The sequence below is a fragment of the Enterococcus sp. DIV1279b genome (assembly GCF_050531515.1).
Classification (GTDB): domain Bacteria; phylum Bacillota; class Bacilli; order Lactobacillales; family Enterococcaceae; genus Enterococcus_D; species Enterococcus_D casseliflavus.
On sequence record NZ_CP172891.1, the window covers coordinates 1,909,475 to 1,967,145 of the forward strand.

A 57,671-nucleotide genomic window follows, 5' to 3' on the forward strand; every position below is an offset into this window, starting at 1 on the left:
AGAAAGTGATGAGCATGTACACGGACCCAAATCACATTCATGTCAACGACCCTGGACAAGTCGAAGGCAATATGGTCTTTACGTATCTTGATGTATTTGGCACTGAAAAAGAAAAAATTGCTGAATTAAAAGAACATTACACCCGTGGTGGATTAGGCGATGTCAAAATCAAACGCTATTTGATCGATGTTTTAGAAGCCGAATTTGCACCGATTCGTGAACGCCGTGAAGCTTTTGCAAAAGATCCCGGTGAAGTGATGAACTTATTAAAAATTGGTAGTGAAAAAGCAGAACAAGTTGCCGCCCAAACGTTAGCTGAAGTCAAAAATGCAATGGGCATCAATTACTTTGCCTAAAAAAACAAGCCTTTACGGCTTGTTTTTTCGTTTACAAATCGGAATGAATTCTTTCATACAAAACCTATGTGTCAACTCTGTGTGAGATTTCACGAGAACCTTCCTCCCCAGACTGACACTTTGTGTAATTTGATTTGATGCTGTTTCTTGCACAAAAATCAAGAGAGCTGTCCTAAAAAATAACCTCATAAAATGCGGATTAGAAAATCCTTTTTTTCAACCTTGCCAGTGTTTAAAAAAGTTGTACCAAAAAAACTGGATTGCCTTCTATAGTGAAATCTTTTACGGCTCTCACTCAACTCCTAACATTCTTGTGTCATCTGAGCATCTATTATAATAGTAGAAAACGTTCCCCACCCAACTTCTTTGTATGGTGGAGAACGTTTTTCTACTTATTTGATTAGCGGATTTCTGCTTGAACTTTTTCTTCTAAGTTACGAGTAATTTTCGCTATTGCTTGATTGATCTCTTCATCCGTCAGGGTAGCTTCCGGATTGCTAAAGGTCAGGCTGTACCCTAATGATTTTTTGCCTGCTTCGATGTTTTTCCCTTGATACACATCGAATAAACGAATCGCACTTAAGAAGCGACCTGCACTTTCGCGAATGATCTCCATCACGGACTGGTTATCGATCGTTTCATCAAGCAAGAGTGCCATATCCCGCGTTACTGATGGGAACTTAGAAACTGGCTGATAGACCAATTGTTCTGTTTTCGCTGCTAACAGTTGATCTAAGTTCAATTCAGTAACATAGGTTTCACTCACTTCATAATCTTTGGCGATCGACGGGTGGACTTGTCCCAAGAAGCCGATTTCTTGGTCATCTAGCAAGATCATTGCCGTACGGCCAGGATGCATCTCTTTGATAGCTGCCGTTTTTTGATAACGTATACGGTCGGTTAATGCCAACGAATCAAATAGATTTTCTAAAATGCCTTTCAAATGGAAGAAATCAACTTTTTGAGCTTGGGTTTGCCAGTCTTTCTCATGGATATTTCCTGTCAAAGCTAGCCCTAAGTGATTGACTTCTGTTGGCAGCTCGTGCTTACTGTCGCCTGTTTGATAGAAGACACGACCAATTTCATACAAAGCAACACGATTGTTTTTACGTGCCAAATTGTACGCAACGTCGTCTAACAAACCTGAAATCAGATTCAAGCGCAAGACGGCACGCTCTTCGGTCATTGGCCAATCCAATCGAGTCACTTGGCTCGATTTATCCGTAAATTGTTGTGCCTTCTCTTCAGTGGTCAAAGCATAGCTGATGGCTTCACTGACCCCGTTGCCTTCTAATAGCGTCCGAACTTCTCTAGTCAGACGTTGCGCTTTGGTTAGATGACCGGCAACCGTTTCTCCTTGCGGTAAAGTCGATGGCAAACGATCATAACCGTAAATACGCGCCACTTCTTCAATGATATCTGCTTCGATCGTAATATCCCAACGACGAGGTGGTACAGAAACAATATAGCTGTCTGCTTCTTGACGATGACCAAAGCCTAATGCATCAAAGATTTCTTGCACTTCTTCATCCGTGATTTCTGTGCCTAAATAGCTATTGATTCGAGCTAAAGTGATTGTAACCTCCACAGGTTCTACTGCTACTTGGGAACCTATTACTGCTCCTTTTAAGACCGTTCCGCCAGCAAGTTCTGCAATCAGTGCTGCTGCTGCATCACAAGCTTTTGTAACCGTTGCTTGGTTGATCCCTTTTTCAAAACGAGCAGAGGACTCACTTCTTAAATTGAATTTCTTTGAGGTTAAACGAATCGCTAATGGATCGAACAAGGCCGCTTCTAAAGCGACTGTGGTCGTTGTTTCCGTGATTTCAGAATCAAGCCCTCCCATGACGCCTGCGAGCGCAACGGGTGTCGTTCCGTTGGTGATAACGATGTCTTCTGATGAAAGCTGACGTGTTTCTCCATCTAAGGTTACCAGGCTTTCATTTTCTTTGCCGCGACGTACCAGTATTTCCTTGCTGTCTAGCTTTTGATAATCAAAAGCATGCAATGGTTGGCCAAATAATAGCAAGATATAATTTGTCACGTCCACGACATTGTTGATTGGACGAATGCCTTCATTCATCAAGCGATTTTGCAGCCATTGTGGACTTGGAGCGATCGTTACACCATCAATGATTCGAATTTGGTAAGCGGGTGCATCGGTTGCTTCCGTGACCTTCACCTGAATTTTATCGGCAGCAGCTACTTCACTTTCATTAAGCGCAATTTCAGGAAACTTCGGTGTTTGCCGATAGATGGCACCGACTTCATAAGCAACCCCCCGCATGCTCAACGCATCCGCACGGTTCGGTGTGATCGATAATTCGATAATATGATCATCCATATCGAGATAAGGAAAAACCGGTGTTCCTACTTCTGCTTCTGCTGGTAAATAATAGATTCCTTCTGCGTATTCTTTGGGAATCACGCTATCCGCATATCCCAATTCTTGCAATGAACAAATCATGCCGTTCGAAACTTCTCCCCGCATCTTGCCCTTTTTGATTTTTACATTGCCCGCGATTCGAGAGCCTGGTAATGCCACGATGACTTTGATGCCACTTTTGACATTTGGTGCCCCACAAACGATTTGCGTGTCTTCTTCCTCACCAATATTTACTTGGCAAATCGATAGATGATCAGAATCTGGATGTGGTCGGCAGTCGGTCACTTCTCCGACAACGATTTTTTTTAAACCCTCTTCAGGCACGTCAATACCTTCGACTTCGATCCCCGTCACTGACATTTTGTCCGCCAGCTCTTTTGGTGTGATCTCAGACAGATCAAGGTATTCATTTAACCATTTGTACGATACTAACATTTATTGTTCCCCCTTGAACTGGCGAATGAAACGCACATCATTTTGATAGAATTGGCGAATGTCGTTTACGCCGTAGCGCAGCATTGCCACTCGATCAGGACCTAAACCAAAAGCAAATCCTGAATATTGGGTTGGATCGATCCCTGACATTTCTAAGACGTTAGGATGCACCATTCCAGCACCGAGGATCTCGATCCAGCCAGTTTGTTTACAAACGTTACAACCCGCACCACCGCACTTGAAGCAGCTGACATCAACTTCGACCGATGGTTCTGTGAAAGGGAAATAGCTTGGTCGCAAGCGAATTTGGCGATCTTCCCCAAACATTTTTTGCATCATGACTTCTAAGGTTCCTTTTAAGTCACCCATCGTAATATTTTTATCGATCACCAATCCTTCAATTTGATGGAATTGGTGGCTATGGGTCGCATCATCTGTGTCACGACGGAAAACTTTCCCTGGTGAGATCATCCGCAGCGGCCCTTTAGAAAAATCATGAGTCTCCATTGTTCGCGCTTGCACTGGTGACGTATGGGTCCGAATCAGCACTTCCTCTGAAATATAAAAAGTATCCTGCATGTCTCTGGCTGGATGATCTTTTGGCAGATTCATCCGTTCGAAGTTGTAATGATCTTTTTCCACTTCGTAGCCTTCAACTACTTGGTAGCCCATACCAACAAAGATATCTTCGATTTCTTCCATGATTTGCGTTAGCACATGGCGTGTTCCTCGGTCCATCTTTTTACCAGGCAAAGTCACGTCGATGGATTCTTCAGCGAGGGCTTTTTCCAAGTTTGCTGCTTCGATAGACGATTTTGCTTCTTCAATCGCTTCTGTCAAGATATCACGAATCTCGTTGGCATAGCTCCCCACCTTCGGCCGTTCTTCCGCAGAAAGATCTTTCATCCCTCGTAGAACTTCAGTAATGGGACCTTTTTTTCCAAGCACTTCCACTCGAATCTGATTTAAGTCATTCATGGTTGGACTTTCTTTGATTTTAAGCAATGTCGTTTCCTTCAATGCTTCTAATTTTTCTTGTAAAGACATGTGTTTCCTCCTTCTATACTGTGAATAGCGTAAAAAACGATTTGACTGGAAAAAGTGACGATCTTTTGATAAAAAGACAAAAAAAGACGTCATCCCTAAAAAAAGGAACGACGTCTCGTGTTACCATCCTCATTCGCGGAAAGTTCCGCGCACTCACTTCGGCTAACGACAGCAACACTGCCGACTGATTGTTCTCAGCAAGCTCCAGAAGTGAAATTCATTTTTCGAATACAGGACTTGCTTTCAGTCTGTGACAAGTCTCCCTTTTTCTGATCCAGCCAAATTACTAGTTTCTATCAACGCTTTTTTTACTATTCATTTAAGCTTAGTTTACCTAATTTCCGTTGAGAAATCAACTGCATTCTTCCTCACGTACCCAGGTTTCTGCCCAACGCTTCACACTCATCATACTCTTTTCAAGAGCAATACCTCTTGGCGTCAAGCAGTAAAGATTGTTTTCTTTGCAGACAATTTCTTCCCGCTCTAATTCTTTCAAGCGTTCGACTAACACCCGATCACTCACTTGAGGAATCTTGTTTGCTAACTCAACAAATCTTTGTTTGCCGTCTTCAAGAAGGACATCAATGATCAAGCCGTTCCACTTTTTGCCTAAAATAGAAAAAGCTTTTTCAAATTTAGGACAAAGGGCATAATCCGATTCTACTTTTATCATTCTCCATCACCTCTTTTACCTATTATAGCATATGACTTACGAAATGTAAGAAACTAGGATCGATCAGCTAGAATGCCACGATCATCTTAGGTTTTAACAGCACTAAATAGGTCTGTTTCACTGGTTTGTTCAATGCTTTCTCCAATGCTTGGCAATAGAGTTTTAATTGACCATAATATCGTTCGCGCATTTTCTGTTCAATCTGAGCCTGACTGCCGAACACATCATCTGTTTTAAAGTCATACAAAATGATTTCATCCGCCAATTCAATATAGCCGTCAATAATACCATGGATCAAAAGCGGCGCATCTGGTTCGTCAAACCCTTCAAAGATCGTATCGGCCTCTTTTAGCATCGAAAACGGCTGCTCCCGCTTCACCACATTAGAGAATTGGTTCAGCAGTTCACCTAGTTCAGTTTGATAAAACCACAAAATACTCGATCGGTCAATTTTTTTGGCGATTTCTTCAGAAAAAAATTGCTTTTTCACGAGTTCAGCAATCAGGAGCGCCAAAGTATCTTGTGTTGGCTTCATTCCTAAGGGGATCATTTGCAAAACCGTATGTGTTGCGGTTCCGATACTGCTGGCGAGAGGCTTCGTTTCTTGCAGAAATTTGGGTTTCGCCAATTCATCTTGTACGTAGCGATATTGCTGAGGATTCGTCTTCTCGGAAACCGACCGCCATTCCAACAAAGTGGTCTGTTGATCATCAGGATCATTATAGAGTCTTTTCAATTCTGAAACAGATTGATAACTAGTCGTTTGGGTCGCTTTTTGATAAGGATAGCGATAGGCTAGGCGTTTCAAAAGATCATCGATATTGCTATCTGGCGCAATCAATCGTTTAGGCTCCTCGACTGGTGCAAGGGTCTCTTGGACTTCTTGCGTGATCGTTTCTTGATTCCACCATGACAGACGAAAATGAGCAGGATGATCGATCGTTCGCTTGCGCTCTGACGCTTCGGAGAATACTGCTTCCATATCTGGATGGCGCATCAGGGTCCGTCCGACCCAATCCATCAAGCTCCCCCGAGCCACTAAGCGCAACGCTGGATCAAGAACCATCTCGGATTGTGTCAAGCCAGATTGCCACGTCTTAAAGGCATCCGCTTGATTTTTATAGGAGCCTACTAAGAAAAGCTTCTGCTCTGCTCGTGTCAATGCTACGTATAATTTTCGCATCTCTTCTGACAAGGCTTTTTTCAAACGAACTTGCTTGATGGCTTGAAACGGCAGTGTTTCAAATTTAAGGTTTTCTGCGGGTTCCACATATTGGATCCCAGCCCCCAGCTGTTCTTCAAAGATATAGCGTTTTTGAAAATCTTGGTAATTAAAGAATTTTGTTGTATCCAATAAGAAGACGACAGGAAATTCCAAACCTTTACTTGCATGGACGGTCATCACACGAACGGCATCTTCTACTGGTGTAGCTAATGGCTCTGCCAAGTCCTTGTTTTTTTCTTGCATCTTTTCGATGAAGCGAATGAATTGGTACAAACCACGGAAACTGCTCTTTTCGTATTTCTCCGCTCTGTGGACTAATGCCGCTAAATTGGCATAGCGCTGCTGACCTGCAGGCAGTCCCACGACATAATCCAAATAGGCAGTATCTTCATAGATTTGCCAAAGTAAGGTCGGGATTGGTAATCGTCGTGCTTCCTCTCGCCATTGTTCCAGTTTTGTTAAAAACCCATCCACCGTTTGCCACAAGGGTGACGCTTCTTGTTGCCCATGGTAATCCAATACTGCATCGTAGTAGTCGCTGGAACGATTCGCTAAACGGATTTCAGCTAATTGATCTTCTGTTAGGCCGACGATTGGCGAACGCAAAACGGCCACAAGCGGGATATCTTGGTACGGGTTATCAATGATCTGCAGCAAAGAAACGACGGTTTGGATCTCCGTTGCCTGAAAATAGTTTTGAGCATCATTGACCGCCATCGGAATCCCAAACTGCTTAAAGACATCCAAAATGACAAGATTGTTTTTACGTGTGGGGGTCAACAAGACGATATCGTTGTAAGTGATTGGTCGATTTGTTTTGGCTTTTTTGTCATAGATCATGAATTTTGATTCAATCAGCTCCTGAATCTTCAAGGCAGTGATCTGCATTTCACCTTCTGTTTTGTCATCAATCAATTGTTCTTCGGATTCATGCTCTTTTTCATATAACAAGAGCTCTGTGGCGAAGGCATCGCTTTCTGGAAAATCAGGAAAACCGGTAATCAAGGCTGCCGCCTCATCGTAAGGGATTTGTCCAACCCGTTCATCCATCAGTTGTTGAAAAACTAGATTCGTAAAATCCAATACATCGGAACGAGAACGGAAATTTTCTGCTAAGACGATTCTCCGCCCACCATTCTCTGTTTCAAATGCCAAGTATTTTTCGATAAATAGCGTCGGATCTGCTAGTCGAAACGAATAGATCGACTGCTTCACATCCCCCACCATAAACATGTTACCAGGGTTATGCTCGACTTGTCTCACCCAATATAAAATTGCCTCTTGCAGCCGATTGACGTCTTGATACTCATCGACTAAAACTTCTTCAAAGCGATCACGATAATAGGTCGACGCCTCACTTCCACTACCGTCTCCTTGTAAAATCTGCAAGGTAAAATGTTCCAAATCATTAAAGTCTAAACGGCCTTTTGAAAGTTTTCTTTCTTGGAATGCTTTCATAAATGCTTCGGTCATCGCTGCCATTTTTTCAACGACAGGTGCTGATCGATGAAGCAGCTCCATCATTTCAGCTGGTGGATACGGGAAGGTGGCTTTCAATTGCTCAACCAATTTTTTCGCATCATCGCGTAACGGCTTGATTTCTTGGGACAGTTCCTTTTGTTCTGGTTTGCGAAAAGCTGGGTAACGACCAAAACGCAATGTTTGGATCTGCTCATAGAAGCCATCGACATCGTCTGCATCCAGCAGAGCCTTTAAGGTTTCCACCATTCCTAATTCGGTATCGATCAACTGTGCCGCTTTTTCCATCGCTTCATCACAACGGGCATAGTCTTGCGCCGCCTGCAGCAAATGCGCCGCTGTCTTCAAATTTTCTTGCAAACTCGGTTTGATTTGCGATTGGTACAGGGTATTTTCAGCAAAGGTTTCTTTGCCGATATAGTGATCACTTAGATGAGCTAACCAGTTGACTGGATCTGGATTTGCTCGGGCAAAGTCATAAAGAGACAGGATCAGATCCCCGACGCCTTCATCAGAACGATCACTTGAAAAATTTTCCGTCAAACGAAAGAAGGCTTCATCATTGGCTTCATATTGTTGATCTCTCAGCTGTGTCCAGATTTCTTCTTTCATCAATAAAATTTCGGTTTCATCGGTCATCATGCGGAAATTGGGATCTAGATCGATCAAATAATAAAAACGCCGAATCACAGTTAAACAAAACGCATGCAAGGTAGAAATGTTAGCTGTCGGCAACAGCTGCAGCTGACGAACGAAGTGCTGGCGCTTTTGCTCGTCACTTTCTTGATTGATGGCCTGTTGCAATGCCACTTGAATCCGTTCTTTCATTTCTCGAGCAGCTGCTTCGGTAAAGGTTACGATCAGTAAAGAATCGATCGTCGTTCCTGCTTTTAGCTTTTCGATCACTCGCCGAACCAAAACGGTGGTTTTGCCTGAACCCGCTGAAGCGGAAACGAGGATATTATCCCCTTTATCAAAAATGGCTTGCCATTGGGTATCCGTAAAGGTTTCATTTTGCGGTTTTAAAGGGATCTTACTCATCTTCTTCCTCCCTTAAGCGATGGATAATCTCATCTTTAGATAAGTTTTCTAAACGGTGGTACTCATTTTCTTTCAACAATACATCAAAGTCACAGATGCTGCGAAACGGACAAAATTCACACGCCCGTTTTTTGTCTTTTATTTTATAAGACGGGTTTAAGGCGATTTCACCGCTCAACAGCTTCTCACCGCTTTGCTGCATGTTTTTACGATTGTGTTTTCTTAATAGCTCGAGCTCTTCTTCTGTATAAAACTTGTTTTTCGCCTGCGTTGTTTTTTGATAATTGCCGTTTTTGTCTTTTCGAACAGGAAATATCGGTGAATTTTTGCTGGCTTCAACATCCTCATCTAGCAATGGGAAAACAGCCGGTTCGTCAATAAACAACCCGTCATACTTGAAACGTTTTAAACGTTCTTCTTCACTGGCTTCTTGTCCGTCCAAAAGCGGATTATGCACATGCAGATAATATGCCCCCGCTGGTCGCACATTTGGCGAACCAACCAGTTGGACAGCATCCGTCAATGCGACATCGAGATAGGTGATCAACTGCATCGCAAGTCCATAGTATGCTTCAGAAAGGTCAAAATCTCGGCTGCTAGATTTATAGTCAACAACAGAAAGCCATTGTTCTTCTTCCGTTTTTGCCGTATCGACACGATCGATCTTCCCTCGCACATGCAGTTTCCCGCCAGAACTTAATGGCAATTCGATCCCATTGATCCCATTTGAGCCCGCGATCTGACCGAATAGCACCTCCGTCTTTTCAGGACTAAAATGCATTTTTTGTCCTTGTTTCGCTAATGCCCACGCTACTCGCTGAATCGTCTTGCCTAATTGATACCGAATAAAATTCATCCGAGCAGAGCTCGTCAGTAAGCGATAACGGCTTTCACCAAAAATTTCCTGCAAAACGACTTCCACAAATTGCACGCGTTGGTCAGCAGTTAACTGGGTCAAGGAAATATTTTCAGCAATCAGGACTTTGACAAAGCGGTCCAACGCATCATGGAAAAACTCACCGGTCATTGCTGGATTTAAGCCATAAACTTCCCGTTCTTTTAACCGTAATCCGTAGCTGACGAAATACTTGTATTCACACTGATAGAACGTCTCCATCTGAGAAATGGAACTGTAGATCGACGGTCCATATAGTGCCGCAGCTTGTGCTTGAGACAAAGGAATCGGAATATTTTGATGAGTTTGGCTTTCAAATACTTGGGCAGCTAAATCTGTCCATTCCGAACGCAATAACACTTGTTTCAGTTGCTCCCACACTCGAGGTAAATTCTCTTTGTTTTTTTGCGCTTGCTGACTGAGGTTATTGATTTGATAGATCAGGCCACGGTAACTGCCGACATAGTTTCTTGGGTCACTGACTAGCGTCAATATCCCTCGCTCTTGCAGTGGGACATCCAAACGTTTGACCACGCGATCTAAATAAGGCGACATTTTGATGTTTTGCTGGGTATCAAAATTAACGGCATAGGACAGTGATAAGTGTTCCGTTGCTGAAAGCAAGACAGAATAGAAGGCAAATGGCTCTTTGACACTGCCTTCCACCACTGTATCTCTAAGGTGTTTTTCACCATTGAACAACTGATTGAAATGCTGACGTTCTTCATTCGTCAACAACGTTTTGTTCTCTATTTTTCTTGGCAACGCCGTTTCATTCAATCCCGGTGCAAATGTGATCTTTGCTTGCTTTGGACGTGCCAGATCAAGGCGATTGATGTTGACTTGGTCGATCGCTGTTGGGATCTTCCCGAATGTGACATTTTCTAAGCCAGTCAATAAGACATCCTCAAAGAGCGCAAAATCAAAGGACTCTTCCCCATAGATCGCAGCATATTCATCCAGCAAATCCATCAAGGCTTGCCATGCTTGTTCATGATTACGGGCTTGATCCAACTTCCCTTGCTGGATCGCTTGATCTCGCCAATGCCGCAGTTGTTCTTCAACACCGGCATTCAGTAAAAAGCGATACAGCAGTTCGACCGCATCGCGGTTCGTTCTAGCGGCCGTCAGCCAGTCAAGAGTATCAGCAACATCTTGCTTAAAGGCCCTGCGCAACTGGTTGGTATACGCTGTCAAATCCACTTTATCCGTCTGCTCTTCTTCCGATTGTAAACACTCGATCAGTTCCCAATCTTCGTTTCTCGTCCAACTCGCTCCTTGGAAATCATGAGCCAACGCTTTGTTCTCGGTAATATCCACCAACTTACGAAACTGGTCACGCCCAACGAGCCAATCTGCTTCGGAGCGATAGGCTGCCGGTAAGTAAAGTTCCGTTCTAAGCAACCGTAAAATATCATTTAAGCGAAAGCCATAGGATTGACAAGCAAAAAAAGCATTCAAAAACTCAACCAATGGATGTTGCGCCATCATCTGCTCTTCATCGATATAAAAAGGAATCTCAAACTCAGTAAAAATTTTAGGGATATATTGATGATAGATTTCTGGTTCGGCGATCAATAATTGGATCTCTCGGTATCGTAATGCTGGGTACCGTTTCTTATCGCTCATCATCCCACGGATCGACGCTGCAATCTGACGGATCTCTTCTTCTGGATTCCCAACTTTCCAAACTGCCAGAAAGTCCTTCACAGAGGACTGTTGCTGATAGTTGACTTGTGACTGGGTCTGCCGCCAAAATGTTTCAATTTCATTATACGCCTGTTGCATCGATCCCTTCGCTTCCTTGTCCACCTCTTGGTTGACCGAAAGTTTCTGATCCAAATAAATCGGCACTTGATTTTCTCGGGCAAAACTGATCAATTGATAATAGGTTCGCCCTGCTTCATAAAACAAATTTAACGGTGAAGGCAGCTCTTGTGGATACCCACGATCCAGAAAAAGATCAATAATGACATGACTTTTTTTCATCAACACTTGAATCAGCTGCTGTTCCTGTGTTGAAAAAGCGGAAAACCCACTGATAATAAATAAGGCATGGGAAAGATCTGGCGCTTTGTTTATTGACACTGCGTTAGGCATTGCTTGCTCCACTGGAGAATCATCCAGCAAGGAACCTTCAAGAAAGCGTGTCAACAAGGTGATCGGTTGTTCGACTTGTAATGCACGCTCCAGAAGTTCTTGTTCAAATCGTTGAAATATTTTCGCTAATTCACTGTATTTTTTCTCCTCGTCTTGGGTTGCGCTTGGTGCAGCACCACCTGCCAATAAATCTTCGATCCCCAATCGACTTGTATGCATTTCTTGATAGAACGCCAACAATTGTTGGATAAAACCCGCTTTGTTGATCTCACCACGGTATAAGACGAGTTCTTCTTCTAGTTCCAAAAGCAGCTTACGCATGATCATGGAGGCACCATTTTCAGTGATGGCATTTTGAGAAAGCAAGCCGGTTTGTTGCAGATAAAACCAAGCCAAACGGTGAAAACTGAACACTTGCGCGCGAATAGAAGCAAAATCTTCTACGCGATCCTCTCTCAGTAATTGAAGGATCTCGCGTTCTCGTTCAAATTTGTTGTAGTTAGGTACCAGAAAAAATACTTCTTGATGGTCTTTTTCTAACCAGCTTTTTGCATTTTCTATCACTGCTTGATCATGACGACAACGGCCATCGCCAAGGATAAATCGTAAACTCATGAAAGGACTCCTTCTCTCCATCGTCTTTTAAAAAAACACTAAAAATCAGCGGCACGTTTTTTCAAATGCGTCTTTGTTTTTAAAAGAATCTCCTTAAAAACAAAAAAACGGTCGCAGAATTTCACTCTTTGCCTAGCATACCAAAATCGGCAATTGGCCAGAATACAAATTTTACATCACCCAAAATCGTTGCTTCATCGATCAGACCTAATTGACGACTATCTTTGGAAATTCGGCGGTTATCCCCTAACACTAAAATTTGACCTTCAGGAATGACTTCAACACCAAATAACCCCATATCAAAATCACTGGTCAATGGAAAGCCATCTGTGACAGCTGCTTTGAATTCATCCAAGTAGGGTTCATCATATGCTTGTCCATTGATATAAAGGGTATCGTTTTGATAGGAAACCTGGTCGCCAGGCAAACCGATCACGCGTTTGATATAATTTTTGCCTGCTTCATCCGGTGCTTCAAACGTTATGATATCGAAACGTTCGATCTCGGTATTTTTCAAAGCAATTACCCGCTCACCATCATGTAATGTGGGGTCCATCGAATCTCCTTTTACGATCACAGGAGTAAAGACATACTGTCTTAATAACAAGAGGAATAAAGTGAAGATCACGACAAATCCTACTGTTTTTAAAAGCTCTTTTACTTGTTGCACGCGTCCCTCACTCCTTGAATATTTTACTATATTTTCCAAGAATCGAACAAACATTCTTATTTTTCTATTCTACCATAAAATGATAGGAGCAGGACATTTCCCCTTTGGTTCTTTACAAAAATTTGGAGAATCAAGAGACTTGCATATGAATTGTCATCCTTTCTGATCCGTGCTAGGGTTTAATAAGAACCCATTATTGAAAGGAAGTGCCAAGATGAACCAACAGTTACCACAAGTACCAACAAAGTTATTGATTAACGGAAAATGGCTTGAAGGAACAAAAGAGTCGGTTTCGGTTACCAATCCTGCCACTAATGAAGAACTCGTAAAAGTCAGTCAAGGAGGGATCGAGGAAACCAAGCAAGCAATCGATGCCGCAGCGATTGCTTTTCCCGAATGGTCAAAACGCTCCCCTCGAGAACGTGCCGATTTGATGAACGCCATTGCTGATTTGATGGAAGAAGAAAGCGATCGTTTAGCAAAAATCATGAGTATGGAACAAGGAAAACCATTAAAAGAAGCGGAGGCGGAAATCCAATCCAATGTTGACAATTTCCGTTGGAATGCAGCTGAAGCGCAACGGGTCTATGGCGAAGTGATTCCAGCCCCTGAACACAATCATTGGCTGGTACGCAAAGAAGCGATCGGGGTTGTTGGCGCGATCACGCCTTGGAACTTTCCTTCTAACATGATTGCAAGAAAAATTGCGCCTGCTATGGCCGTTGGCTGTACCCTTGTTATGAAACCATCTAAAGAAACACCCCTATCAGCATTGGCTTTAGGTGAACTTTTTCAACAAGCGGGCCTTCCTGACGGGGTCGTCAATATCGTCTTAGGAGATTCTTCTGAAATTGGGAAAGAATTGACCGAAAATGAACAAGTCAAAAAAATCACCTTTACTGGCTCCACGAAAGTTGGGATGAAATTATACGAACAAGCTGCACCAACTCTGAAAAAAGTTTCATTGGAGTTAGGTGGTCATGCCCCGTTTCTAGTTTTTGCTGATGCTGATTTAGATTTAGCTGCTGAAAAATTAATTGCAGCAAAATTCCGTAACAACGGTCAGGTCTGTACATCCCCCAATCGAATTTTTGTCGAAGAGTCCGTCAAAGACGCCTTTACCAAAACATTACTAGCGAAAATGGAATCCGTAACGGTCGGCAATGGTCTGGAAAACCCTACTGTTGGTCCTTTGATCAACCAAGCAGGCGTTGAAAAAGTCATCGAGCAGTTGGAAGATGCAGTAAATAAAGGAGCTAAAGTTTTACTCGGTGGTAAGAAGCTTACTGAAGGTGAATACGAAAAAGGCAACTTCTTCGCACCAACGGTCATCGATGGGATTACTTCTGAGATGGCTATCTACTATGAAGAAACCTTTGGACCCGTGATCCCATTGATCTCATTTACGGATCGACAAGCAGTCATCGCTGCGGCAAATGATACGGAATTTGGACTAGCTTCCTACTTCTTTTCAACGAATTTGCAAACGATCTCGGATGTAGCCCAAAACCTCCAATATGGGATGGTTGGGGTCAATGACATTGCGATCTCAAATCCGGCGGCTCCCTTCGGTGGCGTCAAGCATTCCGGTTTTGGTCGTGAAAACGGCAAATATGGCCCTGAAGAATACGTGACCGTTAAATTCATTGCTATCGATGCCCAATAAGAAAAAGTCAGGTGCGTTTGCCTGACTTTTTGACGTCCCAAGCATTTTCTTTTACTAACATTAAGTAAGAATGTATACTTCACTCTATGACAATAGAAAAGGTGGGAATACGATGACAAAATTTCTTGATACGATCAAACAGCGCCGCTCAATCTATGGGCTAGGTAAAAATGTGGCTCTTTCCGACACTGAAATCGAAGACATTGTGAAAGAAGCAGTGAAAAATAGTCCAACTGCGTTTAACGCACAATCACCAAGAGCCGTGATTTTATTTGGTGAAGCCCATGAAAAATTGTGGACATTAACAGAGGCTGCGTTAGAACCATTGACACCACCCGAAGCGTTTGAAGCGACAAAACAAAAACTTGCTGGTTTTAAAGCGGGTTACGGAACCGTTCTATTCTTTATTCACACGGATACCGTGAAAAATTTGCAAGAGCAATTTGCGCTATATGCAGAGAACTTTCCCGTTTGGGCAGAACAATCGAATGGGATCGCTCAAGCGAACGCTTGGACCGCTTTAGAAGAAGCTGGATTAGGTGCCAACTTACAGCATTACAACCCTGTCATCGATGACGCTGTTGCAGCTGAATGGTCAATTCCTGAAAATTGGCAACTGCGGGCGCAACTAGTCTTTGGTTCAAAAGAAAGCGAACCGAACGAAAAAGAATTTCTAAGTGACGATGAGCGCTTCCGCGTGTTCCATTAATCAATTTTCGACCTAAAAAAAGACCCTTGATTACGCCTTATGAAGCGACCCCCAAAAGTTAGACCAAAAAATCTAACTTTTTGGGGTCGTTATTTGTATGGCAAAATATCCTTTTGAATTAAAACTAAAAATCGTTAAAGAATATCTTAGTGGCGTGGGCGGATATCGGTATCTTGCCAACAAATACGGTATTTCAAGCAAGTCTCAAGTAAGTAATTGGGTGAATGTCTATCGTGAATACGGAGAGGAAGGTCTATTGAGAAAGCATCAAAATCAGAAATATTCTGTTCAATTTAAGTTAAATGCGCTAGAGTTATATCAAACAAGTGAGATGTCCTATCGAGAAGTTGCTAGCACTTTAGAAATGAACAACCCTGCGCTTATTGCCAATTGGATGCGTAATTTCAGAGAAGCAGGTATTGAGGGGCTCTCAAAAGAGAAAGGGCGACCACTTACTTTGGCTAGAAAAAAAGAGAACAAAAAAGAAAATACAACAACTGAAGAACGCGATCGTATCAAGGCATTAGAAAAGCAAGTCCGATCCCTTCAAATTGAGAATGCCTTTTTAAAAGAGTTGAGGAAGCTGCGAAAACAGGAAGCCCAGCAAAGACGCAAGAATCAATCGCACGAATCATCGCCAGCCTCCGAGGATCATTCAAACTAGTTGAGCTTCTTGAAACATTGAAATTTCCTAAAGCAACCTATATGTATTGGCAGAAACGGTTTGACAGACCAAACCCAGACCAAGAAATTGAAGAAAAAATCCTTGAAATTCGCAAGGAGCATAAAGACTATGGCTGTCTGCGACTAAAAAAAGAATTAGAGAATCAAGGGATTCATGTCAATAAAAAGAAGATTCAACGTCTGATAAAAAAACTAGGTATCGAAGTAAAGTCTTACACTCGAAAATCTCGACGGTACAATTCTTATCGTGGGAAGGTTGGTACTGTCGCCAAAAATCGTATTCATCGTCGGTTCTATACAAATATCTGTCACCAAAAAATTACAACTGACACCACAGAGTTTAAGTATTATGAAGTAGACACCACAGGTGTCGTTCGTCAGAAAAAGCTGTATTTAGATCCTTTCATGGATTTCTACAATAGTGAAATTCTATCTTATCGGATTTCTGAAAAACCAAACGCACTAGCCATAATGGAAGGATTAGAAGAAGCAATCCAGATGACAAATGATTGTCCATTTCGTAGAACCTTCCATTCAGATCAAGGATGGGCCTATCAAATGAATGCTTATAAGAATAAATTGAAGCAGCATAAAATCTTCCAGAGTATGTCTCGTAAAGGGAATTGTTTAGATAACTCACCTATGGAAAACTTCTTTGGTTTATTAAAGCAAGAGATTTTTTATGGAGAAGTCTATCGGAGTTTAAATGAATTGAAAACAAAAATTGACCAATATATCTATTATTACAACCATAAACGCATCAAAAAGAAATTAAATTGGCGAAGTCCAGTTCAGTTTCGAGAAGCTGTAAAAACAGCTGTCTAACAGTTAATTTTATCGTACAAAAAAGGAGTGGATTTCTCCACTCCATAAAAGTCTAACTTTTTGGGGTCACTACATTAAACTGGCAGTAATCGAGGGTCTTTTAGTCCTTTGTTCCTTGATCATGATCGACTAAAATATCGATCGGTGTCCCTTCATTCAAGTGTTCTGACAAGAAAACAACCAATTCTGCTAATGGCTGCTTGAATTTCATCAATGGGCCTCTCATCCCTCTTCGAAAATAGTTCATCTTGATGGGCTGCCCTTCCTTTTCTTGAAATAAAACGACTCGATCGATCTCTTGGTAGAGTACCCCTTTGATACTCATTGGATGGACAATGATTCGATCAAGTGCTAAGCCGCGGCTATCTAAAACAAAGCTCAAAAAGACCAAACCCGAAACGATCCCCCGCACCCGATTATCAAGTGCCTCTTCCATCATCACCATAGATAGGATAATCATTACTGAAAAAATCGTAATGGCGACCTTGCTTAGTTTGCGCTCCACAGCAAGAAATTGAATGTCTTTCCTTACCACGAATAAATAAAGGTATAAAACGATCGTAAAGGCACACATCACTAGCGTTAACCCACTCATAATACTCTCCGTTCTGTTTTCTTTTCCTTATTTTACCAAAAAACCATCTGATACAAAAGGCTTAGCCTATTTCGTAGGTTTTTTGATATCTATTTTAACAAGAATTCGGTACAATAGGAAAAAAAGGAGGAATTATCATGAATGCATTTTTTGATAAATTACAACGCTATGATTTACTTCGTGCCGTCGTATATATCGTCTTTGGCTTCATCATCTTGATTGCACCACGATCTGTCTTCAACACGATCGTTTATCTTGTTGCCGGGTATATTGCATGTTTAGGGATCATTAGCTTGTATACGAGCTACAAAGAAAAACAAAAGGGCTATCGCAATGTGCAATCCGTCTCTGGTATCTTACTGTTGATTGCGGCAGCTGCGATTTTAGTTTTTGCCAAAGGGTTACTTGCCATCGTGCCATTTTTCTTAGGAATCATGATCACCATCAGCGGTTGCACCCGATTGATGGCAAGCTTTAACCAAAAACGCATTGGTTTACCTTATATCACTAGCTTGATCATCAGTCTATTGATCATTGCTGCAGGGATCATCCTAGTATTGAATCCCTTCGCCACTTGGTTGTTATTCTTCCAAATTTTTGGCGGGATCTTGATTTTCATGGGTGCCTCCGATGCGGTCAACCATTTCCAACGAAAAAGAGCCTAATAAATGAGAATGTTTTAAAATTTCCTACGAATCTAACATCTACATGTAGACTTTTCCCGCTATTCCTTTTAAAATAGGAGATATCAAACAGTCAGTCCATTGACACGCGGGAGGTGCGACATGAAGAAAATCAAGCAAGAAGCAAAACATCCAAACGATGTACCGGTAATTTTTTTGACCGATGCAACTGGCAAAGTCGTACGAAAAATCTCGATCAATGAGTGGCGTGCGCTTAAAGCAACCCCTGACCAGATCGAAGAACTTGATATCAAATTGTATCGTGAAGCAATCAGTTTCTATCTTCAAGAAGACTACGCAAAAGCAAAAGATCTCTTGCATTTCTTGATCAACAAAACAGACTATAGTCATTATGAATACGTGGAACGACTAGCAAATATCTACCGCATCGAAAACCGTCCCGCTAAAGAAAAAGACCTGTTACTGACTGCTTATCATGCAATCAAACCGTTGGATTCCTCTGAAGGGATTTTAAGAAGGATCGAAAATCGATTGCAAAAAATCGATGCCTTTGATTTTCCAACTTCGACACAATTCAGTCATTAAAAAAGCAGCTATCCTTCGATAGCCGCTTTTTTTTATGCATCTGGCAGTTTGCGCAAAAGGCGCAACCCGTTAAACAATACAATCAACGTACTTCCTTCATGGGCAAATACCCCCAGCCCAATATTCATTTTTCCAAATAGATTCAACCCGACTAATAATGCGACGATAAACATGGAGAAGAAAATATTTTGCCAAATGATTCGATCCATTTTCTTCGCTAAGCGATAGGCATACGCGAAGCGTGAAAGATCATTTTTCATGATCACGGCGTCCCCCACTTCGATAGCAACATCTGACCCTTCCCCCATCGCAAAACCGATGTCTGCCTGAACAAGTGCGGGCGCATCATTGATGCCATCCCCCACCATGGCGGTTTGTCCGTAGGCTTCTTGGAGTGCTCGAACCGCTTCCGCTTTGTTCTCAGGTAACACATTAGCCGCCACTTGATCAACGTTTAGCCGCTTTCCGATGGCTTCCCCAGCAGACGCACTATCTCCGGTGATCATAACGGTATGGATCCCTTCATTTTTTAAATAACGAATCACAGAAGCTGCCTGTTCGTTCGGCTCATCCATCAAAGCGATGATTGCGACAACCTCTTCATTGATGGAAAAAATGACCATCGTTTTTCCTTGCGCTTCCAGGTGACGGTACTGTTGCTCCAACGAACCTGTTAACTGGGAGTTTTCGGTTCTTTTTCCTAATCGATAGGTTTTTGTTCCTGAGACGGCTACTAAACCGGAACCAATCTCATTCGTAACCGTCAGCTGTTCGTTTTGCTGCCCTTTACTGTTCTTCTCAAAATAAGTAACGATCGCATCTGCCAATGGATGATTGGCTTGTTTTTCCAGCGAAACGATGATGGAAGCGGCCTCTGCTTGATCGATGGCTTCAGAGAAAATGACATCCGTGACCGTTGGTTTTCCGACGGTCAACGTGCCCGTTTTGTCAAATGCCACCGCTTTGATCTGAGCAAAATTCGTTAAGTAGTTACTGCCTTTAAAAAGAATCCCTTTTTTCGCTAGATTTGAAATCGCAGATAAACTAGCAGGTACCGCACTTGCCGCTAACGCACAAGGAGACGCTGCAATCATCATCACGATCCCGCGATAAAAACTAGTATACCAATCCCAACCAAGTAGAAACGGTGCTGTTAAGATGAACAAAGAGACTGCAATGAAAACAATGGTTACATAGATTGGTTCAATTTTTTTGATTCGTGTTTCTGTTGGTGACTGATTCGACTGTGCCGCTTCAACGACTGAAAGAATTTTGGCAAAGACCGTTTCCGAGCTGTCTTTTGTGACTTCCATCAAAAATGTTCCATTGCCATTAATGGTACTGCCATAAACTTCGTCTCCCGCTGTTTTTTCTCGCGGTATACTCTCGCCATTGATGGAAGCTTCGTTGATGGCACTCGTGCCAGAAAGAATCACCCCATCTGTTGCTAACTGATCACCAGGCAAAACTTGTAAAATATCCCCTTTTTTTATCTCTGAAGCAGCAATTTTTTTGGCTTTCCCATCTGGGCCCATCAAACGCGCTTCCGTTGGATTCAATTTGAGAAGATTGGTAATTTCACGTCGGCTTTGCCCTTCCGCGTATTCTTCTAAAAAGTGAGCACCAGCAAAAATCAAAATCAGTAAGGCTGCCTCATTAAAATTGCCTATGATCATTGACCCTATCGCTGCTAATAACATCAATAGATGTACATTTGGCGTAAAGCGCCGATTGATTCTTGTGCTTTTTACGGTATCCTCGATCCCTTCCCACGAAATGTGGTAGCCCGCTAATAAAACTGCAGCAAAATAAACCCCGTCTTTTACCCATTGATTCGAAATAAACAGCGCCACTATAAAGAAGATTACCCCCGCGAAGTAAACTTTACGAGGAAACGTCCCATGATCATGGGTATGCGTATGTCCCTTCGTTTTTGTGTGCTCGTGTTGACAAGTATGTTCAGCCATCATCAAAACCTCCTCTATTCCATCGAACATATGAACGATCAATCATGTTTATACCCTGATTATATATGAACAAACAATCATATGTCAACCGAAATAAGTTTTTCTTGTGAAATGTAAGCGTTTATGGTTTTGAGAATGCGGATGGCATGCTAGAATAAAGTTAGGAGAAAAAAGGAGTGTTGGCTATGAGAACATTTACTGGTGGAATTTCACTAAGTCCCCCGTTACAAATGTTAAAAGAAAAATTAATGATCGAACAAGATGAAATCCTTACCTTTTCACCCACGATGGTCTTTATCCCTTTGGCACAACATATTGGTGCCCCTGTCGAACCGACGGTTTCCGTTGGTGAGTACGTCAAGCAAGGGCAAGTGATCGCTGTAGCAGATGCCTTTGTATCTGCGAAAGTCCATGCATCTGTTTCGGGCAAAATCGTCGATATTGTCGATTGGCCAAATCAAAACAATGAAGAAGGAAAAACCATCATCATTGAAAACGATTATGCCTTCGATAATGATTTTTTGTCTACCCCATTCAACTGGCAATCTGCTGCTAACGAAACGATCCTCAAAAAAATCCGTCAAGGCGGTATCGCCGGCAAAGGCGGTGCAACGTTTCCCACCCATGTCAAATTCAGTATTGATGAAAATAAAAAAATCCATACCTTGATCTTAAACGGATCTGAATGTGAGCCCTTTTTGCGCAGTGATGCCTTCTTAATGCAAAAAGAAGCCCAAAAAATCATCCAAGGGGCAAAAATTGCCCAAAAATTGTTAGCTGATCCAAAAATCATCATTGGCATCGAGGATGATAAACCGCTAGCCATTTCAGCGATGCAAGCCGCAAGTGCAGAGGATGACACGATAGAAGTCGTTACTGTCCCAACTGTTTATCCAACCGGTGGTGAAAAGCAGTTAGTAGAGTTATTGACCGATCAGGAGGTACCTTTAGGCGGCTTGACTGCCGATATTGGGATCGTATTGATCAATGTTGCCACCAGCTTTGCCATCGCTGAAGCGGTCTGTTATGACAAACCGCTGATTGAACGCTATACAACCGTGACTGGTGATGTTCAACATCCACGCATCGTCAAAAATCCTTTAGGAACACTCGCAGGAGAGTTGATCGATTTTGCTGGCGGCTTTCAAGGTGCGCCCAGCAAGCTGATTCTTGGCGGCCCCATGATGGGGAAATCCGTCAAAACATTAAAGGTTCCGGTCACCAAAGGCAGCAACGGGATCGTTGTTTTTAATGAAGAAACCGATTGGCTATATGCCGAAAACCCCTGCATTCGCTGCAATAAATGTGTCGAAGCTTGTCCGATGCGCCTGATGCCGATGGAGATCGATCAATTCTATCGAGCAGGCGATTATCAAAAATGTGAAGAATTGCTGGCAGAAGCGTGTATCAATTGTGGTGCTTGCACCTTTGTCTGTCCAGCCAAACGTTCCTTAGCTGCCAACATCACTGCCGCAAAAGGCAAGGTTGCACAGCTGCAGAAGGAGGCGAAGGAAAGTGCCTGATTACTACAAGGATTCCGATAGCGAGCGCCTCTTCCAGCAACGAAAAAACCAAGAAACTCCACCAAGCCCCCATATCCGCAGCAATGACGAAACAGTCAAAATCATGGGCTGTGTAGTACTAGCCTTACTACCAGCAGTTTTATTCTCGGGCTACCTTTTCGGGCTCAAGGTATATGGGTTGTTTTTCATTGCGTTAGCCACGGCGTTTGCCGCAGACGGAATTTGGTCCTACCTCATCAAACGGCCATTTCGTTTCGATCTAAGCATCGTTGTGACGGCATTGCTTTTAACGATGAATCTTCCACCGACCGCACCTTGGTATTTCCCAGTGATCGGGGTGGCGTTTGCCGTGATCATCGTCAAAGAATTTTTTGGCGGTATCGGCTATAACTTTTTAAATCCAGCCCTTGGCGGTCGCGCCTTGTTGATTGGCTTGTTTTATAACCAGATGTTTTTGATCAGTTGGCCAGATCCACCTTTTGGCAGCATCGCTCCTGATGTGGTTTCGCAAGCTACGGCGAACGATGTCGTTTCCGGTGCTACGCCGTTAGCTGTCATGAAGGCCGGGGACACCTTAAGCGGTTCTGATCTGTTGGATGCTTTTTTAGGATTTACTGGGGGACGAATCGGTGAAACCAGTGCCTTGCTTTTACTTCTAGGTGGAATTTTTCTCGTTTACAAGAAAATCATCTCCCCTCGTATCCCGCTGATTATTTTTGCAACGATCGGGCTCTTTGCTTTTATCCTTGGTCCAGAAGGACTTTTTACTGGCAGTTGGCAAACGGTGATTGGGCATATCATCAGCGGTGGTGCCATGTTGGGTGCGATCTATATGGCGACTGACTATTCTTCGACTCCAGGAACAAAAGCAGGAGAAAATCTTTTTGCCTTAGGCGTGGGGCTTCTCGTTGTCCTCTTCCGTTTCTTTGGTTTCACAAACGAAGGCATGAGCTATGCCATCTTGATCATGAATTGTTTTACTCCACTCATTGATCGCTTCTTACGCCTTCGCATTTTAGGGGAAGGAAAAAAGACCCCGTTCAACCTTAAAATCATGAGCTAAAACGCAAGAAAGGAGCGTTCTCATATGATGATCGCCAATCGACTAGTGGTCTTCCTAGTCATCCTACTCACAAATTACGCCTGTCAAAATTTGGCACCGACCGTCAAAGAAAAAAAACCGAACGTGACGACACGGGTGGTTTTCCTGTCAGGGATCATTGCAGTCGCATACTTGTTGAGCGGTTTAAGTTTTTATCTTTTGCTTCAAAATCGCTTTGTCTATGGCAATCAAGTGGTCACCAATTTGGTAAGTGCTGCCATCATCGCCTTGATTACTGCCAGTTTATGCTTACTGATCGTTCCAGCAAAAAACCGTTTCTTGACGAATGATCTAAAAAAGACGACCCTAGTCAGTGTCTTCTTGCTGACGATCGCCACTGTGACCCAATTTCCCTATACCGATTATTTAACCAATTTATTTGTTGCTGTAGGCATGTATTTTCTCTTTTCCTGTGCTTTGTCAGGGGTTCATACACGAAATCAAATTGCCACGATTCCGCCAATTCTAAAAGGCTTACCCCTGGACATCGTGACACTTTTTCTATTTTATCTGAGCTTTTCCTTTCTCAACGGTGTCTTCTTCAACTATTTATTCTAAACAAAAAGCAAGTCCCGCTTTGGCAGCGGAACTTGCTTATTTCTTGCGGAACATTTCTCTGAAGGAACCGATCAAAAACCCAGTCGAAAAAGCATTTTGTGCCTTTTGTTCTTTTTCAGCAGCGATTTTTTGTCGTGTTCGCAGCCCTTTGTTGGCATTTTTGGACTTCTTCCCTTCACGGAGTTCTTTCGAAGCCTTTTGAAACTCTTTTGAGAAACGGTTATACCCAACCACTCCTTTTGCCTCCTTTCTTTTTACGTGACACATAATAACGAGGATTTATTATAGGAATTGCCTTTCTGATGCAAATCAGGTAACATAACAGACAGAAAGATGATTTATCCCAGGTTTATCAGAAAGGAAGATCCCATGAACGAAACACACACTGGATTGTTAGTCAATAGCCGTGTTTTTCAAGAAACGCCAATGATGCTAACAGGTATCCAACTTTTAGAAGACCACAAAATCGTGAATTGCATTATTAAGGATCGCTACTTAGCCAGTTATGTCTTACGCCTTCCTTTAAATAAATACCAATTAGAAGTCGAAGGAAAATGGAACAAGCGGGAACAGTTAGTGATAAAGCATATGAAAATCAAGAATATCGATGAGTTTATTAAAATCGTCGGTACACCAGAATAACAGGACTCACGAAAAGCAAGTGCAGGCAACTGCCCTTGCTTTTTTTTGAAAAAATCCAGCTGATTTTTCCCGCATGTTCCTCCGATGTTTATCGCGACATTCTGGTAAACCGATCGATCAAGGCTTTTTGCTCCTCTTTGATACCGATCGCCAACGGTTTGATCATTAGTTTGACAGTGGTCGAAGGTGTCTGAATCTGGACTTTTTTATTTACCACACCGCCTAGTTGTAATTTTGTGATCTCGTGGATCATAATTGTCTGCATCCCTTTTTCATGAAATTGCAGATCTAACTGAATCAAGTGGATTTTTTCTTCGTCAACCACCACGATAAAATACTTTGGTGTTGGCAGGGCAATCATTTTGGCTTCCTCGGCATAACCAGCCAGTTTTCCATGGAACTTCGCACGGTAGCTTTCTAAATCATCTTTTTTCACGATCCATTTCATCAAAAGCCACATCCTTCCTTAGATACCTTAAGGATACCTGCAGAAACCGCTTTTGCACAACAATATGCCTGCTTGTTTCCTCACATAACCCCTTTCACCTCATTTGATCGTCAAAGACTTTTTCCTCTAGTCATGGACGTTTTGCCCGACACTAGCTAACTCAACAAAAAAAGCGAAGCGCTTAGTGCCCTTCGCTGTTGTTCTTTGGATAGTAGTGTTGGAAAAGCCGCAGAAAGATCGGTGCTAGTAACAGATAAAAAATGCCATTGCCTATTGCGTGGAGGGCATCAAAGCTCAATCCTTGAAAATAATAAGCCCAAAAGCTAGGAAACCCATAAAGTTTGACACTGATCCAAGATATCACAAAGCCATAAGCAAACCCTGCAAATACACTGTAGCTGACTTGTAAAAGCAACCGTTTCATAAACAGCTTGCTTTTTGACAACAGATACATCCCCAAAATAATGATTGCATAGCTAACTAATTGAGCAATCGTCCATATTCCCATTCCCATGTAAAAATTGGTAATCAGCATCGAGAGCAGACATACGATCAATCCACGACTAAGACCTAAATGGATGGTTACTAATAAAAAGATCACCGTCATTGGTTGAACATTGGGTAAGGGTTGAAAAAGTGACCTGCCGACGACGGCCGCTGCCACAAGCAGCCCTAAATAAGCAATTTCTTTTCCAGCAAATGCAAGTGGTTTATTCGAATTTTTCATAGGTGAAAACCACTTTATCGTTGTTTCCTAAAAAGGTATCATCTGCCCCAGTTGTAATCATTTCATCATTGATCGTATATGTCCAATAATAGCCAGCTTTTTCATCTTGCGCTAAACCGTCAATGCTGGTGATCATCCCTTGATTTTCTTCCAAGTCAAAGTTCTCTTTCATGATAGTCATCAAAGAAACCCCTTCTTTAAAAGTGACCGTTTTGGTTTCGATCTCCTGGTCTTGCTCTTCACTTTTATTATTGAAGCTGATTTGGGCAGTGCGCTCTTCGGCGTTTTGTTGGACTGACGAAGATTCACTGGAGGAGTTTCCCGCATCCATCGATGGTTTGGCACAGCCGGCAAAAACCAGACTTAGTAAAAAAATATAACTAAAAACAACTGTTTTCTTCATAATAATGGCTCCTTTGATTTTTTTTACAACACCTTATTCTACTAAAAATTAATAAAAAAGGCGAAATTTTTTGTTCCTCTCTATAGAAAGCATTGTAAAACCATGAGACTATGGGTATACTAGCTTCAATCATTCGTAAGAAGAAATGAAGGAGTGTTGGAAAGATGGATAGAAAAAAAGCGTCCTGTACCACTTTACTAGTAGGAAAAAAAGCATCGATCGACGGCTCGACCATGATTGCCCGCAATGAAGATTCTGGAAGCGGTTCGGAACCGCAAAAATTCGTCGTCATCACTCCAGAACGGCAAGGAAATGAATTTTACGCCGTTTTAAGCGACTGTCGAATCAGTTTGCCAGCAAAATCATTACGCTATACTTCAACCCCTGAAGCAGATGAATCGCAAGGAGTTTGGGCAGCTTCAGGAATCAATGAAGAAAATATCGCCATGACTGCAACAGAAACGATCACAACCAATTCGCGCGTTTTGGCTATTGATCCATATGTGGAAGATGGTATCGGGGAAGCTGATTTCGTCAGCATCGTACTGCCTTACATCCATTCCGCTAAAGAAGGTGTTTTACGCTTAGGGGAACTCTTAGAAACCTATGGGACCTATGAAGCCAACGGGATCGCTTTTTCTGATGCCGAGGAAATCTGGTATATGGAAACCATCGGTGGACATCACTGGGCAGCTGTTCGCATACCAGATGATGCCTATGTCGTGGCACCAAATCGCTTAAACATTGATCACTTCGATTTCGCCTCAGAAATGACGTTGTGTTCGCAGGATCTCGAACAGTTGATTGAAGACTATCAATTAAATCCTGATTTTGAAGGCATTAATCTACGCCATATTTTTGGCAGCTCCTCAGAAAAAGATACCCGTTACAATAACCCGCGGGCATGGTACATTCAAAAACACTTTAGCGGAACAGCCGCTGAACCGATCGATCAAGAGCTCCCGTTTGTATGCTACCCAAAACAAAAGCTATCCGTGGAAGATGTAAAATGGGCATTGAGCTCCCACTTCCAAAATACGCCTTTTGACCCTTACGGTACAGGGAGCGAGACACAAAAAACACAATTCCGATCGATTGCTCTCAATCGCAACCAGCAAGTCCATATTTTACAGATCCGCAACCACGTGCCCGCAGCAATCGCTGGCATTCATTGGCTTGCCTTTGGCCCCAATACCTTCAATGGCGTTGTGCCCTTTTATGCAGCTATCACTAAGACCCCACTTGGCTATTGTGATACGACAAAGACCTACGATCCATCAAATAGCTATTGGTTAGGACGCACCTTGGCGTTGATTGGAGACAGCGACTACGATCGCTATAGTGATCTTGCCAACCGTTTTGAAATGGAAACGATGGCGGCTTGTCGCCGCATCCAACAAGAAACTGATCGTAAAGCTTCCGTTGACAAGCAGCCTACTCGTCTGCTTGAAGAAGCCAACGCTGAGATGGCCGAACTGTATTTAAAAAATGCAACAACGTTACTAGGAAAAATGGTGGAGTCTGGCAGTAATAAAATGGCCTTGCGTTTTTCTTTAGCCGATTAGTCAATCGCTGAAAATAAAAGGATTAACAAAAACTTTACATGGAATTGCAGCAATCTAAACATTGCTCTCCTATACTAAAGATACCAATTCGTTTTCTTTTTCCTTGCTGGTACAAATCAAGCAATTGATTTGTACTAGTCCCCCTATTGAAGATCAATTGGTAAAAACCGTTGGGAGGAATGAACATGACTACAAGCATTTATCGGACTGTCACCAACGAAATTGTTAAAGGTGAGATCATCAAGAGCAAGAGTCAGCAAGATATGCTGATCATTCAAGACAAAGAAGGTTATTTCCATGTCGTTGAACCAATCCCCGTTACTACTGCAATGACTCCCCGCACGAAGAAAGACTAAAAAAACCACTGGTGATCAGAAAGAATACAGGATCTTTCTGATCGCTCAGTGGTTTTTTTTTATGTCAAACTCAATGTGAATCGCTTCAAGCCATCAATGAGTTTTTCTCGCGAACAGCCAATGTTTAGGCGCAAAAAATTTCTCCCCTCTTTCCCATAGATCTCTCCTGACATAATCGCGACTTTCCCCTTTCGAATCATTCGTTGCTGCAATTCCGCCATCGTTAAACCCAGTGCTGTACAATCAATCCACATAAGATACGTGGCTTCGCTTTTCGTGACCACGAGTTCTGGGTGATGTTCCTGTAAATAAGCGATCACATAAGCAATGTTACCATCAAGATAGTCATTGAGCTGATCCACCCACTTACTTTCATTATCGTAGGCAGCAATCGTTGCGGTCATGCCAAAAATACTGGTGGAGCTCAACCCATCGGCTTCTTTTAACTGAGTTAAGAAGCGCTCACGCAACTTGGGATCAGGAATGATTCCATAAGAATAAATCAACCCTGGGAAATTAAATGTTTTACTTCCCGAAGTAACAAGGGCTACATTTTCTTGCAACAAATCAATGATCGGTTGATGCCTTTGTCCTTTTCTTACAATGTCCATATGGATCTCATCAGAGATGATAAATACATCATGGGTTTTCGCCAATTCGATGATTCGTTGCAACTCATCCTTTTGCCAGACTCTCCCAGTTGGGTTATGAGGACTACAGAGGAGAAGAACTTTATTTTCAGGCTGTGCCATCAATCTTGTTAGCTCTTCGAAATCAATGCGATACGACTTAGCATCATAGATGAGTGCATTAGGTACGATTTTTCTTTTGTTCTCTTTGATCATTTTATAAAACGCATCATACGCTGGCGTCTGAACAATGATCCCATCTCCTGGTTCACTGAGTAGGGTGACGAGCTGTTTAACGCTATACATAACGGAAGGACTGTAGACCAGCCAATCGCTTTTGATCATGCTGTTAAAACGTTCAGAATACCATTTGCAGACCGCTTGCTTGAATTCATTATGATTCCAACGTGTATACCCAAAAACCGGGTGCTGCATCCGCTTGATAAGTGCCGCTTCAACTGCAGCTGGCACCTTGAAATCCGTATCGGAAATCGTAAATGGCAACAAGTTTTTTTCACCAAAACGGTCTTCAACATAATCCCATTGAGTACACTGGGTTCCTTTACGATTGATTGGTTCATCAAAAAACATTTTCTTCACTCCTACTACTTGACAATTTTGCTAAAGAATCGCATCAAGTTGATTTCTGACTGTTGTTACTTTCGTTCCAATGATTACTTGCACGTTAGTATCATCTAAGTGAACGACCCCAAGCGCACCTAGTTTTTTCAGCCGTTCATCATCAACCAATGTACCATCGTTTAGAACGAGGCGTAGCCGTGTAATGCAATTGTCTAAAGAATCAATATTGCTTGCTCCCCCTAAAGCTGCCAAAATACCATGGGCATCATAGCCACTCTTTCCAGAATAGGTCATTTCCTCTTCCAACTCATTCGTTTGATCACTGTTCTCTTCTCTGCCAGGTGTCTTCAAGTTCTTGCGAAGGATTACTGTTTTAAAAACAAAGTAATAAAGGGCAAACCAACAAGCTCCTACGATCAGAACGAGCCACCATTTTGTATATGCGCCTTGCATCACGCCAAAGATAAGAAAATCAAGCACGCCCCCATCGGTATTTCCAATCGTGACACCTAATAGACTCATTACCATAAATCCAGCACCTGTCATGATGACATGAAAAATCCATAATAAAGGGCTGATGAATAAGAATAAAAATTCGATTGGTTCAGTAATTCCTGTCACAAAAGTTGCAATGACGCCTGAAATCAATAAGCCTTTTATTTTTGAACGATTCTCAGGTTTTGCCGTGTGGTACATAGCTAATGCTGCTGCCGGTAAGCCAAACATAAAGGTTGGCATCTTCCCTTGAGACAAGAACGCAGTTGCACTAGGTGAGATGCTCAAGCCGTTTTGTAATTCCGCATAAAAAATATTCAACGCCCCAAAGACTTGCTGACCATCGATCAGCTGACTTCCTCCTGCTTCGGTAAAGCGAATCATGGAAACCAAAATATGGTGTAATCCAAATGGCAGTAACAAGCGCTCACCTGAACCAAATAAGAACGGACCGAAAGGACCAGCTTGTTGGATCAAATGTCCGATTCCTGTGATGATCATAGCAAACAACGGCCAAATCATCGGAATGATCACCCCGACCACAGCTAAAGTAAGCGAGGTGATGATTGGAACAAAACGTGCTCCTGAAAAGAATGCAAAACTATCTGGCAATTGAAAATGGTAGAAGCGCATATGCAATTTATAAACGATCAATCCTGCGATAATACCTCCTAGAACACCCATTGATAATGTTTGAATGCCAAAAACGATCTCTTGCCCTGCTTCTCGTAGTTGATCTGCAGCAGCTAATTGATTCGTTTCTTGTAAATAAAAATTGATGGATAAATGCATCACGACATAGCCCACAAAGCCTGAGAATGCCGCAACTCCCTTCTCTTTTCTTGCTAGACCTAAAGGAATCGCCATCGCAAACATGACGGGTAAGTAACTAAAGGCAAACCCACCGATCGTTGACATGAAACGAAAAACCACTTGGAGCCAAGGGGCACCTAAAAATGGGAAAACGTCGATCGTTGAAGAAGATGAAAATGAACTACCAATCCCTAAAAATAAACCCATGAATGCGAGTAAAGCGACTGGCAACATAAATGTTTTCCCAAGTCCTTGAAAAATTTCCATCCAGCTTGCTTTCTTTCCTTTTTGCATATCATTTCCTCCTAACACTTTTATCTCTTAAAATGTAAACGATATCAAGAAGGCTTACAATACAGTTCCCCAAAGAAGAATGACCATTCACAAAATGGAATGGTCATTCAGGATCAAGTCCTGCTTCGATTTGATTGGCGTATTGAATAATTAAAATATCCAGTAACGCCGCTAAGGAGATCCGCGGGCTCAAATCGACTTCATGATGATAAATCGCTGTCATTTCAACAGGAAAAGAGAAGGTGGCAAGCTTTTCTAACGTGCTTTTTGGTTGACCAATACAGGCTAAAATCGGCACGCCTCTTTGTTTCAAACGAGTAGCATAATTTAGCATCCCGATCGTTTCTCCACTATGACTAATAAAAAGAGCTAAATCATTTTTTGATAGTTGGTTCGCGATGGTTGTCAATTCATCCCAATCCGTTGATGCACCCACTGTTTTACCTAAAAAGCGCAATTTTCGACTTGCAGATAATGCGACCGGCGCACTTTGCCCTAAAGCGAAAAATTCGATTCGTTCTGCTTGCTGCAGCATTTCCACGGCACGCTGAAAGTCAGCTTCTTCAATCATTGATAAGGATGTCGTCAGCTGGTCAATCATTTGCTTGATCAGTGGGGATAAGCCAAGAGAGGCTTGGGTAGCAGACTCGTTTCTTTCAAGGCTTTGATAACTTTTCAATGAAAATTTGAATTCTTGAAAACCCGTAAAGCCAAGCTTTTTCGCCATTCGACTGATCGTTGCTTGACTAGTATAGGTTTGAGAAGCTAACTCATCGGCCGTCATTTCTGAAACTTTCTCAGGCGCCCTCAAACAATAGTTAAGGACGGTTCGTTCTACTCGGTTTAGCTCAGGGATTTTGTATTGGATTCGTTTGTATAAATGGTTCATCACCTGCTTCTCCTCTCTACTGTTTCTTCATTCTTCTCCTCTCCACTATGCTTCATTTACTCATTATACCTTCCCTCAAGAAAAGTACCAACTGATGATGAAGAACTTGACAGTAAAAAAGCGGCTCACCTTTTACCTGGTGAGTCACTTCTTCTATTTTCTCTCTATCTATCATTTTTGCGCAGTCAATTCTGTAAACTCTTGCCCATTGCCATAGTCACTTTCTTTTGAGGGTTGCTTTCCAGATATTCGTTGTCGGCAACTGACAAGTTTATTTTCGACATATTCCATTGTATTGGCGGCGAACATTACTACATTTGCTAGACCTTTGATCAAGGGATCATTTGATTCCATCCTCTATTCCCCCATTTCCTTCACGTGTAAGTTGTTACTGACACTTCCTTATCAATGAATATAGACGAGGTACCTTAAATCAAACTAAAAGAGGACCAACACTACGAAAAGCAAAGCAGACTAGTTTCCCTTTCTGGTAAAATATGGTACATGTAGTAGGAAAGGATGATCAATCTCATGATAAAAACCTTAGTGGTGGCTAGCCACCCAGATTTCCACAACTCTCTTTCCCAACGTTTTTTCAGTGAAAGTGCCAAACTTCCTAATGTCACCATACACTTTCTTGATGATTTTTCTGACTTTTCTCTTGCCGATGAACAGGCGCTGCTGCAAAACTGTGACCGTTTGGTTTTACAATTTCCCTTATATTGGTACAGTGTTCCAGCAAAAATGAAAGCTTGGATCGATACGGTTTGGGAAAATTGCGCGCCTGCTTTGGTGGGAAAAGAAATCAGTTTCGCCGTTTCTACTGGTGTTGCTGCCAAAGAATTTCAGTTAGGCGGTCGAGAAAATACGACCTTTAACGAAATTTTGCATCCACTCGTACTGATGGCAAAAAAACACCAAATGACCGTGTTACCCATCGTTGTCCTTGACCAACTGATGTATAAAACGGAAAAAGAAAAGCGTGCCTTTGTCATTGCCTATCAGCAATTATTATCGATGCCCGCTCCCTTTACGTTTGATCAAAAGCAACAATGGTTTGCTGAGAAACTGGCACATTTGGTTTCTAAAAAACCGCAGCTTTCTCCTTTGCTATCCCTGTTGCAGGAAAACCATGAAACATTGACCGAATTAGAAGATGCTTTAGCTGAATTGGAGGTGCTTTGATGGGTCATGATTGGCTAACACCGCTGATAGAACAATCCATTCAAGAAACCACTGATTACCATGAAAAAGCATTTTTGCAAGAGCTGGGACAGTTGTTGCAGCAGCAAGAAACCCGCATCGAATTGAAACAAGGAGAACTTGACGGGAAGTTGTGGAACCCTAGTGAATGGTAAGAAATAATTTTCAACGCAAGAAAAAGCTTTGGTCCCACCCAGCCTTAAAAATACTGGGTGTTGCCAAAGCTTTTTTAGGTGGTTTCTATTGCATAATCACAATGAATCGCTTTTATTCTTTGTGGCAGCGATATACGCTGCTTGCAATTGTTTCGTGATTGAACCCAATACGCCAGTGCCAACGGGTTTCCCATCAATGGCAACGATCGGAACGATTTCCCAAACTGAGTTGGTCAAGAAACACTCTTGCGTGTTGCGTAGTGCCTCAATCGGGACGGGTTCTTCTCGATAGGGAATTTCTAATTGGCGACACAACTGAAGGACCTTCAATTTCGTGATTCCCGGTAACACCAAACGCCCATCCGGATGAGTATAGACGATCCCATCAATGACAAACCAGAGATTGGATGCAGATGCTTCTGTAAAAAAGCCATCTCGTTGCAGTATCGCATCATCGAAGCCAGCTTCGATCGCTTGATCCAGCGCCAAAAGATTCCCTAACAAACTCAATGATTTGATATCACAATGCAACCAGCGTTCATCAGGAAGAACGGTTGCCGAAAGCCCTGCTTGCTGCATTTCATCTGGTCGTTCAAAGGGGATCACATTTGCCGTCACCACCCCTTTGACCGATCCAGCTGGTGGAAACTCGTGATTTCTCGGAGAAGCGATTCCTCGGGTGATCTGAAGATAGATTTCTCCTTCTGTGATTCCTTCAGTCTTAATGAGTAACTTTAGATTTTCAGTCAATTGGGGAATCGAATAGGGTAACGTTAGCTTAATTTTTTGAGCACTGCTTTCCAATCGAGCCATATGCTCCGCTAACATAAAACAGTGGCCATTATATATTCGGATAACTTCATAGATCCCATCACCATACTGATAGCCACGGTCTTCGATATCAATTCTCACTACCTCTCGATCAACGATCTGATCATTCCACAAAACCTTCATTTCCTCACTCCTATCGTCGTTTTCGTTTCAATCAGTATAGCATGAGTCTTTGTACCGTGCTATGTGTCATCTAAAACAAAAAACTTGCTGATGAAGATTTCTTCAACAGCAAGTTTTATTGTTACAATGACTCCTTATCGATCACAGAACGTTCTAGTTTGCGTTCCTGGAAAAAACGGAGTAGCGTGCCAGACATCGCCATTATGATCGAATACACTGGAAGTGCAACGATCATACCAACAAATCCCAGCAAGTTGCCTGCGATCAATAATAAGAACACCGCAATAATCGGATGGATATGCAACACTTTATTCATTACTAGAGGTGAAACTAGATACGATTCACCCAATTGAATGATCGTGATGCCCACTACCAATAAAATGGCAGTCCGGATATCTAAACTTAAAGCAAATAGAAATGCGGGTGCCGCTCCGATAAATGGTCCGAAGTATGGGATGATATCCAAGACACCGCAAATCAGGCCTAAAAGCAACGCATTCTGCAAACCTAGCAAAGAAAAAATCAAATAACTGGAAACGGCAACGTACGAACACACAAGCAATTTCCCGCCAATATAAGCAGACGCTGCTTGGTGGAAATCACTGCATAACTGACGCATCAAACCTTGGTACTTTTTCGGTGTTTTGTTTGCTAAAAAGTCTGGCACTTTCTCACCGTCTTTAAACATATAGACTAAGAGCAGTGGGATCGTAAACAAGACGATCGCTGAGTGAGAAACGATGGAGATCAAACTCGTTAGACTATTCGTTGCCCCGGTAATAAACTGCAAGGCGAAATTGCTCGCTTGCGAAATATCGATCGAATCAATGAAAGGACCGAAAAGTTCCTCCAAATAGGAATGATCGATGTTATCGATCACCAAATTGATGATAACGGGTATTTGATTGATAAAGCGTCCCATCTCATAGGCTAATGCGGGTCCAATCACCTGAATGATCAAATAGGCTGCAAAAACGATCAACAACAGTGTCGCATACAGCGCAATGCTTTTCTTTTTCGTCCTTCTTTTTACCCAATTAAAGAAAGGCAAAAAGATATAAAAAATAAAAATTGATATCAGTACAGGTAAAAAGACACTAGAAAAGATTGCTTCTAATGGTCGGAAAACAAACAGTATATTTGAATAGATCCAGACGGCGATCCCTAAAAGACAGACGATCACCAGACCTGCAAAAATTTTTGATTTTTTAAGAAACTCCAATAATTGATCCTCCTGATTCTAGAAAATACGTTCACTTCTTTCAGTTTATCATAATTTTTTAAGCGAATGATCCTTTTGCGAATATTTTTTCAAAAATCCACGTTTTTCATAGGAAACTTTTGAGTAATTTAATTATTTCCACCATAAAACCCTTCTGCAAAATCAATTTTGATGAGCAGAAAAAGGAACCGAGAGTTGCAAGTGTTTGATACAGTAAGCTGCCACACCGAGCTGGAGTAAACCTAACACTAAGAAAATCAGATGCAAAACATTCCCGCCCCTTAATAAAATCACTTGAACAATGATCCAGATAACTAAACAGATGCCTAAAAGCAATTCCCCATGGTACCCTTGGTTGCGCCACAATCGGATAGCTGCCAATAAATTGCCCAGTCCTAACACAATTAGCAAAAACACCCCGGGAATCAGAAATGTTGTAAATGGCGTTCCTTGGAGCATGGACGATTCCAACCCAGCAAATGACTGTCCTTTCCTTAATGGCTCAATACTCATAAACGCCAGCATGCTTCCTCCACATGCGCCAACACCTATCACTAAACTTAACACAAATAACGCAAATCGCAGCTTCATTTCTCCCACTCCTTCATCAAACATAAAACCGTTAATAAATTGACCATTTTCAACTAGCTATGGGGTTTCTGGCTATTCACTCGTTTTTAGGTGAATAAATAAATGCTGCAATTTGCTGTGTTTCTACAGAGGAAAAGCCGCAAGACTCATAAAATCGGCGCGTTTTCTCTGTGTTGTCCGTGATCAAAACCTTTTGTCGAATCGATGGATATCTCGCCAGCATTTTTTTGAGCAATCGCTGGCCAATTTTTTGACGTTGGAACGCTGGCGCTACTAATAGATCCTGAATATAAAGAATGGTTTGTCCATCGGTTATACATCGAATAAGTCCGACTAGCTGCTCTTCAACATAGGCAGTGATCACCTGTGACTGAGCTAGGCCGTTTAATAGTCGCTCTGGCTCTTTCGTATAGGCGACCCAGCCAACACATTTATATAAAGCGAGAATCTGATTTGAATCCTCTGGTAATTGATCTTTAAAGATGATAGTCATTCTTTTCCTCCTCGTTACTTTTAACCAAACGATGCAGCAACAAATAAAGAGTTAACAGTCCTTTTCCGAACAGGCTCTTGCTACCCTTCAAGCCGAATTGCTTTGCTTGACTAAAGAGTATCCTGAGGAAAAGCAGCTGTCAACTCTAATCACGATTTGCTAGAGGAACAAAGAGGAAGTGGTGTTATTACTAATTAAACCCAAGGCTTTATTAATCAAGCATTAATTCGCTTTTTAAACGCTGACTCGTCGCTTGTTGTTCTTCAGGCGACACTTCTTGATAAGAGATACCGTATTCACCTCTAAAGCCATCGCCAGTGAACCCAGTACCCGCCATTTGGTAAGATTCGACAGTAACGAGTGCCGATTGATATTGGGTGAATAGTTGACTCATCTGAGAAAACGTTAAATCTGTTTCACCATTTTCCCCAATAATCTTTAACAGATCCTGAATCCGCATCACGCTTGATAGAGAAACTAATTCATTGGCCAAAATCTCTGTCACTTCTCGCTGACGACGTTGGCGTCCATAGTCACCTTCGGGGTCATCTTTGCGCATACGAGTATATTGAAGTGCCTCCCAGCCATCTAATTCGAGAGTCCCCTCTGGATAATCGATTTTTTCTGCCGTAAAAGCAAATTCATTTTCAACCGTGATTCCACCAATCGCATCGACAAGATCTGCCATCCCATCCATGTTTAAGGAGAAATAATGATGAATCGGTATATCCAAGTATTGTTCGACAGTTTCGATCATCATTTTTGCGCCACCGAATGAATGGGCATGATTGATCTTATCCTGATAGCCTTGCCCAACGATCTCCACATAAGCATCTCGAGGAATACTTGTGAGGGTCGTTTTGCGTGTAGCAGGATTCAACGTCGCTACCATGATCGTGTTTGCCCGGTAATCCGTTTTGCGACGAGAGTCATTGGCGATCCCTAACAAGAGAAGACTTAAGGGCTCGGCGTTTTCGATAACCTCCGCCTCTTCTCGCCCTTCGATCGGTCGATGGATAGACTCCACGACATCCTCTACTTGAAAATACACCCTAATAGCATAGGCGGTTCCGACGGATACGATGCCCATCAACAGTACTAAGAAGACAATTATCAGTTTTTTCGCTGTACTCATTTTATTTCCCCCTACGCACACTTTTTTTGAACGAAAATACAAAAGCAGATGTGATAAAACTGATTCCACTTGCCAACAAGATACTCGCTAACAAGTCACTAGGATAGTGAACCCCAAATAGCAAGCGGCTCATCATAATAAGCAGTAAATAAACCAATCCCAAAAACATAGCTAGTTTTTGGCTAATAGGACGTTTGCCTCTTTTGCCAGGCGCTGTTTGTGTGAAGAAAAAGAGGAGAGAAATAATTAGCGTGGTCGCTAATAGCGTATGCCCACTTGGAAAACTGGCGGACGCCCGTTCCATACTGTCAGCAAACTCCGGTCTTGGGCGATCAACGAATTTCTTGATCACTTGGCCAACACCACTGATTATGATCATATTTCCCATCAACCAAAAACTCTCGATCCGTTTCTTCCGAAGAAACAAAATTGCTGCCAATAGAAAATGAATAGCCGCTATCGGGACGATCGTTGCCGTGCTAGCAAGCGGAATAAAAATCGCTTCTACTGTAGCCGTCCGCCATTGAGGCACGTGGGAAAACAGGGTATCAAGCGTTTGGAACCACTGCGGCTCTAATGCTACAAGGAAAAACAACCATGCGAAACAGCTACAAAGCAGTCCACCTATCACCCCTTGTTTTGCTGTCTTGCTCATGTTAATCCCCTACTTTCTTTTAATGCGTACGATCGTTTCTTCGCTTTAGTCGGGAATTTTTCTAACCCGAAAATAATTCCCATCGCAATACTGATCGCAATCAACGAGGTTCCTCCTTGGCTTAAGAATGGCAGAGGAATTCCCGTTAATGGCAGCAACCCAATCGCCGCTCCGATATTTTCAAAGATCTGAAAGACTAAGCCAAAAACGTACGTGATGGCGATATAGACCGACGCCTTGTTATTCGTTTTTAACGCGGCGAAGATGATTTGATAGATGAGATAAAAATACAAGAAGATCACTAAGGTACTTCCTAAAAAGCCATAGGTTTCACCAATAACTGTAAAAATCATATCTGATTCACGAACCGGCACGTACACTGTCGTATGGGTGTCAGGCGCTCCCAATAAGCCTCCTGAGCCAATCGCCCACATACTGCGAACTTGTTGGAACGCGATAGAGTCTTGGTACGCTAGGGGATCTGCCCAAGCTCGCACTCGGTCTAATTGATACTGCGAGAAATGAAGTCGAAACAAGACACGATTGCCCCATTCCGTAAACACGAGCAGCAATAAAATAGCGCCGAGGGCTGCGATCAAACCGATCACTACGGTCAAAATTTTCCAATGAACACCCGAGATAATAAATAAAGCCCCTAACATCACAATAAACACTAAACTCGTACCAAAGTCCCGTTGCATAAACATCAATAGAAATGTCGGTATACTATAAAGCAAGATCTTAGTGACGTAGATCAAATCAGATTTAATGGTCCGTTCGGCTTTTCGTTTTTCATATACTAAGGTGAGATAGACCATAAAAAGCATGAAGGCCACTTTCATAAACTCTGAGGGCTGAATGGTAAAGTCGCCGATTCTGATCCAGCGTTTGGTATGCGTCTGCTCAAACATCGTTTGATCGTAGAACCAATGAAGAGAAGCCATCAGACCTAGTGCCAATACATACAAAAGACCCGAAAAGCGTAAGAGCAAATTGGTTGGGATCAAACTTGTAACGAAGAGCGCGATGGCGGATAGAACACAAAAAACGATCTGTCGAAAAACGATTCCAGAAGGATCATTGCCATCCATTACAGAAGCTTGATGTTGTACCCAAATGCTTAGCAAAAAAAGCAGAAAAACGGGTAGCAGCAAGGCATAGTTTGCATCATGTCGTTTGAGGAACTTCATTTCGTTTGCCCTCCTCTCGCTCTAATTTCAGGCACATACTAAAGGCAAATGAAAGAATAAAGTAACTGGAGCCACCATAGCTGATAAATGGCAACGGTACCCCCGTCATCGGCATCAACCCTAAAATACTGGCTATATTGATACTTGTTTGCAACAAAAGTAATGTACTTGTTCCTAGCAATATCAACCCAATCTGAGGGTTTTCAATAGCTGCGGAACGAATAAATAAACGTAAGATGATTACGAATAATAAGCCAATAACAAAAATCCCGAAAAGCAAGCCAAGCTCTTCTACTAAAACGGAAAAAATAAAATCGGTTTCCGCAACTGGTAAAAAGCCTTTTTTCGTAATACTGTTTCCTAAACCGAGACCAGTAAGCCCTCCATTAAATAAAGCATAGTAAGAATGGATCATTTGGAACCCCTGATTGTAAGGGTCGGAGAATGGATCGCCTACTAAGCGAATTCGGTTATATACGTGCATAAACATGTGGGGCAATAAATCATTGTCCCCTAAAAACATGATCAACAGGGAAACCAGGAATAGACTGATCACTAAGCCACCAAATAAAAGAGCCGTCAGCTTCACGGGAACTTGTACCGTAGTTATCATGACAAATGCTAAAAAGAGTAAAATCATCACACCGGCTACTTTCGGTTGAATCAGGATCAACACACAGCACAAAAACAAAACGAAAAGCGGACGTTTCATTTCCTGCAAGGTGGTTTTTGCAGTTTGAAAGTAATGAGCAAGGTACAAGACCATCCCTACATTCACAATCTCTGATGGTTGAAATTGAATCCCTGCGATCGAGACCCAGCGTTGTGCCCCATTAACAGAGACACCGAAAAAGGGCAAACGAGCTAAGAGCAAGGTAAAGATCCCAAATGCTAGCAGACCGATCGCTAAGTATTTGCTAAGCAAAATCTCTCTTCGCGTCCGCTGAATAATGAATAAAAGAACCCAGCTAAGTAACAAAAAGACCAATTGACGGATAAATAGCGACGCTGGTGGTTGATCTCTCGTTAATAAACGGTATGAACTTGCACTATAAATCATTAAAAGACCGATAAGGCTCAATAGCAAATAAGCTATGATCAGCAGCCAATCGATCTTCTTTTTTTCTATCATTGCTTCCACTCCTCTTGCCTTGGAGTAGGTGTTCAGACGGTACCAGTTATTTTGCTCTATGAGCTTCATCATCCATCAGAAAGAAAAGCAAAAAAGTCTCACTTCTCTTAGGACGTCAGACTTTAGCAGCAATCTCATCGTCCGAGTTTTAGCACTATACAACGTAAAGAAAGTCATTTGCTCTCTTAGCTATTTTATGAAAAGCCTTAATCCGACAATTCCTGTTTTACACATTGGCGTCTTTCGACGTTTCTGCGCAATAGCTTGTGTTTGTATAGGAGCCTCACCTAACAAGGTTATATGTTATTTTTCAATCCAATATGAATGGTACCCTTCCTCGAATAAAGATACAACCAATTCTCTGTTATTTTTATTTTTCTTTAACTTTTCTTAAAGAATTTAGATATTTCGAATATTTTCTGCTCTATAAAGAAAAAACAACGGAAATAATCATCCAAACAAAGGAACGGCATCGATAAAGGACGTTATTAAAAAAACGAACATTAAAAAAAAGCAGTCCTTTTTCTAGGTGCTGAAAAAGGACTGCTTGCTTGCTTGATTTTGGTCTATCGATTGAAAGTTTTCTTGATCTATCAATCCACGGGTCGATTGGTTTGCCGTTCTTGCGCTGCTTTTCGTAACTGCTTCTGCGCTTTTTTAGATCCCCGTTCAATATCTCGAGTAAACTTGCGCTGCGCAAACTCAACGAATAGCTGATCAAGATCATAACCTGCGGGATAGAGCACCTCTCGCTTTGTGAGGAGTTGCAAGCGACGTGCGGCAACAACAAAAAATTGTTTCTCTATTGAAATTTTCGCTTGTCCTTGTTCCAAATACTCATAAAAAAGTCCGCGCTGGTTATGTTTTGTTGAAAAGACCAAGTCTCCTTTTTGAAAAATAAGATCTATCTGGGCTTCTTGTTGAGGGGGTTGTTTCTTCCCCTTTTCAAAAGGCTGCTTCTCAAAAGAATAGGTTTTATGCTTTAAATATTCCTTGGCCGTCTGGACTACGTCAACGGGGATCGCCATCTTCTCGGCAATCCAAAACGCATTACTATCACCGACTGCATTCGTCAGCAAGCGATATTTTGGTGTCAAGGTTTTGGCATTAAAAGCCATTGCCGCTGTTTCGAAATCTTGATGATCGACGGCAAACTGCTTGATTTCACCATAATGCGTTGTTGCGATCATTAAGGCTCCTGAGCGATAGATGGATTCCATGATGGCGATTGCCAAAGCAGCCCCTTCATTGGGCTCAGTGCCGCTGCCGATTTCGTCCAATAAAACAATACTGTGTCGGGTAGCATTCTTCATAATCTGAGCAATGTTCGACATGTGTCCAGAGAAGGTACTTAAAGAATTTTCCAGACTTTGTTGATCGCCAATATCCATCCAAAGACTTTTTAAAAACGGAACAGTGCTTTTGCCCTTGTGTGCTGGAAATAAGCCATAATGAGCCATGGCGCAAACAAGTCCAACAGTTTTTAAGACGACGGTCTTGCCTCCAGCATTGGGCCCCGTGATGACCATGCAGCGGTTTTCTTCGCCAAGTTTTAAAGAAAGAGGAACCGCATCACTCCCCAGCAAAGGATGGCGGACGTGATCAAGAAGCAAAACTTCTTCCTCAGTAATAGTTATCGGCTGCCCATTGATTTCTCGACAATATTTTCCCCGAGCAAAAATAATATCCAGCACAACTAAAATGTCAAGACAGGCAAACATGGCGTTCATTTGTTCGGCGATCGCCCCTGTCAACTCTGACAACACTTGGTATTGAGCGGCTGTTTCTTCTGCTTGTGCCAAGATCAATCGATCATTTAAACGGGCAGCTGCCTCCGGTTCAATAAAGACAGTCGCTCGTTTATTGGAACGTTCGATGATCGTTCCGTTAAATTGCTGTTGAAATTCAGCACGCACAGGTAACGTATATCGGTCGTTCTTTTTGATGACACGATTTTCTTGTAAATAGCGACTTTCCTTAAAAAACTTTGCAAAAACTTTTTTCAGATCAGCTTCATATTTTTCGATCGTACCGCGAATTTTCCGCAATTCTCGGCTGGCATTACTATCAACCTGACCATTGCGAATCTTTTGGAAAATCATTTCGGCGATTTCAGAAAAGTCTTCTAACCCTTGTGCATATTGATGTAATCTTGGGGCAATCGATTGATTCTTTTCGAACAATTGACGGATGATTCGAAAAGACCGTAAAAAGTCTCCATATTCGATAAGCTCCTGTGGTTCTAAAACAAATCCTTTTTCAATTTTCTCCGTATGGTGTAAGACATGCTGCAGCCCCATAAAAGGCACTTGACGACCAGCGGCTAATAGCGCCATCGCTTCAGTGGTCTCTGTCACTCGTTTTTGGGCAGAGTGGATCGTCGCTGCTGGTTTTTCATTCGCAAAGCGCGCCTTGCCGTAATCGCTGATTATTTTTTTACTTACTTGTTCTTTAATTTGTTCAAATTCAGTTGCTTGAGGTATCTTCATGAGTTATCCTTTCTTGTGCCTGAGGATTCCGATCAGATCCCCGTCCAAAAAAGTGTACAAAAAAAGCGATAGTCTACCATCACCTGATTCATCAATAACGATTTTTATCGGTATCTACAGGCACAACAAATAAACAGTCTGTTTTTGCTTATTTGTTTTAATTGGCTGATTAGATACCTACGACACTCATCAATATACCTCTTTCTTTTTTGAACGAGTTTTTTTCATTGTAATATAGAAGCTGTCCTTCTGTCAACTGCACCCAAACTGCCCTTACAAAAAGAAAAAACGCTCAGCAGCTCCTAGAAGCCCCTGAGACGTTTTTTGATTTTAAATGATGCAAGGCGCTTACGAGCGAATCAGGTGATCAAAGGCACCTAATGCTGCAGTCGCACCTGAACCCATTGAAGTGATGATCTGTTTGTATACACTATCGGTACAATCCCCTGCTGCAAAGACCCCTTCAATATTGGTTGCGCCGTGTTTGTCTACGACGATCTCATTGCGTTCGTTTAAAACGATGCGATCTTTTAACCATTCGGTATTCGGCATCAAGCCAATCAAGATGAAGACACCCTCAACAGCTAATGTGAATTCGCCATTCGTTTCTCGATCAACGTAGGTTAATTGTTCAACATGATCGGATCCAGCAATTTCCTTCGTTGCCGCATTCGTAATAACAGTCACATTTTCTAACGTGTTCAAACGGTTTTGTAGCACAAGGTCCGCTTTTAGTTCCGGTAAAAATTCAAGAACATAGACGTGTTTTGCCATGCCAGCTAAATCGATCGCTGCTTCGATCCCAGAGTTTCCGCCGCCAATGACAGCAACCTCTTTCCCAGCAAATAACGGACCGTCACAATGTGGGCAATAGGCAACACCTTTATTTTTGAATTCTTTTTCTCCTGGAACATTGATGTTACGCCAGCGAGCGCCAGTTGCTAAAATGGCCGTTTTGGTTTTTAATACTGCACCATTTTCTAATTCAACTTCGATGACATCATTGCGACGAATATCTTTCGCACGCTGCCCTTTCATCACGTCTACATTGTATTCGTTGATGTGCTCTTCTACCTGACGCATTAATTTTGGTCCTTCGGTATAAGGAGTACCGATCATGTTTTCGATCCCCAGGGTTTCCATTACTTGTCCACCCATTGTTTCGACGACCATCCCAGTATTGATGCCTTTACGCGCTGCATAAATCGCTGCGCTTCCGCCTGCAGGTCCGCCACCGACAACTAACACATCGAAAAGCTCTTTTTCAGCAAAGTCATCTTTACTCGTCGGACCAGCTGCTTTTTCCAACAACTGTTCGATCGTTTGACGGCCGCTTGCAAATTCTTCACCGTCTAAAAAGACGGTTGGCACAGCCATAATTTTTTTCTTGTCAATTTCTTCTTTGAACATCCCACCTTCGATCATGGTGTGACTGATGGAAGGATTTAGCACTGCCATGATATTTAACGCTTGAACAACATCAGGACAGTTATGGCAGGTCAAACTGACATAGGTTTCAAAATGTAATGGCTTATCGATCGCTTTGATGCGCTTTTGAAGTGCTTCGTCAATTTTCGGCGGACGACCGCTTACTTGAAGCAACGCTAAAATAAACGAAGTGAACTCATGTCCTAACGGTAAACCAGCAAAAGCGATGCCGCTTTCTTCACCGGGACGATTGATCGAAAAGCTTGGTGTCCGTTCACTTGCTACAGCTTGGATAGTGATTTTTGGCGACATTTCTGCGATTTCTTCTAAGAATTCACGTACTTTTGTGGAAGAATCATCCTCACCTAAAGTTGCCGCAAAAACAACCTCTGATTCTAGCATCGCGAGATACTGCGTCAGTTGGTCTTTGATTGCCTTATCTAATGCCATGAGAGCCTCCTAAATCTTGCCTACAAGGTCTAAGCTTGGCGTTAAAGTTTCTTCGCCTTCTTTCCATTTTGCAGGACATACTTCACCTGGATGAGTACGGACATATTGTGCAGCACGGATTTTATCGATCAAGCCACTAGCATCACGTCCGATACCGTCCGCATTGATCTCAACTGTTTGGACTACGCCATCTGGATCAATGATGAATGTTCCACGTTGAGACAACCCAGAAGCTTCATCTAGTACATCAAAGATCTCTGAGATCACATGAGAAGGATCTGCAATCATGATATATTCGATTTTATTGATGGCATCAGAATGATCATGCCATGCTTTATGAGTGTAATGAGTATCTGTTGATACAGAATAAACTTCTGCGCCTAATTCTTTTAATGATGCATATTGATCTTGCAAATCTTCAAGCTCTGTCGGACAAACAAATGAGAAATCTGCAGGGTAAAAACAAACAACGTTCCATTTTCCTTTAAAATCTTCTGATGAAACATCGATAAATTTTCCATTGTGGTAAGCTTTCGCTTCGAATGAACCAATCTCTTTTCCAATTAATGACATATCATTTCCTCCAATTAGAATAATTATTTGAGAATAATCTCTATTAATTATTAGTATATCTAACTATAAAAAGCAATAGTTTATTCAGAAATAGTCAAAAAAAATGTTATCCTCCTCAGAAATGAGCATATTTATTTCCTATCCAATACAAATAGAGTATAGTTGTAAGTTTGACTAATCGTTTCCATTTTAATTCCCTACTTGTTAGATTCTCAATTACACCTCTCATTCTCAATTAAATAAAAAAGATTGCCTCTTCCTATGATTCCTCACCAAGTAAAGTGAGCCATAGAAAAAGGCAATTTTTTATTTAGTATTTAAATAGTTGAACAATCCACTGATCGTTCGATCCCTCAATGTAATCCGCTTACCGTCTAAAAAAACTTCTTCGACTGGGTAATGGTCTTGAAAAGGTGGAACTTCCAAGTATTGACTTGCGAGAAAGCGCTCCGGAGATTCGACTGTTGCTATTTCTTTGCTGCCATTTTTCAGATAATGAATTTCTAACATATTCATTGCCTCTTTTCTTGTATTCTGAACTTTTAAAAAGCATTGAGAGAACCATATTTCTCGCTGTTCTTTTTTGATTGGTTCAGTTACAAGGCGTATTTTAATCTTCCTTTTTTTAAAAGTAAAGAAAGCACTCTCGATTGAAGTGTCTCTTATTTTTTTGCTTTCGTATGTCCGATAAAGTAGTCCTCTAAGACACCACCAATAACAAAAATGACCCAAGAGTAAGCCCATGCATGAAACATGAAGGACCAAAGCATGTAAACGACCAAAATCACTGGCCAGTAGACTGTTCGAAAAAAGGTAACTCTACCAGCGGATTCGCCATATTTATGACGTGTTGCTCGATCCCCCGGATGGTCTTCGTCGCGAATAAAATACGTCTCAGTTGCCAGCTTCGCAAAGCCTGTACGGATAATACTTACATAAATAATAAAGAACACACCTGCTGCAACCGTCAAGAAAAACAAGGAAATCCCAAACTCAACAGAATAATAAAACACTTCACTTAAAAGTACAGGCGCAATTGATAAAATACAGGCACCAATTCCTAAAACAAGACCAATCCGAAAACTTTTTTCATAATTTGCGAGTTGCTGAGCGGCTTCTCGTTTGGCATCCCTTTTTATTGGACGATCATCCAACTGTTTACGAGCACCGGAAAAGTGCAAGCTGCTAGAGATAATAAAACCGACCCCGATGGCGATAAAAAGAAACATCACCATTATTCCAAAGGTCTCAGCATATATACTAACAAAGAGCATCAAGGCTGCTAGGGATGCGATACAAAAACCGATTCCTATAGATAACGAGAAAGCAAAGTGTCGCACAGTTCCCCAATAATCAAACGCATCGTCTTCTGTGATGGCATCGGACCAATCATCAATCGGCGCTTCTTCTTTTGAAACATTTAACTCTTGCAACAGCTCATCTACGGAACCAAACTCACTGATTACTGCACCGATGGCTTCATGCTCGCTTTTCCCTTGGTGAATCAGTTCTAAGTAGTGGTCTTCCATAATCGCTAAGAGGTCTTCTTTCGCCTTTTTGGTTTCCGGTGTGATGGGTACTGATAAAAATAAGCTGTCTAGATAGTCATGAATGGTTTTCATTTGTCTCCTCCTTGTAAGAACTGGTCAACGACGATCTTTGTCTGCTGCCACTCCAATATTTTCTCCGTAAGGCTTGCTCTTCCGTCTGCAGTTATCTGGTAATACGTCCGCTTTTTGCCATGCGTCACTTCTCCAGGATATGAGCGGATCAATCCTTGTTTTTCTAACCGAGTAAAAGCGGAATACAACGTCGTTTCTTTGATCACATATAAAGCATCTGTTCCTTCGCGAATACGCTTGGATATTTCATATCCATAAGAATCTTCATTGGAAAGAATGGATAAAATGATTGCGTCGTTATAGCCGCGAATTCCGTCACTCGAGATCACGCAATCGCCTCCTAAATTACTTCATCTGTCGTACTAATTATAAAACAATTACTACGACAGGTAAAGTAAAGCAGAAAAAGTTATTAAAAATCAGTCGTAGGTCTTAGAAAATAGGAAAATAAAAAAGACACGCGTTCTCAGTAAACTGATACGCGTGTCCCTAATTACTTGATTGCTTTTCTCACCTATCTATTCAACGGCTGGTTTGACATCGTCCATCATTAGTTGGATCGATTCCAAGCCTGAACCTGCTAAATACCAAACCGCAGCATCCAATTCAATGACTTGATCGTTTTGCCCAGCATTTGTTTCTTGGACGATTTCATTTGCAACAAATTCACTTTCACTTTCATTGCCGCCGATCGCTTTTGTCCGGTCGATCACGAAAATGATATCAGGATTTTTTTCAAGCAAGTACTCATAAGAAATACTTTGTCCATGTGTCGACGCCTCTAAATCCTCATCTACTGCAGGGAAACCAAACGTATCATACAAGATACTGTAACGAGAACCTGGCCCAAAAGCAGAAAGATTGCCTTCATTTACCATAACAACCAAGGCTTTCTCGTCAGCATTTTGCGCTTGCTCCTTCAAGGTATCGATCTGACCTTGTAACGATGCTAGTTGTTCTTGCGCTTCCTCTTCCTTACCAAAAATTTGACCAATGGTCGTAATGTTGGATTCGATCGATGCCCAAGTATCACTATTGTCAACGCTTAAGAAAACGGTTGGCGCGATTGCAGACAATTCCTCTTGGAAATCACGTTGTCGCCCAGAAATAATGATTAGGTCTGGCTGCAGTTGATTGATTTTTTCTAAATCAGGCTCTTTGATTCCCCCTGCTGATTCAACATCTGCATACGCTGATAAATAATCTGGTAAATTGCTGGTCGCAGCAGCAACGATTCGATCCCCAAGGCCAAGCGCATCCATCGTGTCTAAGGCACTATTGTCAAAAACCACCACTTTTTCTGGTGCATAAGGAACAGTAACAGTTCCATTGCTATCAGTGATTTCAACCTCTGTCGGTGTCTGTTCACTCTGAGCAGTTTGGCTTTGCTGTGTCCCTGTCGATTCGATTGTACCAGTATTATTTGATCCGCATGCGGTCAACCCCGCTAATACGAAAATACTCATAAAGCTTACTACAATTTTTTTCATTTTTTTCCTCCTTAGAAATACATTTTATTGGAAGGTATAGCAAAATTGCCGACCATCCACTTGTACCAGTTTGATTGGAATCTCATATAATGATGCCAACACTTGCTCCTGGATCACAGCCTCAGTGTCGGCCGCTTTAAAAATCTGACCGTCTTTCATGGCAACGATGTGATCGGCGTAGCGAGCGGCAAAATTAATGTCGTGCAAAACGATCACAACGGTTTTCTGATAGTCTTCCACCAAGGTGGTCAATAGCTTCATCAGCTGGTTGGCGTGCTTCAAATCTAGATTGTTTAACGGTTCGTCCAACAGCAGATAATCTGTATCTTGAGCCAAGATCATCGCCAAGTAAACTCGTTGTAGCTGACCACCAGAAAGCTCATGAATCGATTGATCGGCGTATTCGGTAAGGGATAGCTTAGCTAAAGAATCATCAATGATCCTATCATCCGCTGCCGATTGTCGCCCGCGGTTATACGGATAGCGACCAAATGCCACCAGTTCTCTTACAGTCAGATTGACTGCATAGCGATTGCTTTGCTGCAAAAAAGCCATTTTTTTGGCTAGCTCTTTGGATTTCCATTGGCGAATCTCAGTTCCATCTAAATAAATATCACCAGTTCTCTGGTCCAGCATCCGACTGACCAAGGAGAGTAAGGTGCTTTTTCCCGCACCATTTGGCCCGATAAAGGCAATCATTTTCTGCTCGGGTAATGCTAAAGAACACTCGGTCAACACCTGTGTTTTCGCATAATTTTTGGATACGTTTTTTGTTTCGATCATGATTTTTTCCTTTCCAGCAGCAATTTGCTTATAAAGAAGACGCCACCTAATAATTGAATCACTGTACCAATGGTCGTTTGCCATTGAAACACTTGTTCCACTAAGAACTGCCCTCCTACTAACAGGAGAAAACCAATCAGGCTGCCACCCGCAAACAACCACCCATGGCGATAGGTGGGAAAAAGCTGATAGGTGATCGTTGCCACTACAAAGCCGAGAAAAACAGCTGGACCTACGAGTGCCGTAGCGGTACCTGTCAGAAGCGCAATCAAAAATAAAATACCTCTATGAAGCCATTGAACAGGAACGCCTAGACTTTTGGCTTGCCCGCTTCCTAAATGTAATAGATTCAATTCTGGAATCAACAGAATCAGGCAGCTACTACCGATCAAAATGATCACAGCAGCAATTAAGAGGTGTTGCGTATTGATATTGCCAAAGCTAGCGAATAAGCGTCCTTGCAGTAAATCATATTCATTCGGGTCCATCAAGACTTGCAAAAACGTGCTCAGACTACTGAACATCGTGCCGCATACCATTCCAGCCATCAACAACAAAAACAATCCGTTGACGGCTTTTTGATAGAAAAAACCGATCAATAAACTTCCTAGAATGGCAGTCAGACTGACAGAGAATAAAAACATCGCTGCTGTTTCTTGGCTTAGCATCTGGATCCCGCCGATAAAAAAGAAACACAGGGTCTGAACCAGGACATATAGTTGATCCAAGCCTAAGATTCCCGGTGTTAAATAGCGATTGCTCGTAACAGTCTGTAAGGTGATCGTACTAAAGGAAATTGCGATCGCCACCAGAGCAAAGGCGAAGATCCGACGGCCCCGCAATGCAAAAGCAAATGACCAATTACCATAGGTGTTATAGGTCAGATAGGCAGTAGCGGCACAAAGGATCAGAAAGAACAAAAGAAAGAGTTTTTTCTTCATTGAAACTTCCTCCCCAGCAGCAAAATCAAGAAGCAGCAACCACCTAGTACACCGGCAACCACACTTACGGGCATCTCATACGGAGCAATCACGATGCGTGCCAATACATCACATAAAAGTAAAAATGCACTTCCAGCAAAGCTGATCAGCAGTAGATTATTCTTCAAATGATCCCCAAACACCATGCCGATCATATTTGGGATAACGATCCCTAGAAAAGGGATTTGTCCAACGGTCAATAAAACGACACTACTTGCAAACGCCACCAGAGCGAACACAGCAACGCGTAAAAACAGATAATTGATCCCTAGACTCTTGGCGGCACTTTCTCCTAAACCAGCAATCGTGATCTCATAAGCTAGGAAATACAACAGACCGAATACTGGAATCGTTAAATACAAAAGTTCATACTGGCCAGCCATAATGGTAGCGAAATTTCCTTGTAGCCAAGAAGAGACATTTTGAACCAATTGGAAACGGTAGGCCAAGAAGCTGCTAATGGCACCGATGATATTACCGAACATCACCCCGGTCAAAGGGAGCATCATTGGATCTTTCTTTGGTAGAAATTGGCTTAAAAATAAAAAGAACAAAACACCTGCATAAGCAAACACAAATGCTGCGGTTGTCCGAATCAAGTTAGAAGCATTTGGCAGAAAAAGCATGACTAGCAAAATTCCTAAACGAGCACTATCAGATAACCCGATCGACTCTGATGCCACAAATTTATTTTGCATCATATGCTGCATGATTTTCCCACATAAACTAATGATTCCACCTGCAATGATCAAACTGATCGTCCGTGGGAGCCTAACTTTTACCAAAACAAGCCAATGATTCGGATCACCCTGCTGTAAACCACTTAATGATAATTCATGGGTACCTACCAGTAAAGAACAGCCCACAAGAAGAATCAAGATCAGCAGTAATCCGATTTTTTTCAACATGCCCCGCCCCTTCCTTATTGAGAATGATTCTCACTCTCTTTAATAGGGTAACGTATTTCACTTAAAATCACAAGAAGTTTTTTAAAAAAATCCCTTTACCAACGCAATTTCAGTGAAAACGAATCTGCCAAGGCAAGGGATTATGTGATATTTTTCTCTAAATAGTCAATAATTGATACCGATTCTCTCTATACATTCATTTTATTGCTCGAATCATAAAAATACTTGAGAAAGCCAAGTTTATCTTCTGAACTTCATTCAATAACACATCATTTAAATGCTCAAACGTTTCTATTTGTTGGAATCCTTGTTGCGCTAATACATGCGTATCCCAATTTGGTCGGTTCGTTTCCGATAGGGGCAACTGATAGACCAGTTCTTCCATCCGTGAAATATTCGTTTCCTGATAAACATCTTTCACTTCAAGACGTTTAGTCATTGCACGGGCAGCTAAATATTTTTTTCGACTTTCTTCATTGAAAAGATAGTGGTACCAGTTCGAATCAAAGTTCAGAAGGATACCACCAGGTTTTAATACGCGATACCATTCACGATAAGCAGTTTCGGGATCTGCTAAATTCCACGTTAGATTTCTTGTGACGATTACATCAAATGTTTGATCAGAAAAGGCTAAGTGTTCTGCATTCATCAAGCGCCACTCAATCTTATTATCTAAATGGGCAGCATTTTTCTTTGCTTGCTGCAACATTTCTTCAGTAAGGTCGATTGCCGTCACATTAAATTGCTTTTCAGCTAACAAAATGGCTAAAAACCCTGGCCCGGTACCAATATCTAATACCTTATTCCCTCGATTGGATTGCAACGAAAGATGTTGCAATAGATAATCTTGCCACTTCACCTTCGTATCTCCAGTTAATTCTTCTAAATGCTGCTTTCCATATGAAATCGAGCGTTCGCGCCAATACGCTATTAAATTATATACTAGATCATTTGTGTGTTTTTCCATAAAGTCTCCTTCAGTATACTGCCCGTATTAATTGTGGGATCTACTCCTTTTCGCCCGTTCAATCACTTTCCTTGTTCCTCCACTATCTTCCCCTTATCTAGTGCACTCGTAGATTCATCCGCTAGAAGAACGTTAGGTCGATTCATGGCAGCCATTCCACACGGATCGAAAAAAAGCCATCAATAAAAACGTAATGAACAAGTTTGACAATCGATTGCCAATAAAACTTAAAATCGTGATGACCAGCACTAAGCATACAAGCTGACCAATCGAAGCTGCTTTTTTTCAGTTTCATTTCCCCTTCTCAATGGAAAAATGTACTTCATCAACACGACTATACTTCTTTTTGAGAAAGTGAATACCTAATGTGTCCTTTTCGGGATAAACCAACCCTTTCATTCATGTACCAAAACATTCTTAGCAGTGATTCGCTTTCTTTTTTATCTTTACTGGCATTTGATGCCATGCTTTTTCAAATAAGAGTGTTGACCATGTTGCTAAAACGAATGGAAATGTTAAAACTGGTAATCCGAAAGTGCCTAAAACCCCAAGCAAATTAAGATCTAAAATAATCGTCAATAGACTAGTGAAGCCGTATAGCCATATCCTTTCTTTGGTTGTGTCACTCACAGAAAATAGATCAATAGCCAGAAAACTTAATATTGAGTTATAAGTTAACATACCTAACGATAGTTGCTGGTAATCAACGCCGAATAGAACACCCCAAAAAATGCTTACTAACGCTGCTGCAATTACAAGCGTAACTTTTTGCCAACCGGCTACTAGAAACGACAGTAAGATCATTATTGAAGCAGACATATCATCCAATAAAAATATTTCACCAAACCCTTTTAATAAGAGATCAGGAAGAAGTAATTCTGAAGAAAACTCAGCCATGCTCTCATAGAGACTTCCGACCCCTGGAACAAAGAAAAGCCGATTGCTACCGCTTAGAAGAATCAACAACCAAGTTGTAACAATGAAAGGCAGTGTTAAACCGGGTAATTGATTTTTTTCCGCTTGTCTATTGATGAAAGGTGTCAGAAATAGACATAAGAAACAGCCGAGAAGACAGACGATCAAGCTGTCTATGCCTGTAAAGAAAACCCCAGCAGCAATGCCAATCAGTACTGGACTAAATCCGTAAAGCCCAGAATTGAGCTTATTTTTTTCATACCCTAAATATGAAGCGAAGAGATAAGAAAAAACGACTGCTAAGACCGCCAACAGCGCAAGACGAGGTGCCGATAAATAAATTGCCCCCAAAATAAAGAAGCCGCTCCACTTATTTTCTAACAATACGACTTGCGAAAAGCTATGAGATATTGCCGTCAAATGAGGGTTATTTAAAAAATTCAACATAAACTTCCTCCCAATGAGTTAATACTTTCTATAAATAACTTCTTTGCGATCAGTAAACGCGCGACTATATTTTTTGTAACAGTAATAAATCAATGACTGTAATTCTTGGGTGCTTTCCCCGAGACTTCGTAAAGAAAATCCTTTAATAGACAATTCACTTAACCCGACTGTCAAATGGGGAAATGTTGTTTGAATTTCTTGATAAAGTTCCTGTATGAACGTCGAAGTGATTTTTTCGTGTATGACTAATAGCGAGGCCGCTAGCCGATGCCCTTCCAGCATTCCTAAATCCTTAAACCCTTTTTCTTGAGGTCGAAAAGAGAGTCGGTCACTGACTGCTAATTTCCCTTGATAAAATACCTTCGTCAACAGATTTAACTCAGTGTATGTAAAACCTTGGGCATTTGAATCCCAACCAGGCGTAATCAGTTCAGAAAGAAAACAGCTTGCACCTTTCTGCAAATAGACAAACTGCTCTTGAAAATAGCGACTCTTCTCATAGGGAATAATTGGGTCAGGAATGCTTACAAGCTCACTGTCTGAAGCAAGATGGTAGTTGCTGAGCTGATGAACAAACCCCTTTGGTGTACAATAAATTTTTGTTGCCGATTGTGTGGTTAAGTACAAGTTCGTCTTGGATTTGAGATGAACATCGATAAGGTATCGATCGCCATCTAAGTATCCCCCACCCGGATTTAAAATGAAAAAGGTCAATTGACCACTCTCATCTAAATACTGTGGGCGCATCACTTTTAATGCTCCTTGAAAGTAAAGTTCATCTGGTACGGATTTTCCTTGTTGTCCTTTGATTGTTAGTGAAAGCTTCCCTGTATATTCAGTCATCTTTAGCCCTCTAAAAATGCTTGTTTGCGAATCCAGTCAATAATATCCGCTAAGCCGGTACCATCTTGTAAATTGGTAAAAATAGTCGGTTTTTCTCCTCGGTATCTTTTGGCGTCAGAAGCCATAATCGTTAAATCAGCATGGACATAAGGTGCTAAATCTATTTTATTAATAATAAATAAATCCGATTTAATCATTCCTTGTCCCCCCTTACGCGGAATTTTTTCTCCTTGTGCGACATCAATAATATAAATGGATAAATCCACTAATTCTGGACTAAAGGTTGCCGCAAGATTGTCTCCCCCACTTTCCACAAAAATGATTTCTAACTCTGGAAAGTTCTCTTCCAACTCTTCAATAGCTGCTGTGTTCATCGAAGTATCTTCGCGAATCGCCGTATGGGGACAGCCTCCCGTTTCCACCCCAACGATTCGTTTCGCATCAAGAATTCCCGTATTGATCAAGTAATTAGCATCTTCTTTTGTGTAGATATCATTTGTTACAACAGCTATATTGACTTGATCCTTCAAGCGTTTCACAATTTGTTCTATCAAAAACGTTTTTCCTGCACCAACTGGTCCGCCTATTCCGATCTTAATCGTATCCATAATATCCTCCGTTCTATGACATAAAATTTCTTGCAAAAAGGAACTCATGCTGCATTTGTGAGATTTCAATCCCTGGAGCACATGCACCAAATTGGGAATCTTTCATTTTGATAATCTCTTTTGTCCAGTCATCAATTTTCTCTTGATATGACCATATCAGTTTCTGTCCTGCAACTTGACCGATTGGAACCCCTCGAACGGCATTTTGTACAAGTGTAGCCACCATATTAAGCAAGTACGCAGAAATCGTCAGCTCTTTTGATGCACCGTTGACAAAGGCTAATATCGTGTACACAAGTGCTGGATGAGGTGCGATTTGTTTTTCTTTTAATTTTTTTTCGTATCCTTCTAATAAAGGCACTACCATAATTTTCTGACCGATAGTGAGAAATTGACTACCCATTTTCTGATTGCCCCGACGAATTTCGCAAGGTAAAATTTGCGCATTCAGCTCTTCTGTAAGTTGGACCAAAGCACATATATCCTCTTTTTCCAGAGCTTGATAGGCAAGTTGTACGGCAAAACCATCAGTGCGGAGTATTTGATAACGCATATATTGATCTAACCAATGGTCAAACGTTGCTTGGTCATAAATAGAATTTCGTTGCAAGTAGGTTTCAAATCCAAAAGAATGACTAAAACTGCCGATCGGAAAATTGGAATCATTCATTTGAAAAAGAAATAAATTATTCATCATGACTGTGTCCTATGTGGCGAAAAGCAGTTGACAATTTTTTGCTTTCTCGAGAAAAGGGAATCTTTTTTTGTTGCAAAAGCTGTTCAACTAAATAATCATACTGGATGATCATTTGATTTTCAAAAAACTGCGCTGGCAGATGTCGGTTTCCCAACTCATGAGCAATTTCACCCATCATTTGTACAGTGGTTGGAACAATGACTAAAACATCTTCGGGAAGCACGTCAACAATAATCCTTCGCTTTTCTTCCTCGACTAAGATATCACCCGCGTGTAAATGTTGGCCTTTTGGTAAACGAATACTGACGCTTGTTCCTTTATTCGTCACTAAATGATGGATTCGCTTTGCTAAAGCTTCATTTTCTATTTCAACAGTTTCCACCTCCAATTCTTTGAGAACCCCGGATTGATGAATATTTCCTATAATCTCAGTTACGATCATTGTGATCCCATCCTTTCATTGTTATCAATATAATTTTTCAAAATATTCAAAAAATAAATATTACTTGTCCACTTGGAAGACATGCACAAAGAGTGAATCAAAAAAGGAAGTACTTTTGAGCCAAAGGTAACTGTTGCGCAGGTTTTGACGTCACAACTTCCCCATTCACTTTCACCTCATATGTTTGAGGATTCACTTGAATTTCAGGAGTCACGTCATTGAATTTCATGTCTTTTTTACTTAAATGTCGAATGCCTTTAACTGGAAGCAACTCTTTCTTTAGCTGAAATTTTTCTTTTATATTGTTCTCATAGGCAACTTGGGAGACAAAAGTAAATGAGCTATTAGCAAGTGCCGAACCATACGCACCAAACATGTGTCGATAGAAAACAGGCTGCGGAGTCGGAATGGAAGCATTCGGGTCCCCCATCAAACTTACAACGATCATGCCACTTTTTAAAATTCGTTCTGGTTTAGCCCCAAAAAAAGCAGGTTGCCAAAGAACTAAATCAGCAATCTTACCAACTTCGACTGAACCGACATAGTCAGCAATCCCATGGGTAATGGCTGGGTTTATGGTATATTTTGCAATATATCTTTTAGCGCGAAAATTATCATTTTCCCCAGTCTCTTCAGGCAAAGGACCGCGCTCTGCTTTCATTTTATCTGCTGCTTGCCAAGTCCTGAGGATCACTTCACCGACTCTTCCCATCGCTTGCGAATCCGAACTCATCATGCTGAAAACCCCCATATCATGCAAGACATCTTCTGCAGCAATTGTTTCTGGTCTGATACGTGAGTCGGCAAAAGCTAAGTCCTCTGGAATATCTGGGTTAAGATGATGACAGACCATCAACATATCTAAATGCTCATCAACAGTGTTTACTGTATAAGGCATCGTGGGATTTGTCGATGAGGGGAGGACATTTTTTTGTCCAGCAATACGAATAATGTCAGGGGCGTGACCACCACCTGCACCTTCTGTGTGGTAGGTATGGATTACCCGACCATCGAATGCTTCAATGGTTCGTTCGACAAACCCCGTCTCATTTAATGTATCGGTATGGATCGCAATCTGAACATCATAGTCATCCGCCACCTTCAGCGAATGATCAATTGACGAGAATGTTGTGCCCCAATCTTCGTGAATTTTCAGTCCAATCGCACCAGCTTCGATTTGCTCAACTAATGGTTCCGGTGATGCAGCATGACCTTTTCCCAATAAACCAATATTGATTGGTAGGCCATCCGTTGCTTGAAACATTCGTTCTAAATTCCATGCGCCCGGAGTCACTGTCGTTGCGTTTGATCCTTCAGCTGGCCCTGTTCCCCCACCAATCATCGTAGTCACACCGCTATGCAACGCTGTATCAACTTGTTGCGGTGAAATAAAATGAATATGGGTGTCAATACCGCCAGCTGTAAGAATTCTATTTTCGCCAGCAATAATCTCCGTCGATGCTCCTATCGTGATATCGACATTGTCCATTATCCTTTTATTGCCTGCTTTACCGATTCTGCAAATTCTCCCATCACGAATAGCAACATCCGCCTTAATGATCCCTGTATAGTCTAAAATCAAAGCATTGGTAATCACTAAGTCTGGTACATTGTCCTCATCGCGTACAGCCAAAGGATCAAGCCCCATCCCTTCACGAATGACCTTTCCCCCACCG

The 57,671-nt window shown here is 41.8% G+C and carries 57 protein-coding genes and 1 riboswitch (2 of these 58 running past the window's edge); of the genes, 15 read left to right on the plus strand and 42 right to left on the minus strand.

The genetic code is table 11. The annotated features are described in order from the left end of the window. Positions 1-356, plus strand: the 3' portion of a protein-coding gene (trpS, locus tag IGI71_RS09005) for a tryptophan--tRNA ligase (protein ID WP_005226189.1). Its footprint begins 652 nt before the window's first position; 356 of the gene's 1,008 nt are visible here — the last part of the coding sequence; the start codon falls outside the window, past its left edge; it ends in the stop codon at positions 354-356. Between the two features lie 400 nt (positions 357-756). On the opposite strand, the gene pheT is transcribed toward trpS, so the two are convergent. The 6 genes from pheT to lepB all read right to left on the minus strand — a co-directional run bounded on the left by pheT (position 757) and on the right by lepB (position 12,922). Then, positions 757-3,177: a phenylalanine--tRNA ligase subunit beta gene (gene pheT / locus IGI71_RS09010; RefSeq protein ID WP_430615451.1), complete on the minus strand. Its 2,421-nt coding sequence runs from the start codon at positions 3,175-3,177 to the stop codon at positions 757-759. Beyond that, a complete protein-coding gene (pheS, locus tag IGI71_RS09015; RefSeq protein WP_005226191.1) occupies positions 3,178-4,224 on the minus strand; it encodes a phenylalanine--tRNA ligase subunit alpha in 1,047 nt (348 codons plus the stop codon). It lies immediately after the preceding gene. Between the two features lie 352 nt (positions 4,225-4,576). Further along, on the minus strand, positions 4,577-4,897 hold the full coding sequence (locus tag IGI71_RS09020; RefSeq protein ID WP_005226192.1) for a winged helix-turn-helix transcriptional regulator: 321 nt from the start codon (positions 4,895-4,897) through the stop codon (positions 4,577-4,579). A 67-nt stretch (positions 4,898-4,964) separates the two neighbouring features. Then, positions 4,965-8,642 (minus strand): helicase-exonuclease AddAB subunit AddA, encoded by a 3,678-nt coding sequence (gene addA, locus IGI71_RS09025; RefSeq protein WP_142968471.1) that lies wholly within the window; start codon positions 8,640-8,642, stop codon positions 4,965-4,967. Further along, on the minus strand, positions 8,635-12,252 hold the full coding sequence (locus IGI71_RS09030; RefSeq protein ID WP_142968472.1) for a PD-(D/E)XK nuclease family protein: 3,618 nt from the start codon (positions 12,250-12,252) through the stop codon (positions 8,635-8,637). Before IGI71_RS09030 ends, addA begins: the two co-directional genes overlap by 8 nt. 121 nt (positions 12,253-12,373) lie before the next feature. Continuing rightward, positions 12,374-12,922, minus strand: a complete 549-nt coding sequence (lepB, locus tag IGI71_RS09035) for a signal peptidase I (protein WP_005226195.1) — start codon at positions 12,920-12,922, stop codon at positions 12,374-12,376. Positions 12,923-13,136: 214 nt separating this feature from the next. On the opposite strand from lepB, the gene IGI71_RS09040 reads away from it, so the two are divergent. From IGI71_RS09040 to IGI71_RS09055, 4 genes are all read left to right on the plus strand, one after another. After that, a complete protein-coding gene (locus IGI71_RS09040) occupies positions 13,137-14,588 on the plus strand; it encodes an NAD-dependent succinate-semialdehyde dehydrogenase (protein ID WP_142968473.1) in 1,452 nt (483 codons plus the stop codon). A gap of 112 nt (positions 14,589-14,700) precedes the next feature. Then, positions 14,701-15,297 carry a nitroreductase family protein gene (locus IGI71_RS09045; RefSeq protein WP_074536743.1) on the plus strand — a complete coding sequence of 199 codons (597 nt, stop codon included), beginning with the start codon at positions 14,701-14,703 and terminating at the stop codon, positions 15,295-15,297. 97 nt (positions 15,298-15,394) lie between these two features. Next, entirely contained in the window at positions 15,395-15,961 is a 567-nt protein-coding gene (locus IGI71_RS09050) for a transposase (protein WP_430615457.1), read from the plus strand. After that, a complete protein-coding gene (locus tag IGI71_RS09055; protein WP_430616351.1) occupies positions 15,931-16,806 on the plus strand; it encodes an IS3 family transposase in 876 nt (291 codons plus the stop codon). Before IGI71_RS09050 ends, IGI71_RS09055 begins: the two co-directional genes overlap by 31 nt. Before the next feature lie 100 nt (positions 16,807-16,906). Here the strand turns inward: IGI71_RS09055 and IGI71_RS09060 are convergent, their stop codons facing one another. After that, a complete protein-coding gene (locus tag IGI71_RS09060) occupies positions 16,907-17,401 on the minus strand; it encodes a hypothetical protein (RefSeq protein WP_005226198.1) in 495 nt (164 codons plus the stop codon). Between the two features lie 137 nt (positions 17,402-17,538). On the opposite strand from IGI71_RS09060, the gene IGI71_RS09065 reads away from it, so the two are divergent. Together IGI71_RS09065 and IGI71_RS09070 are read left to right on the plus strand one after the other, a co-directional pair. Further along, the gene (locus tag IGI71_RS09065) at positions 17,539-18,066 is read left to right on the plus strand and encodes an HdeD family acid-resistance protein (protein WP_005226199.1); all 528 of its coding nucleotides are present in this window, start codon (positions 17,539-17,541) and stop codon (positions 18,064-18,066) included. Between the two features lie 120 nt (positions 18,067-18,186). Next, positions 18,187-18,630, plus strand: coding sequence for a hypothetical protein (locus tag IGI71_RS09070; RefSeq protein ID WP_005226200.1), 444 nt, complete (start codon positions 18,187-18,189; stop codon positions 18,628-18,630). 32 nt (positions 18,631-18,662) lie between these two features. Here IGI71_RS09070 and IGI71_RS09075 read toward each other — a convergent pair whose 3' ends face one another. Then, on the minus strand, positions 18,663-20,597 hold the full coding sequence (locus IGI71_RS09075) for a heavy metal translocating P-type ATPase (protein ID WP_121261247.1): 1,935 nt from the start codon (positions 20,595-20,597) through the stop codon (positions 18,663-18,665). Between the two features lie 185 nt (positions 20,598-20,782). Here IGI71_RS09075 and rsxC point away from each other — a divergent pair, with 185 nt between their 5' ends. From rsxC to IGI71_RS09090, 3 genes are read left to right on the plus strand one after another with little or no spacing between them, the layout of a single operon-like run. Continuing rightward, the gene (gene rsxC, locus IGI71_RS09080) at positions 20,783-22,120 is read left to right on the plus strand and encodes an electron transport complex subunit RsxC (protein ID WP_430615460.1); all 1,338 of its coding nucleotides are present in this window, start codon (positions 20,783-20,785) and stop codon (positions 22,118-22,120) included. Then, positions 22,113-23,183 carry an RnfABCDGE type electron transport complex subunit D gene (locus IGI71_RS09085; RefSeq protein ID WP_015509781.1) on the plus strand — a complete coding sequence of 357 codons (1,071 nt, stop codon included), beginning with the start codon at positions 22,113-22,115 and terminating at the stop codon, positions 23,181-23,183. Before rsxC ends, IGI71_RS09085 begins: the two co-directional genes overlap by 8 nt. A gap of 24 nt (positions 23,184-23,207) precedes the next feature. Then, complete coding sequence (locus IGI71_RS09090) at positions 23,208-23,780, plus strand: hypothetical protein (RefSeq protein WP_128432763.1); 573 nt, start codon at positions 23,208-23,210, stop codon at positions 23,778-23,780. 36 nt (positions 23,781-23,816) lie between these two features. On the opposite strand, the gene IGI71_RS09095 is transcribed toward IGI71_RS09090, so the two are convergent. Continuing rightward, on the minus strand, positions 23,817-24,014 hold the full coding sequence (locus IGI71_RS09095; RefSeq protein WP_185939950.1) for a hypothetical protein: 198 nt from the start codon (positions 24,012-24,014) through the stop codon (positions 23,817-23,819). 135 nt (positions 24,015-24,149) lie between these two features. Between IGI71_RS09095 and IGI71_RS09100 the strand changes: the two genes are divergently transcribed. Then, a complete protein-coding gene (locus tag IGI71_RS09100; protein WP_005226206.1) occupies positions 24,150-24,422 on the plus strand; it encodes a hypothetical protein in 273 nt (90 codons plus the stop codon). Positions 24,423-24,510: 88 nt separating this feature from the next. On the opposite strand, the gene IGI71_RS09105 is transcribed toward IGI71_RS09100, so the two are convergent. The 3 genes from IGI71_RS09105 to IGI71_RS09115 form a co-directional block, all read right to left on the minus strand. Further along, positions 24,511-24,882 carry a hypothetical protein gene (locus IGI71_RS09105; RefSeq protein ID WP_005226207.1) on the minus strand — a complete coding sequence of 124 codons (372 nt, stop codon included), beginning with the start codon at positions 24,880-24,882 and terminating at the stop codon, positions 24,511-24,513. Between the two features lie 169 nt (positions 24,883-25,051). Then, positions 25,052-25,597 carry a metal ABC transporter permease gene (locus IGI71_RS09110; RefSeq protein WP_015509784.1) on the minus strand — a complete coding sequence of 182 codons (546 nt, stop codon included), beginning with the start codon at positions 25,595-25,597 and terminating at the stop codon, positions 25,052-25,054. Continuing rightward, complete coding sequence (locus tag IGI71_RS09115) at positions 25,581-26,000, minus strand: DUF4430 domain-containing protein (protein WP_005226209.1); 420 nt, start codon at positions 25,998-26,000, stop codon at positions 25,581-25,583. The genes IGI71_RS09110 and IGI71_RS09115 overlap by 17 nt, the downstream gene beginning before the upstream one ends. 164 nt (positions 26,001-26,164) lie before the next feature. Between IGI71_RS09115 and IGI71_RS09120 the strand changes: the two genes are divergently transcribed. Together IGI71_RS09120 and IGI71_RS09125 are read left to right on the plus strand one after the other, a co-directional pair. Next, positions 26,165-27,565 carry a C69 family dipeptidase gene (locus tag IGI71_RS09120; RefSeq protein WP_010748429.1) on the plus strand — a complete coding sequence of 467 codons (1,401 nt, stop codon included), beginning with the start codon at positions 26,165-26,167 and terminating at the stop codon, positions 27,563-27,565. A 185-nt stretch (positions 27,566-27,750) separates the two neighbouring features. After that, positions 27,751-27,921, plus strand: coding sequence for an aldo/keto reductase (locus tag IGI71_RS09125; RefSeq protein ID WP_074933668.1), 171 nt, complete (start codon positions 27,751-27,753; stop codon positions 27,919-27,921). A 59-nt stretch (positions 27,922-27,980) separates the two neighbouring features. Here the strand turns inward: IGI71_RS09125 and IGI71_RS09130 are convergent, their stop codons facing one another. The 4 genes from IGI71_RS09130 to IGI71_RS09145 all read right to left on the minus strand — a co-directional run bounded on the left by IGI71_RS09130 (position 27,981) and on the right by IGI71_RS09145 (position 31,977). Then, positions 27,981-29,141 (minus strand): MalY/PatB family protein, encoded by a 1,161-nt coding sequence (locus IGI71_RS09130; RefSeq protein WP_074933665.1) that lies wholly within the window; start codon positions 29,139-29,141, stop codon positions 27,981-27,983. A gap of 30 nt (positions 29,142-29,171) precedes the next feature. Continuing rightward, positions 29,172-30,734 carry a maltose/glucose-specific PTS transporter subunit IIBC gene (gene malX, locus IGI71_RS09135; protein ID WP_016609246.1) on the minus strand — a complete coding sequence of 521 codons (1,563 nt, stop codon included), beginning with the start codon at positions 30,732-30,734 and terminating at the stop codon, positions 29,172-29,174. A 103-nt stretch (positions 30,735-30,837) separates the two neighbouring features. Further along, on the minus strand, positions 30,838-31,623 hold the full coding sequence (locus IGI71_RS09140) for a MurR/RpiR family transcriptional regulator (protein WP_142973046.1): 786 nt from the start codon (positions 31,621-31,623) through the stop codon (positions 30,838-30,840). 171 nt (positions 31,624-31,794) lie between these two features. Next, the gene (locus tag IGI71_RS09145) at positions 31,795-31,977 is read right to left on the minus strand and encodes a hypothetical protein (RefSeq protein WP_016609241.1); all 183 of its coding nucleotides are present in this window, start codon (positions 31,975-31,977) and stop codon (positions 31,795-31,797) included. A gap of 165 nt (positions 31,978-32,142) precedes the next feature. On the opposite strand from IGI71_RS09145, the gene IGI71_RS09150 reads away from it, so the two are divergent. Both IGI71_RS09150 and IGI71_RS09155 read left to right on the plus strand, forming a co-directional pair. Then, positions 32,143-32,808 carry an NAD(P)H-dependent oxidoreductase gene (locus tag IGI71_RS09150; protein WP_123834499.1) on the plus strand — a complete coding sequence of 222 codons (666 nt, stop codon included), beginning with the start codon at positions 32,143-32,145 and terminating at the stop codon, positions 32,806-32,808. Next, complete coding sequence (locus IGI71_RS09155; RefSeq protein ID WP_005226215.1) at positions 32,808-32,981, plus strand: hypothetical protein; 174 nt, start codon at positions 32,808-32,810, stop codon at positions 32,979-32,981. The genes IGI71_RS09150 and IGI71_RS09155 overlap by 1 nt, the downstream gene beginning before the upstream one ends. A gap of 96 nt (positions 32,982-33,077) precedes the next feature. Here IGI71_RS09155 and dat read toward each other — a convergent pair whose 3' ends face one another. The 26 genes from dat to ureC all read right to left on the minus strand — a co-directional run. Continuing rightward, the gene (gene dat, locus IGI71_RS09160; RefSeq protein ID WP_074933658.1) at positions 33,078-33,935 is read right to left on the minus strand and encodes a D-amino-acid transaminase; all 858 of its coding nucleotides are present in this window, start codon (positions 33,933-33,935) and stop codon (positions 33,078-33,080) included. Positions 33,936-34,056: 121 nt separating this feature from the next. Next, positions 34,057-35,157 (minus strand): AI-2E family transporter, encoded by a 1,101-nt coding sequence (locus tag IGI71_RS09165; RefSeq protein WP_010748435.1) that lies wholly within the window; start codon positions 35,155-35,157, stop codon positions 34,057-34,059. A gap of 162 nt (positions 35,158-35,319) precedes the next feature. Beyond that, the gene (locus IGI71_RS09170) at positions 35,320-35,748 is read right to left on the minus strand and encodes a hypothetical protein (protein ID WP_015509791.1); all 429 of its coding nucleotides are present in this window, start codon (positions 35,746-35,748) and stop codon (positions 35,320-35,322) included. Positions 35,749-35,824: 76 nt separating this feature from the next. Next, positions 35,825-36,241 carry a GNAT family N-acetyltransferase gene (locus IGI71_RS09175; RefSeq protein ID WP_016609237.1) on the minus strand — a complete coding sequence of 139 codons (417 nt, stop codon included), beginning with the start codon at positions 36,239-36,241 and terminating at the stop codon, positions 35,825-35,827. 211 nt (positions 36,242-36,452) lie between these two features. Next, positions 36,453-37,376, minus strand: coding sequence for an LCP family protein (locus IGI71_RS09180; protein ID WP_430615470.1), 924 nt, complete (start codon positions 37,374-37,376; stop codon positions 36,453-36,455). A gap of 1 nt (position 37,377) precedes the next feature. After that, positions 37,378-38,031 (minus strand): phosphatase PAP2 family protein, encoded by a 654-nt coding sequence (locus tag IGI71_RS09185; RefSeq protein WP_123834497.1) that lies wholly within the window; start codon positions 38,029-38,031, stop codon positions 37,378-37,380. Then, a complete protein-coding gene (locus tag IGI71_RS09190) occupies positions 38,028-39,221 on the minus strand; it encodes an FtsW/RodA/SpoVE family cell cycle protein (protein ID WP_005226223.1) in 1,194 nt (397 codons plus the stop codon). Before IGI71_RS09190 ends, IGI71_RS09185 begins: the two co-directional genes overlap by 4 nt. Beyond that, positions 39,199-40,353 (minus strand): FtsW/RodA/SpoVE family cell cycle protein, encoded by a 1,155-nt coding sequence (locus tag IGI71_RS09195; protein ID WP_034857389.1) that lies wholly within the window; start codon positions 40,351-40,353, stop codon positions 39,199-39,201. Before IGI71_RS09195 ends, IGI71_RS09190 begins: the two co-directional genes overlap by 23 nt. Positions 40,354-40,479: 126 nt before the next feature. After that, positions 40,480-40,655, minus strand: a riboswitch (M-box (ykoK) riboswitch). A gap of 291 nt (positions 40,656-40,946) precedes the next feature. After that, positions 40,947-42,842 carry an endonuclease MutS2 gene (locus IGI71_RS09200; RefSeq protein WP_430615475.1) on the minus strand — a complete coding sequence of 632 codons (1,896 nt, stop codon included), beginning with the start codon at positions 42,840-42,842 and terminating at the stop codon, positions 40,947-40,949. Positions 42,843-43,190: 348 nt separating this feature from the next. Then, on the minus strand, positions 43,191-44,720 hold the full coding sequence (gene ahpF / locus IGI71_RS09205; RefSeq protein ID WP_015509798.1) for an alkyl hydroperoxide reductase subunit F: 1,530 nt from the start codon (positions 44,718-44,720) through the stop codon (positions 43,191-43,193). A 9-nt stretch (positions 44,721-44,729) separates the two neighbouring features. Continuing rightward, positions 44,730-45,293, minus strand: a complete 564-nt coding sequence (gene ahpC, locus IGI71_RS09210) for an alkyl hydroperoxide reductase subunit C (RefSeq protein ID WP_005226227.1) — start codon at positions 45,291-45,293, stop codon at positions 44,730-44,732. Positions 45,294-45,599: 306 nt separating this feature from the next. Further along, entirely contained in the window at positions 45,600-45,803 is a 204-nt protein-coding gene (locus IGI71_RS09215; protein WP_010748444.1) for a hypothetical protein, read from the minus strand. A 152-nt stretch (positions 45,804-45,955) separates the two neighbouring features. Then, complete coding sequence (locus IGI71_RS09220; protein WP_074536724.1) at positions 45,956-46,915, minus strand: permease prefix domain 1-containing protein; 960 nt, start codon at positions 46,913-46,915, stop codon at positions 45,956-45,958. Beyond that, entirely contained in the window at positions 46,912-47,244 is a 333-nt protein-coding gene (locus tag IGI71_RS09225; protein ID WP_121261214.1) for a PadR family transcriptional regulator, read from the minus strand. The genes IGI71_RS09220 and IGI71_RS09225 overlap by 4 nt, the downstream gene beginning before the upstream one ends. A 189-nt stretch (positions 47,245-47,433) precedes the next feature. After that, complete coding sequence (locus tag IGI71_RS09230) at positions 47,434-48,405, minus strand: siderophore ABC transporter substrate-binding protein (RefSeq protein WP_430615478.1); 972 nt, start codon at positions 48,403-48,405, stop codon at positions 47,434-47,436. Positions 48,406-48,429: 24 nt separating this feature from the next. Then, the gene (locus tag IGI71_RS09235; RefSeq protein WP_005226231.1) at positions 48,430-49,188 is read right to left on the minus strand and encodes an ABC transporter ATP-binding protein; all 759 of its coding nucleotides are present in this window, start codon (positions 49,186-49,188) and stop codon (positions 48,430-48,432) included. After that, the gene (locus IGI71_RS09240) at positions 49,185-50,129 is read right to left on the minus strand and encodes an iron chelate uptake ABC transporter family permease subunit (protein WP_005236195.1); all 945 of its coding nucleotides are present in this window, start codon (positions 50,127-50,129) and stop codon (positions 49,185-49,187) included. The genes IGI71_RS09235 and IGI71_RS09240 overlap by 4 nt, the downstream gene beginning before the upstream one ends. Then, entirely contained in the window at positions 50,126-51,076 is a 951-nt protein-coding gene (locus IGI71_RS09245) for an ABC transporter permease (protein WP_375354303.1), read from the minus strand. Before IGI71_RS09245 ends, IGI71_RS09240 begins: the two co-directional genes overlap by 4 nt. A gap of 196 nt (positions 51,077-51,272) precedes the next feature. After that, positions 51,273-52,043, minus strand: coding sequence for a class I SAM-dependent methyltransferase (locus tag IGI71_RS09250; RefSeq protein WP_115232372.1), 771 nt, complete (start codon positions 52,041-52,043; stop codon positions 51,273-51,275). 142 nt (positions 52,044-52,185) lie between these two features. Beyond that, entirely contained in the window at positions 52,186-52,338 is a 153-nt protein-coding gene (locus IGI71_RS09255; RefSeq protein WP_153883082.1) for a hypothetical protein, read from the minus strand. 122 nt (positions 52,339-52,460) lie between these two features. Beyond that, the gene (locus IGI71_RS09260; protein ID WP_430615483.1) at positions 52,461-53,405 is read right to left on the minus strand and encodes an urea transporter; all 945 of its coding nucleotides are present in this window, start codon (positions 53,403-53,405) and stop codon (positions 52,461-52,463) included. 18 nt (positions 53,406-53,423) lie between these two features. Then, the gene (locus IGI71_RS09265; protein ID WP_128432748.1) at positions 53,424-54,248 is read right to left on the minus strand and encodes an urease accessory protein UreD; all 825 of its coding nucleotides are present in this window, start codon (positions 54,246-54,248) and stop codon (positions 53,424-53,426) included. 2 nt (positions 54,249-54,250) lie between these two features. Beyond that, positions 54,251-54,856, minus strand: coding sequence for an urease accessory protein UreG (ureG, locus tag IGI71_RS09270; RefSeq protein ID WP_430615486.1), 606 nt, complete (start codon positions 54,854-54,856; stop codon positions 54,251-54,253). A 13-nt stretch (positions 54,857-54,869) separates the two neighbouring features. Next, positions 54,870-55,550, minus strand: a complete 681-nt coding sequence (locus IGI71_RS09275) for an urease accessory protein UreF (RefSeq protein ID WP_164888624.1) — start codon at positions 55,548-55,550, stop codon at positions 54,870-54,872. Further along, entirely contained in the window at positions 55,543-55,995 is a 453-nt protein-coding gene (locus IGI71_RS09280) for an urease accessory protein UreE (protein WP_118215818.1), read from the minus strand. Before IGI71_RS09280 ends, IGI71_RS09275 begins: the two co-directional genes overlap by 8 nt. Positions 55,996-56,092: 97 nt before the next feature. Next, a protein-coding gene (gene ureC / locus IGI71_RS09285) for an urease subunit alpha (RefSeq protein ID WP_128432745.1) crosses the window boundary here: on the minus strand, positions 56,093-57,671 show its 3' portion. It continues 137 nt past the right edge of the window; the window shows 1,579 of its 1,716 coding nt (coding positions 138-1,716); its start codon lies beyond the right edge, outside the window; its stop codon occupies positions 56,093-56,095.

Bases quoted from the DNA above. Each gene is read 5' to 3' on its own strand.
- pheT (WP_430615451.1), bottom strand. From the start codon at position 3,177: ATGTTAGTATCGTACAAATGGTTAAATGAATACCTTGATCTGTCTGAG.
- pheS (WP_005226191.1), bottom strand. From the start codon at position 4,224: ATGTCTTTACAAGAAAAATTAGAAGCATTGAAGGAAACGACATTGCTT.
- IGI71_RS09020 (WP_005226192.1), bottom strand. From the start codon at position 4,897: ATGATAAAAGTAGAATCGGATTATGCCCTTTGTCCTAAATTTGAAAAA.
- addA (WP_142968471.1), bottom strand. From the start codon at position 8,642: ATGAGTAAGATCCCTTTAAAACCGCAAAATGAAACCTTTACGGATACC.
- IGI71_RS09030 (WP_142968472.1), bottom strand. From the start codon at position 12,252: ATGAGTTTACGATTTATCCTTGGCGATGGCCGTTGTCGTCATGATCAA.
- IGI71_RS09040 (WP_142968473.1), top strand. From the start codon at position 13,137: ATGAACCAACAGTTACCACAAGTACCAACAAAGTTATTGATTAACGGA.
- IGI71_RS09045 (WP_074536743.1), top strand. From the start codon at position 14,701: ATGACAAAATTTCTTGATACGATCAAACAGCGCCGCTCAATCTATGGG.
- IGI71_RS09050 (WP_430615457.1), top strand. From the start codon at position 15,395: ATGGCAAAATATCCTTTTGAATTAAAACTAAAAATCGTTAAAGAATAT.
- IGI71_RS09060 (WP_005226198.1), bottom strand. From the start codon at position 17,401: ATGAGTGGGTTAACGCTAGTGATGTGTGCCTTTACGATCGTTTTATAC.
- IGI71_RS09065 (WP_005226199.1), top strand. From the start codon at position 17,539: ATGAATGCATTTTTTGATAAATTACAACGCTATGATTTACTTCGTGCC.
- IGI71_RS09070 (WP_005226200.1), top strand. From the start codon at position 18,187: ATGAAGAAAATCAAGCAAGAAGCAAAACATCCAAACGATGTACCGGTA.
- IGI71_RS09075 (WP_121261247.1), bottom strand. From the start codon at position 20,597: ATGGCTGAACATACTTGTCAACACGAGCACACAAAAACGAAGGGACAT.
- rsxC (WP_430615460.1), top strand. From the start codon at position 20,783: ATGAGAACATTTACTGGTGGAATTTCACTAAGTCCCCCGTTACAAATG.
- IGI71_RS09090 (WP_128432763.1), top strand. From the start codon at position 23,208: ATGATGATCGCCAATCGACTAGTGGTCTTCCTAGTCATCCTACTCACA.
- IGI71_RS09100 (WP_005226206.1), top strand. From the start codon at position 24,150: ATGAACGAAACACACACTGGATTGTTAGTCAATAGCCGTGTTTTTCAA.
- IGI71_RS09105 (WP_005226207.1), bottom strand. From the start codon at position 24,882: ATGTGGCTTTTGATGAAATGGATCGTGAAAAAAGATGATTTAGAAAGC.
- IGI71_RS09110 (WP_015509784.1), bottom strand. From the start codon at position 25,597: ATGAAAAATTCGAATAAACCACTTGCATTTGCTGGAAAAGAAATTGCT.
- IGI71_RS09115 (WP_005226209.1), bottom strand. From the start codon at position 26,000: ATGAAGAAAACAGTTGTTTTTAGTTATATTTTTTTACTAAGTCTGGTT.
- IGI71_RS09120 (WP_010748429.1), top strand. From the start codon at position 26,165: ATGGATAGAAAAAAAGCGTCCTGTACCACTTTACTAGTAGGAAAAAAA.
- IGI71_RS09125 (WP_074933668.1), top strand. From the start codon at position 27,751: ATGACTACAAGCATTTATCGGACTGTCACCAACGAAATTGTTAAAGGT.
- IGI71_RS09130 (WP_074933665.1), bottom strand. From the start codon at position 29,141: ATGTTTTTTGATGAACCAATCAATCGTAAAGGAACCCAGTGTACTCAA.
- malX (WP_016609246.1), bottom strand. From the start codon at position 30,734: ATGCAAAAAGGAAAGAAAGCAAGCTGGATGGAAATTTTTCAAGGACTT.
- IGI71_RS09140 (WP_142973046.1), bottom strand. From the start codon at position 31,623: ATGAACCATTTATACAAACGAATCCAATACAAAATCCCTGAGCTAAAC.
- IGI71_RS09145 (WP_016609241.1), bottom strand. From the start codon at position 31,977: ATGGAATCAAATGATCCCTTGATCAAAGGTCTAGCAAATGTAGTAATG.
- IGI71_RS09150 (WP_123834499.1), top strand. From the start codon at position 32,143: ATGATCAATCTCATGATAAAAACCTTAGTGGTGGCTAGCCACCCAGAT.
- IGI71_RS09155 (WP_005226215.1), top strand. From the start codon at position 32,808: ATGGGTCATGATTGGCTAACACCGCTGATAGAACAATCCATTCAAGAA.
- dat (WP_074933658.1), bottom strand. From the start codon at position 33,935: ATGAAGGTTTTGTGGAATGATCAGATCGTTGATCGAGAGGTAGTGAGA.
- IGI71_RS09170 (WP_015509791.1), bottom strand. From the start codon at position 35,748: ATGAAGCTGCGATTTGCGTTATTTGTGTTAAGTTTAGTGATAGGTGTT.
- IGI71_RS09175 (WP_016609237.1), bottom strand. From the start codon at position 36,241: ATGACTATCATCTTTAAAGATCAATTACCAGAGGATTCAAATCAGATT.
- IGI71_RS09180 (WP_430615470.1), bottom strand. From the start codon at position 37,376: ATGAGTACAGCGAAAAAACTGATAATTGTCTTCTTAGTACTGTTGATG.
- IGI71_RS09185 (WP_123834497.1), bottom strand. From the start codon at position 38,031: ATGAGCAAGACAGCAAAACAAGGGGTGATAGGTGGACTGCTTTGTAGC.
- IGI71_RS09190 (WP_005226223.1), bottom strand. From the start codon at position 39,221: ATGAAGTTCCTCAAACGACATGATGCAAACTATGCCTTGCTGCTACCC.
- IGI71_RS09195 (WP_034857389.1), bottom strand. From the start codon at position 40,353: ATGATAGAAAAAAAGAAGATCGATTGGCTGCTGATCATAGCTTATTTG.
- IGI71_RS09200 (WP_430615475.1), bottom strand. From the start codon at position 42,842: ATGAAGATACCTCAAGCAACTGAATTTGAACAAATTAAAGAACAAGTA.
- ahpF (WP_015509798.1), bottom strand. From the start codon at position 44,720: ATGGCATTAGATAAGGCAATCAAAGACCAACTGACGCAGTATCTCGCG.
- ahpC (WP_005226227.1), bottom strand. From the start codon at position 45,293: ATGTCATTAATTGGAAAAGAGATTGGTTCATTCGAAGCGAAAGCTTAC.
- IGI71_RS09215 (WP_010748444.1), bottom strand. From the start codon at position 45,803: ATGTTAGAAATTCATTATCTGAAAAATGGCAGCAAAGAAATAGCAACA.
- IGI71_RS09220 (WP_074536724.1), bottom strand. From the start codon at position 46,915: ATGAAAACCATTCATGACTATCTAGACAGCTTATTTTTATCAGTACCC.
- IGI71_RS09230 (WP_430615478.1), bottom strand. From the start codon at position 48,405: ATGAAAAAAATTGTAGTAAGCTTTATGAGTATTTTCGTATTAGCGGGG.
- IGI71_RS09235 (WP_005226231.1), bottom strand. From the start codon at position 49,188: ATGATCGAAACAAAAAACGTATCCAAAAATTATGCGAAAACACAGGTG.
- IGI71_RS09240 (WP_005236195.1), bottom strand. From the start codon at position 50,129: ATGAAGAAAAAACTCTTTCTTTTGTTCTTTCTGATCCTTTGTGCCGCT.
- IGI71_RS09245 (WP_375354303.1), bottom strand. From the start codon at position 51,076: ATGTTGAAAAAAATCGGATTACTGCTGATCTTGATTCTTCTTGTGGGC.
- IGI71_RS09250 (WP_115232372.1), bottom strand. From the start codon at position 52,043: ATGGAAAAACACACAAATGATCTAGTATATAATTTAATAGCGTATTGG.
- IGI71_RS09255 (WP_153883082.1), bottom strand. From the start codon at position 52,338: ATGAAACTGAAAAAAAGCAGCTTCGATTGGTCAGCTTGTATGCTTAGT.
- IGI71_RS09260 (WP_430615483.1), bottom strand. From the start codon at position 53,405: ATGTTGAATTTTTTAAATAACCCTCATTTGACGGCAATATCTCATAGC.
- IGI71_RS09265 (WP_128432748.1), bottom strand. From the start codon at position 54,248: ATGACTGAATATACAGGGAAGCTTTCACTAACAATCAAAGGACAACAA.
- ureG (WP_430615486.1), bottom strand. From the start codon at position 54,856: ATGGATACGATTAAGATCGGAATAGGCGGACCAGTTGGTGCAGGAAAA.
- IGI71_RS09275 (WP_164888624.1), bottom strand. From the start codon at position 55,550: ATGAATAATTTATTTCTTTTTCAAATGAATGATTCCAATTTTCCGATC.
- IGI71_RS09280 (WP_118215818.1), bottom strand. From the start codon at position 55,995: ATGATCGTAACTGAGATTATAGGAAATATTCATCAATCCGGGGTTCTC.